Genomic DNA, 57,671 nt, shown 5'->3' with positions numbered 1-57,671 from the left:
GGCTTGGCTTTGCCGTAGCAGCACATTTAGAACCGGAAATTCTGGTAGTAGACGAAGTATTGGCGGTTGGTGATGCCGAATTTCAGAAAAAAGCCATCGGTAAAATGCATGATCTTTCTACCGGAGAAGGTCGAACGGTCATTTTCGTGAGTCATGATTTAAGTGCTGTTAGCACACTTACTAATAAAACTATGGTAATTGATAGCGGGAAGATGTTAACTTTAGAAGAAACTAATAAAGCAATAGCAATTTACTCTCAAAGTCATTTAAGAGAAAATTGCTTTTCACAAAAAGCCTTATTGGATATACCATCAGTTACTAAAGTGGAAATTTTAACTTCAGAAGGAGGTGTTCTTCAAAGAAACAATGGCAGTTTCGTGATTAAATTTGAAATTAATATGCCGAAACAAGATATAAAAAATTTAGCGTTGTCTTTTCAAATCTTGAATCATCTGCAGAGGCCAGTACTGTATGATTATATTTTCGATATAAATACTCCTATTTGTAGAGTTAAAGGTAGAAATATTCTCTCCTTTACTTATCAAAATTTGTCTTTATACAAAGGTCTATATAGTCTTAAAGTTCATTTAGCAGACTCAAAGACTAGAAAAAAAATCCAAGAATTCGATTGTTGTTCCTTTCAGGTCGAAATGATTGATCAAAAAGAACCAGAATGGGGGTGGCAGAAAAACGTTTGTCAATATATAGATAAAGGATTTTGGACTACTTAATTGCAGAAATTATAATTAGTTCCAAATAATTTATTTGTTATCGTAAAAAAGTAAGTTTTATGGGAAACTTAAATGACTATAATAAATATTTCTATGAAAAACAGCTTTTAGAATCAAAAAAATCAGCTGAAGAAATCGTCCCTTTAATAAATAATTGGATTCACCCAACTTCTGTAGTTGATATTGGCTGTGGTGTTGGTGCATGGTTAGATGTTTGGAAAAGACATAATGCTGATATTGAAGTTAAAGGTATTGATGCAAAGTTCGTTGATAAGTCTTTACTTTTGATTGACGCATTTACTGAATTTGAAGAATTTGATCTTAATCTAAATTTATCCCCCAAAAAAAAGTACGATTTGGCCATGTGTCTGGAAGTCGCAGAACATTTGACTGCAACTAGAGCAAATTCTTTTATAAATGATTTAACTCAATTTTCGGATATTATACTTTTTTCAGCTGCTATACCAGGTCAAGAAGGGACAGACCATGTAAACGAACAATTTCTAGATTATTGGATAAAGATTTTTGAAGAAAATGATTATTCATGTTATGATACCTTAAGGCCACTAATATGGGATAAAACCGAGATATCTTGGTGGTTCAAGCAGAATATTGTTTTATTTGTTAAAAATGGAGTGTCTCTGAATATTGATTTAGAAAATATGCAAAGTTTCAATTGTTTTGATTTAGTTAGAAAAGAACTTTTAATTCATAAAACAAATAGGATTGAAAATATTCTTAAACAGCGTAGAAAGAATACTTCCTACATTGTTAGAATTCTCCAAAAATTTTTTTAGAAATTGATGAGGAAGAAAAATTTAAAAAGGTTTACAAACGCCAAAGATGTTGATTTATCTGATCATTATTATTTAGTCTATAAACCATTAATACGTGATATAGTTTACGCTATTGAAAACTATTCTAAAGGTAAAGTATTAGATATTGGTTGCGGTAATAAACCTTATTTATCTTATTTTAATGGCTTTTCAGATGAATATATCGGTTGTGATGTAATACAATCAAGTGAAAAATGTGTAGATATTATTTGTGATGCTACATCTATTCCTTTCCAGGATAATACTTTTGATACCATTATCTGTACTCAAGTTATTGAGCATGTTGACAATCACGAAAAATTATTAAGAGAAATTTACCGTTTGTTAAAACCTAATGGACATATCATATTATCGGGACCAATGTATTGGCACTTACATGAGCAACCATATGATTATTTTAGATTTACTAAATATGGATTTAAATATATTTTTGAAAAACAAGGGTTTGAATTGTTGGAGATTTTGCCGAATGGTGGGAAATGGTCCACTTTCGGCCAAATGGTAATACATACTTTTCCAAAATTCCTAGTGAAATTAAAATCTTTTCGAAGATTAAATAATTTGATTTTTTCATTTCTAGACTCGAAGTATTATTATGATTTTAATACCATGAATTATTTAATAGTTGCAAAAAAATAGCTACGATGCTTAACAAAATAAGCATAATCATTCCTTGCTTTAATTCTGAGAAGACTCTTTATCAAACTCTCGACTCTCTTCTTAAACAAACATTTTCCAATTGGGAGGCTATAATTGTAGACGATGGTTCTATTGATAATACCAAATCTATCTCTGCATCCTTTATTTTAAAAGATAAGCGATTTAAATATTATTACAAGGAAAATAAAGGCTTGGGTAAAGCAAGAAATTATGGGATAGAAAGAGCTGAGGGTGAATTTATATTACCACTAGATTCTGATAATCTTGTTGATAGTGAATTCTGTGAATTGGCTATTGAAATATTTAAATCAAAAAATATTGGTGTAGTACATGGGCATGCGGAACTTTTCGGCGAAAAATCTGGATTATGGCATATTGAAAAATTTAATTTCGAAAAACTTCTTGTCCAAAACTATATCGATGCCTGTGCTATATTTAGAAAATCATTATGGGAGCAAGTGGGAGGATATGATGAAAAAATGCCACACCAAGGGAACGAGGATTGGGATTTATGGCTTTCATTTGGAAGATTGGGAGTTGAGTTTTTTCATCTTGATAAAGTTACATTTAAATATAGGATTAGAACGAATTCAATGATCAGGCAGTATTCCGATGAGATCAGACAAATGAATGAAAATTATATTGCCACAAAATATGCAAAAGAGTATCGCCAAGTTTATTTGAATTATCGTAACCATGAGTTGAGCAGGGAAAATAATCCTTTAGCTAGTGCGATTTTTTATTTTAAAAAATTTTTAAAACTATAATTCTTGTTTTCTATAATTATTTGTTCAATCGATTCAGCAAATTTTGAAAAACTTTCCAAAAGTATATCCTGTACTATAGGAGAAGTAGATTTCGAATTAATAAGAATAGACAATAGAGTGTTGAATTTAAGTATAGCCGAAGCTTATAATAATGGGATAGATAAATCGAAATATCCATTTCTCGTTCTGGTTCATGAAGATGTGATTTTTCATACTAATGGGTGGGGAGAAAAATTGTTAGAAGGCTTTAAGAATCCAAAGGTTGGTTTAATTGGCATAGCAGGCTCCAGGATAAAAGCAAACATACCTTCTGGCTGGTGGAATAATTCTTCTGAACATCTTTACATGAATATTATCCAACACCCAAAGATTGGTAAAAAGCAACTAATTCAGTTTGGTTTTGGAAATGAGAATTTTTCAGAAGTAGTTGTTTTAGACGGGGTTTTTATGGCAGCAAGGAAAACAGAGCAGATCCGTTTTGATGAGACTTTAAAAGGTTTTCATAATTACGATCAAAGTTTTTCACTATCATATAGAAAATATGATTATAAAGTAATGGTGACTAATCAAATTCTACTGGAACATTTTTCAGAAGGAAATAAGAATAAAGATTGGGTAAAATCCTTATTAGCGTTTCATAAAAAATATCGTACTTGTCTCCCTCAAACTGTTGGAAACTATAAAATTGAAAGGAAAGATAAAGCGCATAGTTGCTTGCGTTTAATTTATAATTGCAAGAATAACCATATGAGGTCTATGGCTTTTAGGTACTGGCTGCAATATTTAAGCATGAGACCCCTGGATAGAAGAAATATACAAATGTTGAAATATTTTCTATTCCTAAATTGAATCGAAGAACATGGAAATACTGAACAAATTAAAGGATAAAATTAAAGGATTTGTAGATTCCAGAGTTCAGTCTATTCGAAATAATCAGCAACAACTCCAACAAGCCCAGTTTAGTTATGCACAGATTTCCAATCTATTTTCTAAGGATCATTTTATTCCTTTTTCGGCCTGGGCTATTTCTCCCGAAACCATTCATCATGTCCTTAATGATATTCAAATTAACAAACGCGAATTTATTGTTGAATTTGGAGCTGGTGCCTCTACATTTTATATCGCAAAGTTGATCAAATTACATAATCTTGATGCTCGTTTTAATAGCGTTGAATCAAACCCGGAATGGATAAGTACACTCCGATATCAGTTAAAGGCCTACGGATTAGATGAATATGTGAATTTCATTCAAGTAGACCTAGAACCAATCTCTTCCAATTTTTTATATAAAAGTCAAAAATGCTGGTATGACCTGGAAAAGGTGTCATCTTTAGTCCAGGGGACAAATAAGATTGATTGTATCCTTGTAGATGGCCCCTTTGGCGGAATTACCCCATATGCCAGGTACTCTGCTGTTCCATTTTTAAGGCAAAGATTGGCAGATAATTTCGGGATTTTTCTTGATGATATAGGCAGGCAAGAGGAGTGGGAGATCGCCAGAGAATGGCGAAAATTATTGAATTGCCAGATCCAGTTTCATGGGAAGCATGCTTATTTATTCAGCCATAGTGATTTCGATATTGCGCCCTTAAAAATTTAAAACGAGAGTGAAAGAAGAACTGGTTTCCATTATCATTCCAACTTATAACAGGGCTCATTTAATAGGAGAAACGCTGGATTCAATTATAGCACAGTCTTATAGACAATGGGAGTGTCTTATTGTAGATGACCATTCTACAGATTATACTGAGGAATTATTGCAATTCTATACTACTTCAGATCCCAGAATCAAATACTTTAAAAGACCGGCTAAAAAACCTAAAGGAGCCAATGCGTGTCGTAACTATGGTTTTGAAAAATCGATTGGAGAATTTGTCAATTGGTTTGATAGTGATGATTTGATGCACTCTGAGAAACTTAAATTACAAGTTAAAGCGATTACAAATAAACCATATAATTTCTCAGTATGTCAAATATTAGTATTTGAGAATAGTGATAAAATTAGGGTTAAAACGCGACACCCTAAGATCTATTCTAAGAATGCTTTGGACGACTACATATCTATAAAAATTGTATTCTTAACTCCATCGGTCTTATGGAAACGGGAATTTATAGCAAGTATGGATGTTTTATTCCAAGAAGATTTACAAGCGGCACAAGAATGGGAATTTTTTAGCAGATGCTTATTTAAGAGTCCGGATTACCATTACATAAAAAAAAGTTTAGTTTTTGTTCGACAGCACTTAAATAGTATTTCTTATAGCAATGATGAGCAAAGACATCTACATTATTTTAAAGCAAGAGAAAAGGTTTTTAAATATTTAAAATCAAAAAACTATTTCAGTAAATATCTAAGCAACTATTTCTTGAGTTTCTATAGAATTAATCTATTAAAGGGTGATTTTGTGTGTGCTTTTAAGATATTAAAAAACCAGCTTATAATAGACAAAAAATTGAATCCCGAATATAAATTAAAATTAGTTTTAGCTTTTTTCTCATATTTAATTTTTGGGCGAGGCGAAATATTATTGAAAAATACAAAACCCAATAATTCATAAAAATTTATATGAATGAAATTGTATCGGTCATAATTCCTGTGTTTAATAGATATAATCTAATTAAGGAGACCCTTGACTCTATATTAAAACAGACTTATCAAAATTGGGAATGCATTGTTGTAGATGATCAATCTGAAGATGAGACTTTAGCTGTTCTTAATATCTATAAGAAATCCAAAGCGACCTCAAAATTAAAAATTTACGAAAGGCCTGATCATTACCCTAAAGGTGCTAACTCTTGTCGAAATTATGGGTTTGAAAAATCTTCCGGAGATTATATTATTTGGTTTGATAGTGACGATCTAATGACACCAAATCATATAGAAAAAAAGCTTAGGGTAATTAAAGCAAAAAAGCTGGACTTCATAGTTGCACGTACGCAAAACTTTCAGAATTCAGAATTTCTTGAGCCTTATTTCTATGAAAGGAAAAATTACGGTATTAGAGCTTCCGATTTTATCTTATTAAAGATTCACTGGTATACTTATGATGTAATGTTGAGAAGAGACCTGGCAATGAAAATTAAGTGGAATGAACAAATGAAATCCTGGCAGGATTATAATTACTTCTGCAAAATGCTTCTTATATCGGAAAAAGGTGAATACCTTGATCTTGTACTTACACATAGAAGATTGCATCCAGATTCTATACAAAAATCTCTTACAACAACTATCGAAAACTTTAATCGGGAACTTTTAGAAAACCGACTTTTTACATATTGGGATATAAACAAAGATCTTGATGTTAAGACTCGCATAGAACTTATTTTTGGAATGATGAATATTAGTTTTGAATTAGCTAGACTCAATGAGAAATCCCAATATATTGGTGAGGTTTCTAAAATCGTGAAAATGGAATTAGGAAGAATATCCAAGAATGTTTTTGAAATTGCTTTAATTACGGCACGTATTTCCAGAAAAGGATATTTACTATTAAATAAAGCAAAAGGGAAGTAAAAGAGTAAGATTAATATTAGTTCTTCAAATTAAAAGTTGTTTATCAATTTGGTCTAAAATATCCTCATCTTTTTCAATATCAAATTTCCTAGCGAATAAGTGATTTTTAGAAGCTATTTCTAGCTCTTCGATGTCTTCACAAGTGAAAGTTACTGGAAGAGGACCCGTTCCTCTATTCCAGTTTACATAGGTAATGGATTTCGCGATATTTTTAGTTTTATAGTCCTCAAGATACATAAGGATACTTTGAAAAAAAATTTCATCTGGAATAAGAGTATATTTATGGTAATTTATATAATTGGGATGGTTCTCATTAAATTCTAATATTTTGTGGATAGTTTCTATAGGGAAAGCCCACCATTGTCCACCTCCATAAGGCTCCAAACAAGTTGGGAATTCTCTCCTTTTTAGGGCTTGTACCATATCTTTCCACCTTCCGGTCTTCCTTAAAAAATTCAATTTTCCCAAAGTTTCCTCTGAGTAGAAATCTTTATCGAAAATGGAAGGTAACATAAGAAAATGCTCCCTTTGAGAAGATTTATTGATTTTGTATTTTTTTATACGTGGGATTCCACCTTGATCCCAATTTGGATGTGGCATTTCAAAAAAACTGATGAAATGCATTCCCGTTTTTTTTTGAAAAAAATCTTTGATATAATCTTTAGATTTTAAGGGGTAATCTTGGCCGCTTAAAAGAATGCAATAACCAGTTTTTTTTTCAAGCACAACCTTATGCATTAAATTTAAGGAAGCTTCTACCATACTGATATCTCCCCAGATTATTTTTTTTCTATCTGTTTTACAAATGAAAAAAACATTCTCAAAATTTTGAAGTAAGCTTTTAAAAGTTCTACCTTCTGCAGATGCGTCTATATGGATGAAGAAATTTATTCCAGGTCCTTGAAGTTTCTGGACAAGCCTTTTTACCTGGAAAGGGTTTTTATGAACGAGTATTAGGTAATTTATTTCCAATTTAACTATTTTCCTCTTTTATTGCACTAAGGTTTAAAATACGAATATACTCTTTCAGTTATTAATATTACAATGGACTTAATTTCGGTAATTATTCCGGTTTATAATAGAGCAGAATTTATTGGAGAGGCTATTCAAAGTATTTTAAGCCAGACCTATAAAAATTTTGAGCTTATCATTGTTGATGATGCTTCTACTGATAATACTTTGGAAGTTATTAAACAGTTCAAGGATAAAAGAATCAGGTTATTAAGAAATCGGGATAATTATGGAGTGTCTGTTTCCAGAAATAAAGGAATTTCCAATGCCAAGGGAAGTTTTATAGCGTTTATGGATAGTGATGATATCTCGCTTCCCACTAGGCTTGAAAAGCAAATTATGAAATTTTTATTAGATGAAGATTTGATGGTGTGTGGTACTTGGTTGCAAATGATGAATTCTGAAAAGCTTATTAGACATGCCGAATACCATAATGAAATATCTACGCGATTGCTAATTCATTGCTCATTAAGCATTGGATCAGTGATGATGAAAAGTACTATTTTAAAAGAATTTAAATTAAATCCAAACCTCAAATATGGAGAAGATTACGAGCTCTGGAGTAGAATTTGCTGGAAGGGGAAAATGTTTAATATACAGGAGCCATTGTTGATTTATAGAATTCATAAAAATCAACTTTCAGGAGAAAATAAGTCGAAACAATTACATATGGATGCTGATATTCGATTGTCCTTATTTAAAATGCTCGATTATTGCATAACTGTTTTTCCTGATACCCTTATAAAAAAGGTATTCTTATTCGACCGTTACATTAGTGTATCAGAATTTTCTATGTTTCTTAACTGGCTTAATTCTTTGAAGAATTTAAACAATAATAAGGAAGTCTTTCCTAAGAATGAGCTTAACGCAGTAATAGAAGAAATAAGGCAGGATTTGATTTTCAAAATCTATTATAGAAAGAGCTTTATAGGTCTCACTAAATTTTGGAGAATTAAAGCTCTTAGGCATCTAAGGAAAAAAGAGTCTTTTAAGATAGTTTCTAAAAGAATCAAAATTTAGTAGGGTCTTAATCGCATGAAAACTATCCTATTCAAAATTCAGCAATTTCCTCTTATATCAGAAACATTTATTGTTAATCAAATCATTATGGCTATTGAATTAGGCTTTGATGTTAAAATTCTGATTAAAGATCTTTTGAAATTTGAAGAAAGCTCTCAAGCAGAGCTCCTAGAAAAATACAAAATTTCTGATAAGATCATTTTTGAACAATTTGATATTCCGCAGAATAAGTTTTGGAGATTATTAAAAGTTATAGGGATTGTTCTAAGTAGAATTACTAATTTTTTAAAGGTTATAAAGTATGTTAAACTTAAATCAAAGTTCAGTCTTACCTGGATATTTGAAATCGCATTTTATGATCAATTTAAAAATATAGATATTATACACGTTCAATATGGAACTAATGTTCATCCCATTGATATTTTAAAAAAAGCAGGTTTTATTGACTCCAGACTTATAGTGTCATTTCATGGCCATGATGCATTTTTTCCTATTAATGGTCTTATTCCGCGGGATGGTTATTATGATTACTTGGTCAATGAAGGAGATTGGATTATTGCAAACACTCCATATTTGAAACAACAATTAATGAAGATAGGATTTTCAGAAAACAAAATAGAGGTTATTCCTGTTCCTGTGGATACTGATTATTTTACTTCCATGCGGAAACGAAAACGCCCTAATAATCCAATTCGGCTTATCTCTGTTGGAAGGTTGGAAAGCATTAAAGGACACCGTTATGGTATATTAGCAACAGATATATTAGTTCGAAAAGGTATTGATGTAAAATATTTTATAATTGGTGAGGGTTCGAATAGAAAAGAACTAGAAAGTTTGATTCATTTAAAACAATTAGATAATCACGTAAACCTATTAGGGAAAAGAACTCAAAGAGAGATAAGAGTAAAGCTTAGACAAGCAGATATTTATTTAATGACATCCGTTACATTTAATAACCAAATAAAGGAAACTCAAGGATTGGCAACTATAGAGGCACAGTCTTGCGGTCTTCCCGTTGTCGCATTCGATTCTGGAGGTGTTCGATATACTATTATTCACGGAGAAACGGGTTTTTTATGTGAGGAGGAAAATTTTCTAAAGTTTGCAGAATATTTAGAACGTTTGATTAATAACAAAAAACTAAGAGATAAATTTTCCCAAAATGCAGAAAAATTTGTAAAAGAACATTACTCCAGGAAAATGGTTTTTCATAAATGGAGATTGATTTATAATAGATAAAAGAATGAAAGACCTTATTTCTATAATTATACCTTGTTATAATGATGCTGAAAATATTAGTGAATCGATTGATTCTGCAATAAATCAGGACTATGGTAATATTGAGGTAATTGTAGTTGATGACGGTTCAGATCAAAACACAAAGAATGTTTTGAGAAATCTAGAGCCTAAAATTGCCAAATTGATTACTCAAAAAAATAAAGGGGCTAGTAGTGCAAGAAATGTTGGAATTCAAAACTCTACAGGGAAATACATTTTAAACTTGGATAGTGATGATTCATTCGATAGAACTTTCGTCACAAAAGCCATGAGTATTATTCAGAATGATTCAAACATTAAGATTGTCAGTTCTTATATAAATCGCATTTCCGAAAATAGATCTACTATTCTTAAACATAAGAATAGTGATATTAAATCTTTTCTAAAATATAATCATTCTTCTGGTAGTGCTTTATTCAAAAGATCAGATTGGTTAAAGGTTGGGGGATATGATGAGAAGATGACATCTGGTTATGAAGACTGGGATTTTTATATTCGCTTATTGAAAGGAGGGGGGGTATCTTATATAATTCCCGAACCGCTTCTAAATTATAGAATTAGACCTGAATCTAATTCGACGAGAGCTAATAAGATGAAATATCATTTGCTGAGATACATTTATATCAAACACAAAGATCTTTACATTGAACATTATGAAGTTTTTGTAGATCATTTACTCAGTCGACTGGAAGTGGTAGAAAAAGCTGAGAGAAAAAATTGGACTAAACTAGAATTTAGACTAGGGAAAAAAATATTAGATCCTATCCGGAAAATAAAAGACGTTTTTAAATTGTGATTAGAATATCCATAATAATAGCCACCTTTAATCGTGCTCATCTAATTTCAGAAAGTCTTGAGTCTATAATTGCCCAATCTTTTAAAAACTGGGAGTGCATTATTATTGATGATGGTTCCACCGATAATACTTTAAAACAGGTAGAAAAGTTTACTGCTAGAGACCAGCGTGTTCAATATTTGAGACGTCCACATTCTCATAGGAAGGGCCTTCCGGGTTGCCGGAACTATGGTTTAGAAATAGCAAAGGGCCAATTTGTAATATTTATTGATGATGATGATATCATACATCCATATAATTTGGAAATCTGCATAAATCAACTTGAAAACTATAAAGTCGATTTTTGTCATTTTAATAAACAATCATTCAATAAAGACATTCCTGAATTTTCAAAAATCGCTTATCCGATTAAAACTTATCCAATTGGGATAAATAAAATTGAAGATGTAATAACTAATAAAATCCCACTTGCATCCTGCACGGTCTTATGGCGGAAAAAATGTTTTAAAAATGAAAAGTTTATTGAATCTTTACATTATGCCGAGGAATGGGAGTGCTATTCCAGAGTTCTTTTAAGTGGATTTAAGGGAATTGGTATTAATGAAGTACTTTATTTTAATCGTAAACACCCTAATTCCAATACAGGAGAATTTTGGAATGGTAATGTAAATAGGATGGAATCCTATGTAAAAGCTGTAAAACTTGTTATTGATAATTTGCGGAAAAAGGGATTTTTATCCCAAAAGCTAATCAGGCATTTTGTGCAAATGAGTATCTTTTATAAAAATAAAGATATTTTAAATTACATTCTTCAAAAGTCAGATGGGGTATTTATAATAAAATTTAAATATAGATTACTATTTAAGCTATATCCTGTACTTGGTAGAGGTTATAGATTTAAAAAACTTTTAAAGAATAGAGCTTGAAATATATAATTTGTTTTGGCACTCGGCCGGAAGTTATAAAAATGGTCCCCGTTATTTTAGAGATGCGAAAGAGGGGTTTGGAACCTGTTCTTTGTACTACAGCTCAACACCGGGAGATGCTGGATCAGATGCTTGAAGGGTTTTCACTTAAGCCTGATTTTGACCTGAGCCTAATGAAGCCAGGGCAGTCTCTTAATGGCTTAAGTTCTGCTATATTTTCTGAAATAGATAAGGTTTTTGATAAAGTTGATCCAGAGGTGGTGCTGGTGCAAGGTGATACTACGACTGCCAATATTATTGCCCAGGCCGCCTTTCATAGACAAATTAAGGTAGCTCATATAGAAGCCGGGTTAAGAACCTATCAGAAATATTCACCATTTCCTGAAGAGATCAACAGACAGTTGATTTCCAGACTTGCCAATTGGCATTTTACACCCACGACGAAGGCCACTCAAAATCTCTTAAAGGAAGGAGTTCATGATAAGACAATCCTTCAAACAGGAAATACTGTTGTTGACGCTTTGGGACTAATTTCAGGTAAAATAGATCAAAATGAGTTGGCATCAAGATTAAATTTAAACTTTACAAAATTTCAAAAGTTAATTCTCGTGACCGGTCATAGGAGAGAAAATTTTGGGGAAGGAATGGAAGAACTCTTCAAGGCACTTTTGGAGTTAGCAAGAGACAAGAAAAATTTGATAGTTTTTCCGGTACATCTTAACCCCGAAATAAAGCTGACTGTAGAAAAAACGTTACAAAATATTTCGAACATCAGGTTACTGCCGCCAGTGAGTTATCCCGAATTGATCTTTTTGCTAAAAAATTGTGATCTGGTAATCTCAGATTCAGGCGGCATACAGGAAGAAGCTCCAACATTTAAAAAACCTGTGTTGGTTACCCGGGATTTTACAGAAAGAGCGGAAGCCGTGGAAGCAGGTTTTTCAATTTTAACAGGAGCTAATTCTGAAAATATAATTAACCAAGCTTTAAAGTTATTAGGAACTCCACCCGATCTTGAAAATATTGAAAACCCTTTCGGTGATGGCAAAGCTGCTAAAAGAATAGTTGATTTTTTAGAATCTCACGCGTTTTAAAAACGTTACTTCTCAAAGCTCATTTTGACATCTATACTTTCAAATTTATCCAAAATCCTTTTACCCTGAGCTCGTAGATGGATTAAAAAACTAAGCCGGATTTTAATGTCATATTTTCCGTTAAAATTTTTAGCTTTACCTAAAATTCGAAGTATTGTCTTCAAAGAAAATTTTGATTATTGCTGAATCCATCAATGTGGAGGATAGTAGTGGCTCAAAGGCTAATGTAGCTTTGATCCTAAATCTTCATAAAGCAGGTTATAAACTCCTGGTATTACATTACACTAGAAAAAGTATACAGCTCCCAAATATCGAATGCGTTGAGATACAAGAGAAAAAAACTTCTGTTAATTATTTTCTTAGCCGCCTGCAGCGTAAAATTCAGCATGGTTTTGGTGTAAACCTAGCCCAATATCTTGAACCAAAATTTGGATTTAGTTTCACCTTCTTTAATGATGTTGAAAGTATTAAAAATGCGCTGGAGAATCATAAGACTTATGATCCTGATCTAGTCCTAACTCTGAGTAAGGGAGCTAGTTTTAGACCTCATTATGCCGTCCTTAACTCTCCATATTTTCTTCATAAATGGTTGGCCTATATACACGATCCCTATCCTTTTCATTATTATCCTGAACCTTATAAGTGGAGTGAGCCGGGATATCAAAAAAAAATAGATTTTTTTGAACAGCTCTCAGACAAATGTAAATGGGTGGCATACCCAAGTTTATTATTAAGCGACTGGATGAGGTCTAAATTTCCAAAGTTCGAAGGAAAAGAGGTGATAATTCCGCATCAGCTTATTGAATATGAATTTTCTAAGTCCCTTCCGGAATTCTTTAGCGCGGAAAAATTTACTTTGCTTCATGCCGGGAATCTAATGAAACAAAGACCGCCTTTCTTCCTGATAGATGCTTTTAAGAAATTTCTGGAAAAGGTTCCTGCAGCAAAAGAGGATGCAGAATTATTATTAATTGGAAATGCAACCTACCACAAGGAAAAGCTTCAGAATATAGTAAATGATATTCCGCAAGTAATGGTAAAGGATTATCTTAATTTTGAATGTGTTTTAAATCTGCAGAAACATGTCTCAGTAAATATAATCTTGGAATCTATAGCTGATTTTAGTCCTTTTCTACCAGGGAAATTTCCCCATTGTATCGCAGCTGAAAGGAGGATTCTACTGCTCGGACCAAAGAAAAGTGAATCATTACGACTGTTGGGAGAAGACTATAACTATTGGTCTGAAGCAGATAATGAGGAGAAGATATTAGAGGTTCTGGTTGAGCTATATGAACAGTGGAAAGTTCAGGGTTCAGGTCTAAGAATGAATAGAGAGGATCTTAAGAATTATCTGTCTGTAGATAATTTAGGTTCTGAATTAGAAAAAATTTTGAACTAGATGCGGGCTTCTATCCTTATAGTTTCAAAGAACCGAAAAGAAGAACTATCCAGAACATTAACTATTCTGGACCGTTATATAGACTATGAAAAACATGAAATACGGGTTTTTCTTGATGGATGTAAAGACGGATCCGCGCAGCTTATTAATGAATTCGAACATATACACTGGCTTTTTTCAGATGAGAGTATTGGAGCTTCTCGGGCTCGAAATGTATTGTATAAAACTGCAGTAGGAGAATTGCTTTTTGGCTTTGATGATGATGCACATCCACTTCAATCTAATTTTATTGAAATAGCTTCAGATCTATTCAAAGAGAATCCATCAGCAGGCATTCTAGCTTTTAAAGAAATCAAAGGGATTTTTAATTCCGACTTCCAAATACCGGAGACTCTAAAAAATCAGAAGGCCGATTTTCTGGTAAATGATTTTATTGGTTGTGGTTTTGCTGTGAGAAAGAAAGTGTATGATGAAACAAGAGGCTTTCCTGCATGGATAGATATTTATGGAGAAGAGGTGTGTCTAGCTATAGAAGTTTTGGATAAAGAATATGATATTATTTATACCCATAAAATTCAAGTAAATCATCGGGTAGATAATGAAATGCGAAAGCAAACTGGAGCAAATTACTTTCGATTCGGAAAACAACTTAAGAACACAGCCTACTTTTACATGGTCTATTATCCTTTTCCATTGTTGCTGAAGAAAATCGCTCGACTTTATTTTCTTAATTTGAAAAAATACGCATTCCAGGGAAGAAAGTATTTTTATCAATTCTGGAAGGCATTTTTTATTAATATGTTTAATATTGGTAAAATATGGAGGGAAAGAAAACCCGTGAAAATGGAAACAATAGCAACTTTTAATAATCTTTCTAAACCTCATTATTAATGGCATTTATAATAGCAGAAGTAGGTCAGGCACACGAAGGGAGTTTAGGAATGGCACTTTCATATATTGACGCACTTGCCAACACCGGTGTAGATGCTGTTAAATTCCAGGTACATATTGCAGAGGCAGAGAGTAGTATCCATGAACCATTCAGGATCAAGTTTTCCCAACAGGATAAGACGAGGTTCGATTACTGGGAAAGAATGGAGTTTACTCTTACGGAATGGAAGTTATTAAAAGAAAGATGTGATGAGAAAAATGTTGAATTCCTGGCATCGCCTTTCAGCAACAAAGCTGTCGACCTATTGGAAGAGCTTGATGTAAAACGCTATAAGATAGGTTCTGGTGAAATTTCTAATTTTTTGCTCCTGGAAAAAATCGTTCGAACAGGCAAACCGGTTATATTATCTTCCGGGATGAGTTCATATGCTGAACTGGATGCAACGATGGAATTTCTTAATGAGAATAAGGTTTCTTACAGTATTTTACAATGTACGACTGCTTACCCAACCAAACCTGAACAGTACGGTTTAAATGTTATCCAGGAATTAAAAGAACGGTATCAGGTACCCGTGGGATATTCTGATCATTCAGCGAAAATAGAAACCTGCATTGCTGCTACTAGTCTAGGTGCAGAGATTCTTGAATTTCATGCTGTTTTTAGTAGAAAAAGTTTTGGGCCTGATGCAACCTCTTCGCTTGAGATTGAAGAAATCAGCACTTTAGTGAAAGCTATCAGAAATATTGAAACAGCGATTAAATTTCCAATTGATAAAAGTGATAATTCAAATTACACGGATCTTAAAAATATATTTGAGAAATCCCTTGCTGTAAATAAAAATTTAAAAAAAGGACATATTATTACATTTGAAGATCTGGAGGCGAAAAAGCCTAAGAATATAGGGATAAATGCACAAGATTTTCATCAAGTCATAGGAAAAACAGTAAATAAAGACTTGGTTCGATGGAATTTTTTAAATAAAACAGATTTTTCATGAATTTAAAATCTTTCACTTCTAACCAATACAAATTATTCTGCGAAGCAGAAGGAAGTCAGCATATTGTTAGTGAATATGCTTTATATCAAATATTGAAATTGATAAAAAAGTACTCAGTACGGTCTGTTCTGGAAGTGGGATTGGGAATAGGCACAATTTCTGGTAGTATTTTGAAATATGCTCAAGGAAGAGATAGAAGGATCCAATGTGTTGGAACAGAAAATAATACATTTTGTTTAAACCAGCTTCCGATAAATCTTGGACCACAGAATAAAAATCTGGATGTTTATTCAGAAGTAGATCGTATTTATTCCGGTTATAAATTTAATCTGATTATTATAGATGGTGCAGAGAACAATCTGCAGCTTGTAAAAAATATGCTCCATAAGCATGGGATTATTGTTATAGAAGGAGATCGAAGCGGACAGGAAAAAATGGTTAAAAAAATTTTCCCGAAAGCGAAATTTGTACATTTAATCTCTCTAAAAAAAAACGGAGAATACTCAGTAAAGAGAACAGAAGATTTTCGTGGAGGATTAAAGTTACTTTTTATTGAACCTGATCTAAAACAAAAAATTCACTGGGCCGCATTGAAGTTTAAATCAGCTATGAAAATGTGGATAAGAAAGAAAATTGCATGAGGGATTCAGTAAGAAAAATTTGTGTAGTCATCACTGCCAGGCCATCCTATAGCAGGGTAAAATCTGCTTTAGAAGCCATTCAAGAACATCCCGAACTTGAGCTTCAGCTGGTTATTGCCGGTTCCGCGCTCTTGGATAGATATGGAAATGCTGTAGATTTTATTGAAAAGGATGGTTTTAATATTGCAGCTAAAGTGTTTATGGTTCTTGAAGGGGAAAATCCTACCACGATGGCCAAAACTACTGGAATTGGAGTTATGGAACTAACGAATGTTTTTTATAATCTAGAACCCGATGCTGTAGTGACTATTGCTGATAGGTTTGAAACTATTGCTACATCTATCGCCGCTGCTTATCAGAATATTCCCTTGGTTCACATTCAGGGGGGAGAAGTTACTGGGAGTATTGATGAAAAAGTTAGACACGCTAATACAAAACTTGCAGACATCCATTTTGTTGCGAGTGAGAATGCAAGAGAAAGAGTTTTGAAGCTTGGAGAGGATCCTGATAAAGTGATTAATACTGGTTGTCCATCTATAGACCTAGTAAAAACAATAGCAGACGAGAAGGACTTACCTTTTAATCCTTTTATAAAATACGGGGGTGTAGGCGCAACATTCGAATGGAAAGAAGGTTATATAGTAGTAATGCAGCATCCGGTGACCACTGAATATAAGGATGCTAAAAAACATATTCTGGAAACGCTATATGCTGTAAAGAAATTAAATTATCCAGCTTTTTGGTTTTGGCCAAATGTTGATGCTGGATCTGATGGGACTTCTAACGGCATTCGTTCTTTTCGTGAATTAGAAAATCCCAATAACATACATTTCTTTAAAAATATGGAGCCTCTGGATTTTTTGAGGTTGTTGATGAATTCAAAAGCTCTAGTAGGTAATTCAAGTGCTGGACTGCGTGAATGTTCCTTTTTAGGAACTCCGGTGGTAAATATTGGAAGCAGGCAAAACCGTAGAATGCGAGGAGAAAATGTAATTGATGTAGTCAGTGATCGGGATCAAATTTACAATTCCCTAAAACAGGCTATTTCAGGGGGATATTTTCCTAAAAGTAAAATTTATGGAAATGGAAATGCCGGGGTTAAAATTGCACAAATCTTGTCAAATATAGAATTGAGCTTCAGTAAAACCATTACTTACTAATTATGAAGGTTTTGGCAATTATACCTGCCAGAGGGGGAAGCAAAGGTGTACCACGGAAAAACATCAGAAAATTTGATGGAAAACCGTTACTGGCATATTCGATTGCAGCAGCAAAAGAAAGTAAGAATATTTCAAAATTTGTGGTAAATACTGAAGATGAGGAAGTAGCTGAAATTGCTCGTAATTTCAATTGTGATGTAGTAATGCGAAATCCAGAAATTGCCGAAGATCACTCTAAGATAACTGATACTGTTATAGAAACACTGAATTATTTCGAACGTAAAAACCAGTATTTTGATGCTGTAGTGCTTTTGCAGCCAACGGCCCCATTAAGAAAGGGCGAGGATATAGATAATGCTATTAGATTATTACAATCAAATTTAGAGACCGATGCAGTTATTAGTATGGTAAAAGTCGAGGACTATCATCCGGCAAGAATGTATAAATTTCAGAACGGATATTTAAATAGCCTTATGCCGGATTATGAAACACGAAACAGACAGGAGCTTCCTGAATTATATTTAAGAAATGGTTGTATTTATCTTATACGGACGTCGGCATTAAAAAGGGAGCAAAGCTTAATGCCTGAGAAAAAGATTCCTTTAATAATGGACGCAAAATGGGCTGTAAATATTGATACTGAAATGGACGTAATCATTCTTGAACAATTACTGAAAAAGTGGAAAAAACAGGTTTCATGAATATCCTGATTACCGAACCGCTGGATTTCAATCCCGAACAAATTCAGGTTCTAGAAAAATTGGGAACTTTATATCAGGGGCCATTTTCCAGAAAGAACTTACTCAAGGCAATCAGAAATATTGATGTACTGATTATCCGTTTAGGCCACAAGATAGATAAAGAGCTTTTAGATCAAGCTTGCAACTTACAATACATCCTTACTCCTACAACAGGGATCAATCATATAGATAGTTCTGAAGCAGAAAAAAGAAACATTCAAATAATTTCCTTAAAAGGGGAAACCGATTTTCTTGAAACCATCCCTTCTACCGCAGAACATTCACTTTCCTTAATGCTTTCTTTAATTAGAAAAATTCCAGCTGCTCATAACCATGTTTTGAAAGGTGAATGGAATCGCGATAAGTTTAAATCTCATAACCTGAATAGTTATAAGCTAGGAATTCTTGGGTATGGGAGAGTTGGTAAGCAGATGGCTGGTTATGCCGAAGTATTCAAAATGCCGTGGATATTTTATGATATAGATCCTAAATTAAAATCACATCAGGAATCTGAAAAAGATCTAATTTCTTTTTTAAAAAAGGTAGATATTCTGTCAATCCATATTCCGCTTAATCAGGAAACAAAGAATTTCATAAATGCTTCCAATCTCAAATTTTTAAAAAAAGGTAGTTTTATTGTTAACACATCACGGGGAGAAGTGATTGAAGATGAGGCGTTGACAGCCTTAATTCAAAATGGTCATATAGCCGGGTTTGCAACAGATGTCTTAGTTTCTGAAATTGACGAGGTTAAAAGGAGGAAAAATCCCTTATTAAAATTAGCCAGAGAATTTGATAATATTATTATTACTCCGCATATTGCCGGTGCCACCTACGAATCAATGTGGCTTACTGAGAAATTTATTATAGAAAAATGGATAACTACATTTTCCTGTAAAAAATAGAATAAATTTCAGATTTAATTTTTAATTATGCCTTCAACTTCATCAAATTATTCTTCAGAAATCGTAGGTCTGGTAATTGTAGATGGGGTAGGATTTAAGAATTTCATTTTAAGTAATTTTCTTTATCACGCAAAAACTTTAAACCAAAAAATTATAATTTTTTCAGGTTTACCTGCTACAGCTTATAACTTAATCAAATATGATAAAATTGAAATTATAGAACTTCCGGTTTTTTTCGAATCTAGGAAAACCTGGTTCTGGCGAAAAATGAAGGAGGTTGCGCACATGCAGCAGCATAAAAAAGATTTCTTTGGAATTGCTGCAAATCTTGAAAAAAATAAACCCATAGATAAATCAAGACGGGCAAAACTTATTTCCCTGATTTTTATGATTACTAGGGTATTTAATTCTGAAAAGTGGATTCATTTTTACAATAGAAGACAATTAATTTATGCTAGAAAAAACCAGGTATATTCAAAGTATTATAAATTTCTTTTAGACTCAAAAGTAAAGACACTATTTTTCACACATCAGCGCCCCCCTTATCTGGCGGTATTGAAGGAGGCCGCTAATGAACTTGGAATAAAAACATGCTCTTTTATTTTTAGTTGGGACAACCTACCTTCAAAAGGAAGAATGGCTGCTCCATTCGATTCTTTTCTTGTATGGAGTGAGCTGATGAAGAAAGAATTGAAATATTTCTATCCGGATACAAAGAATAAAGTGGTAAAAGTTGTCGGCACGCCTCAATTTGAACCATATGTGATGACCGAATATAAGGCCTCACAGAAAGACTTTTTCGAAAAATTTAAGCTTAAGTCTAACCTTAAGACAATATGTTACAGTTGTGGAGATGTTTCTACGAGTAAAAATGATGGGCTTTATATAGAAACTATCGCTGAAGCTATGGTTGAAAAGGATATTCCGATGGTCAATTTGGTGGTAAGAACATCCCCAGCCGAAGATGGTAGTAGATTTAGAAAAATCCAGGAACGTTATCCTTTTATAATATGGAATTTTCCAGAATGGAAAATTACCAGATATAATCATCCAGAGGTATGGTCACAACGGATTCCATTAAAAGAAGACATTAGAAATTTAAGATCTTTACTAGAATATTGTAACTTGAATATCAATATGTGCTCCACCATGAGCCTGGATTTTATGATTTTTGACAAACCGGTTATCAATCCGGTTTTTGGAAACGATAAAAATGGATTATATAATGATCAGAAGTACTTAAAATATGCTCATTACGAGAGAGTAGTAAAAAGTGGTGCGGTGGCTATAGTTAGAAATAAGGAGGAACTGGTTAAAAGTATTAATTCAAGCCTTGAAAATCCTGAAGCTCGATTAAAAGAACAGCGGAAGTTATTAAAACTTCAAATAGGAAAACCGATAGAAGGCACCAGTCTCAGAATTGCCCAAGCTCTAAAGGATCTTTCATGAAGAATATTGCGGTAGTTTGTAACTATACATTAAATTCTACAAGAATTGGCGGAATGGATCGCTTTTTTGTTGCTTATGATAAAGCATGTAAAGTAAAAGGTTTCCACGTAAAATGGTTTTTTTCTGGGGATAAAAAGTTTCAATTCTATGATAAGCTGGATATCGAATTTGCTTTCCGGACTTCTGTAGAGGACTTCTTTTTAGAATTCCAGAATGTGAATAAATTGAGATTTGAGGTTGTAGTGACACATTTTGTTGAATTATGCACCCCTTTCTACAAAAAGATTAAACAGCACGGAAATTCCAGGATCATTGCGGTAGATCATAATCCCAGACCCATCAATGGTTTTTCCCTAAAAAAAAGAATTAAAAACAGACTGAAAGGAATCCTATTCTCTAAGTATATCGATCTTTTTATTGGGGTTTCCGAATATACAAAATTTCAGATCATAAAAGACTACGGTAGAGATGTTGGAAAAAAAACATCTATAATTTATAATGGCATAGAAACCGAGGTTTACAAATTAAGGACTCAAAAGAACTTTGGTAAATTTATCGTAGCCTCTCATTTAAGAAAATCAAAAGGGATTCAGGATCTTATTGAAGCTGTTGATCTTTTGAATACGGAGCACCGGAAAAAATTACAGATCGACATATATGGAGAGGGACCAATGGAGAAAGAACTCCAACTAACAGTAAAGGAAAAGGCTTTGGAGCAGCAATTTAATTTCCGTGGGAATTCGCCAAATCTAAATGATATTTTTCATAATTATTCTTATATGTTGCAACCCACTTACATGGAGTGTTTCAGCCTTTCGATTTTAGAAAGTCTCGCAGCTAACGTTCCGGTTATATCAACCCCTGTGGGAGGGAATCTTGAAGTAATTGAAGATGGTGTTAACGGTTTTATTTTTCCGCCTGGAGACATAGAACTACTTTCCGAGATTATTGGAGATATTTTGGACCATAAAAAAGCAATTAATAAGCCTGTTAACCAGTTAATCGAGAATAAATTTTATCTTGATAAAATGGTTTTAGACCATATAAATCTTTTAGATGGTTAGCAGAAACTTAAACCAGTCTCTTTTTATATGCATATAGCTTTCCTGACTCCTGAGTATCCCCATTCCACTTGCAATGCTTCCGGTGGATTAGGTACCAGTTTGAAAAATCTTGGCAGGTCACTTGTTCAACATGGAATAAGAGTTAGTGTGGTAGTTTATGGACAGGATAAGAAGTATAATTTTAAGGAAAATGGCATTGAGTTTTATTTAATTGCTCAAAAAAAATACAAAATTGGGGGATGGTATTTGTACAGGAAATATTTACAGAACTTCCTAAATGAGCTTTCCAAAAAAGAAAATATTGATTTAATTGAAGCGGCTGATTGGACCGGAATCACTGCTTTTATGAAATTAAATGTTCCTTTAGTCGTAAGAATGCATGGAAGCGACACTTACTTTTGTGCTTTGGAGAAAAGAAAGCAGAAATGGAAAAACAAATGGTTTGAAGAAAAAGCCCTGAAAAACGCAGATCATTTAATCTCTGTAAGTGAATTTACCGGTTTAAAAACTTTGGAGCTTTTCAATTTAAAAAAGAACTTTAAAGTGATATCTAACGGGGTGAATTTGAAAGAATTTCCTATTGAAGATCAAAATATTCTTGAAAATCAAATTTTTTATTTCGGAAGTTTAATTAGAAAAAAAGGAGTTTTAGAACTTGCATCCATTTTTAATCTCCTTGTTGAAATACGCCAGGATGTACAACTTCTAATCGCTGGGAAAGATGTAAAAGATGAAATGGAAAAAACTTCTACACTTGCACTTTTCCAATCCAAACTTACTAAAAAAGCAAAACAAAATTTTAAGTATGTAGGAGAGGTTGAATACACTAAAATTAAATTCTACATTGAAACCGCTGCTGTGGTAGTATTACCCAGTTTCGCGGAAGCTTTCCCAATGACGTGGCTGGAAGCTATGGCAATGAATAAAGCTTTAGTGACTTCAAATATTGGGTGGGCTAAGGAGATTATGATTGATGGGGAAACGGGTTATATGGTTAATCCGGAGGATCATGAATTATATGCGGAAAAATTATTAATATTATTAGGAGATAAAACCCTTAGAAATGCGATGGGAAGAAGATCTAGAAGGAGAATTCTTGAAAATTTTTCAACGGAAATAATAGCTCCTGAAAATATTAATTTTTATAATTCTGTATTAAAAAGGAATTCAAATTGATCATCATTTCTCACATAGAAGCTAAAAAGCAGGTAAAGATCGTTAGAAATGATAAATCTCTGGCGGGCTTTTCTGAATCACTAGTAGAAGCATTTTGGGAGGTATGCCTAAAATATCCAAAAGATCTTATTTTATGGCAGGAAGAAGGTATAGTGATTAATACTGAATCGATTGATGAGGTATTTCAACATAAATTAATTATGGCTTCCTACCCGGTTGACGATTACTTTATCCCTGATGCAATTGGTTATGTGGATCAGCTTCCTTTTAGTAACCCCAATAAAAAAGTGAAATATCCAACTTGGAAAATGAGTACAGCTATTGGAGGTTTGTACGGGGAAACTGCGCTAAGATTTAAACCTCCAATGAAAGAGATTAGCAATTTTGGTATTCTAATTAATAGTATAGCCAAGGTAGGGCAACAAAACTCCCTCTTTTGCTATAGCCACCCGGCGTTATTAAAACAAATCAACGGGAAATTGAGCTTGGTTAGAACCGAAACAAAAGATCTCTTTCGTTTTGTTGCTCAACATTACAAAAAAGTAAGATTACTTATATTATTATATTGTTTTATCCGATATAAAAAAAAATTCCCAATCTGGTCTTTCTTTACCAGTGTTTTTAAAAAATCGTTTTTTCAGTTTAATATTGATCTTCCAGAATTAGATGATAATGTGGAAGAGTTGATCGGGAAAGAAAGCATTGAAGTTATTATTCCAACCTTAGGCAGACCACAACATTTAAAAAATGTTTTAATAGATTTGAAAAATCAAAAATTACTACCTACCAAGGTAATAATTGTAGAGCAAAATCCTGAAGTAAACTCAGAGTCAGAATTAGACTATTTAAAATCTTACACCTGGCCTTTTGAGATTGTTCACCATTTTACCCGCAATATAGGAGTGTGTAGCGCAAGAAATATTGCGCTGGATCAAGTACAATCTAATTGGGTGTTTTTTGCAGATGATGATATAAGATTTCAGCCAGAATTACTGCAAAATGTAGTAAAAGAGGCAGCACGGTTTCAAATTGAAGCCATTAACCTAAATTGTAGACAACCGGGCGAAGAAACGGCGTTTTATAAAACAAAACAATGGGGTAGTTTTGGAGCTGGGACTTGTGTAGTCAAAACTATGTATGCTAAAAAATGCCAATTTTCAAACATCTTTGAATTTGGATTTGGAGAAGATGCCGATTTCGGGATGCAATTGCGGAATAAAGGATGTGATATTATTTATCATCCTAGGTTACAAACATTGCATTTAAAAGCTTCGGAGGGTGGTTTCCGGGAAATGCCAATACTTCCATGGGAGAAGGGCAATATTTCACCTAAGCCTTCACCTACGATTATGGCTTATGCTATTAAACATTTTGCTCCCGAACAATTAAGAGGTTACAAGGTTTCACTGTTTTTAAAATATTATAACCGCCAATCCATAAAAAATCCGGTAAAATATTTACGGCAACTACGCAAAAGATGGAAGCTTAGTGAAGAATGGGCGGCATGCTTGTTAAATGAAAATAATCCATCCCGTCTTTCGGGAAATTAATGCTTACTTACAACCTGATTGCTTTTCCTATATTTGAAATGCCTTTAACTCCAAATTAACATAGAAATCCGGGATGAAGTTCACATTAATAATCTGTACCTATCAGCGTTCAGGACCTTTATATAAATTGTTGAAATCTGTAAAGGGGCAAACACTATACCCTAATCAGATAATAATTATTGATGGATCGGAGGAGGATAAAACCAGAGAAATTTTTAAGAGTTATTACTTCAAAAATCTGGAATATTATAAAGTTTCAAAAGAAAATCGTGGTCTAACAAAACAACGAAATTTTGGTATTAATAAATTAGCTCCATCATCTGATGTTGTTTGCTTTTTGGATGATGATATCGTACTTACTCCAACATATTTTGAAAACTTGCTTAGTACATATCAAAAATTTCCTGAGGCTTTAGGTGTAGGAGGGTATATTGTTGATGAAATAAAATGGTTTCAAAAACGCGACGCTAACGTACAATTTGACGAATTTGAGTATGATGGATTTATTAGAAAACTAGGGAGTAGACATTTACTTCGAAAGAAAGTTGGCTTACAACCAGATGTTCCACCCTGTTATATGCCAAAATTTTCTAACGGTTATGCATTAGGTTTTTTACCTCCTACGGGAAAGTGTTACAAGGTTGAAAATTTTATGGGTGGAGTTGCATCTTATCGTAAAGAGATTTTTAAAAAGATAAATTTTTCAACTTATTTTGAAGGATATGGACTATATGAGGATATGGATTTTTGTTTACGTGTTTCAGAAATGGGTCAACTTTACGTAAATACGTCTGCAAAACTCCTTCACTACCATGAAGATTCTGGCCGTCCTAATCAATTCATATATGGTAAAATGGTCATGAGGAATGGATGGTATGTTTGGAGGAAAAAATATCCTTCCCCCGATTTCAAAAACATCCTGAAATGGCATGCCATAGCTATTTTATTAACCTTTGTGCGCTTCAGTAATATATTCAACACATCTCATAAAAGAAAGGCTCTAACGGAGAGTATGGGAAGAATTGTAGGTTGGTGGAGTTTATTATTAAATAAACCAGTTTAATGAAAGGAATATTAAAGCTTATACCGCGTAATGTATGGGAAAGGATAAAACTCCTATATTATAACTCGAATCAGCAAGATTATAAATTTAGTTTTAAAAAAAAACTTTATGGTACTATGACCAAGTCATGGTCTATTTGTACCAATACACCATTATATTTTTTAACCAAGCAAATTGAACGCTATGAACAGTTCTACAAAATTAAGCCTACTGATAATATAATTGATGCAGGTGCGTTCGATGGAATACTTAGTCTAGTTTATGCTGAAAAAGCTAAGCATGGACGAATATTTTCTTTCGAGCCAGATCAATATAATATCGAGAAAATAAATGGAAATTTTAAATTGAATATAAGTGTTAATAATATCCAACTCCGCAATAAAGGGCTTTGGTCTAAAACTGGAAAAATAAAATTTTTCGAGGATGGGAGTGTTGCTTCCTCTTCTTTTTATAAAGCAAAAAATTCAATTGAAAAAATAATACAGGTCATAGCTCTTGATGACTTTGTAGAGGAAAATAAAATAGAAAAAATCGATTTTATCAAAATGGATGTTGAAGGTGCAGAATTAGAGATTTTAAAAGGAGCGAAAAAAATGCTCTCACAATTAAAACCAAATTTAAGCATTGCAACCTATCATCTTGTAGAAGGAGAATTGACATATACGTCTGTAGAAAATTTCTTTAGAGAAACAAACTACCCCTATAAAACGGTATTTTTCGAGGATGGTGAAATAATTACCTATGCGGGGCCAGCTGTAGAAAAAATCATTCAATGAAGGTTAAACGGATTCTTATCTATTTATCCTGTCTGTTATCTTTTGGAAGTCTCGTTTATCTGAATGCCCAATATCCCTTCAGAACTTCTAAAGTAGGTAAATGGTCTGTTGGTTATGGCTTTTCTGAGAATCCCATGAAAGAGCCAATCGTGAGCTCTAAAAATATTATTTCCTATAAAACTTTAGACAGCCTTTTAAAGAATGAAGGGAATTATATTGCAGATCCATTTTTTATAAGGGAAAGAAATATCTTCTATTTATTCGTGGAACTTAAAGGTAAAGATAATGGCGATATTGCCTTATTTATATCTAAAAATGGAACTGATTATGATTACGAAGGAATTGTATTAGATGAAGCTTTTCACGTTTCTTATCCGCAGGTTTTTAAATATAGGAATGAATTCTATATGCTTCCGGAGACTAAACAATCCGGAAATGTATTGCTTTACAAAGCAAAAGAATTTCCATATCACTGGGAAATCGAAGATACCCTTATTAAAAATGTATTTTTGAAAGATCCTTCGATCCTTCTGAATGAAAATGAAAATTTAATTGTCACCGTTGACGATAATATGAATCAGGTAATGTACGAAAGTGATTCATTAAAGGGCGACTGGAAGTTATCTGAAAAGTTCCAAGGGAAAAAAGGAAATGAAACCAGACCTGGTGGAAGATTTTTCAAATATAAAAAGGATTGGTATTTACCGGTTCAGGACCGGACTTATGGTTATGGATCCGGAATATCTTTATATAAATTAGAGAAAACTAATGACAAGATAGATCTCATACTTTGGAAAAAACGATACCTGAAAGGTCAGGATGATATATTATGGTTTAATCGCGGAATGCATCACCTCGATTTCCAACAAATTGGGAACTCATATTATATGGTGTATGACGGAGATCGAAATTTGGGTGGGGAAAAGGTTTTCCAAATTAAAAGAACATTGAAATTCAATTATTACGATCTTTTTAATTAATAAAGTTAAAATGAAGTTTGGAATTATAACTTATATACAACATACTGAATTTGAAGATCAATACTATTCTTATAGCCCCTACATTAGGGAAATGGATCTATGGATGCAACATGTTGGGGAAACGATTGTACTGGCACCAAAGACAAATCGATATCCGGATCGTAGTGAAATTCCATATAAATGTCAACCAGATTTTATTAAAGTTAAGCCATTAAATTTCAACACATTTATGAATGCGATTATTTCATTCATAAGGTTGCCTTTGATTATTGTAAATATATGGGAAGTCTTTAATCAATCTGACCATATTCATTTGCGCTGTCCCGGAAATATTTCCTTATTAGGCTGTATAGTCCAAATTTTATTCCCTAAAAAAGCAAAAACAGTAAAATATGCAGGTAACTGGGATCCTGATTCAAAACAACCCTGGACTTATAAGCTTCAGAAAAAAATTCTTAGTAATCGATTGTTGAGTAGGAATTTAAAAGTTCTTGTATACGGCAAATGGAAAAACCAAACCGCAAATGTTATCCCTTTTTTTACCGCAAGTTTTTCTGAAAAAGATAGAAAAAGAGTCTCAAAAGAATTTTCAGGGACATTAAATTTTATTTTTGTGGGTACTTTATCAGAAGGGAAGCAACCATTGTTTGCCATTCAATTAATTGAATATCTTCTCGATAAAGGTATAGAGGCTAACTTAAAATTATATGGGACAGGGATTTTAAAAGAGGAACTGCATAATTATATTGCAAATTCTAAATTTTCCGGCGCTATAAATTTGAAAGGCTTTATCGATAAAAATGAACTTAAAAGTGAGTATCTCAAGTCACATTTTCTAATTTTACCATCAAAATCTGAAGGATGGCCTAAAGCTGTGGCTGAAGCCATGTTCTTTGGCTGTATTCCGATAGCTACTTCCATTTCCTGTGTTTCATGGATGCTTGATCACGGAAAAAGAGGAATTCTTATCCCAGATAATATAGATTCAGCCCGGAAGATTGTGTATGAAAAACTAAGAAATGCGACCAAGCTGAATGATATGGCTAACCTTGCTCAAGAATGGTCGCAAAAATATACCTTGGAAAGATTTGATCGCGAAATAACTAAATTCTTATGAAAGTCCTCCAGATCATTGATACCCTGGAGGCTGGTGGAGCTGAACATATGGCTGTTAATTATGCAAATGCTTTGCAGAATAAGGTCACTAAGTCCTATATATGTAGTACGAGGAAGGAAGGAATTTTAAAGGAAAAGATCCTAAAGGAGGTTGGTTATTTCTATTTAAATAAAACCAGTAAAATTGACCTTAAAGCCTATATCAGGCTGAAAAATTATCTTTTAGAACATAAGATAGATATTGTTCATGCCCACAGTTCTTCTTATTATCAAGTTGTGTTAATCAAGATCTTTGCAATTAAGAAGTTAAAAATCGTGTGGCATGATCACTACGGGAATAGTGACTTTTTAGATAAGCGTCCGGGATTTTTAATTCGTTTATTTTCAAGATATTTTAATGGAATCATTACTGTAAATACTAAACTTGAAACCTGGTCAAAACAAAATCTTAAATGCTCAAACATTAAAGTTATTCGAAATTTTTTGCCATTAGCAAAATCTGAATTATCGACCCCGATATTTTTAAAGGGATACAAAAAAGAATTCAAATATATTTGTGTAGCAAATTTGCGCCCTCAGAAAGACCATTTGACATTAATCGAAGCTTTTGAAGGTCTTGATGTTAAAAATGTTAGTTTACATTTGGTTGGAAAAGAATTTAAGGATGAATACTCAAGAGAAATTTTAAATCGTATTCAGAACTCCCCTAAATCTAATAAGATTTATTATTATGGAAGCCAGAAAAATATAAAAACTCTTTTAGGTCAGGCAGATGCGGGAGTGCTTTCTTCAAGGTCGGAAGGATTACCCTTAGCACTTTTAGAATATGGACTTTCCGGCTTGCCTGTTATTTGTACGGATGTAGGAGAGTGCAGGAAAGTTTTGGAAGATTTCGGAATTTTAGTTCCCCCCTCCAATTCGAAAATTTTAACTGAAGCAATGAGTAAAGTATACTACGATTATAATGCCAGGATTAAGGCGGACGCATTTCATAAAATAGTCCGAAACCAATATTCCGAATCAGCAAATATTTCAGAAATTCTCAAATTTTACCAATCCCTTTGAATTTTAGTTTCATATTTGAATATGGTCCAAATTAATTAATGCTGTGGCAATAAAGGAATTAAATTATATGTCTTATCTGCAATATGTGCTACTGCACGTATTGATAGGATTTGTTATTTATTTACAAAGATCGTCTGCCTCAATATTGTTAATGGTAACCTGGGTAGCTCTTTTCTTCTGGATTATTATCAAAAACAACAGGAATAATGAAGCTCTTATGGCAGCTGCCTATATTGCCGGGGCAGAGGTGTTTTATAGGATGAATGGAGCTATGGTCTTTTATGAAACCGGTAAATACTCGGTAATTCTATTTTTATTAATGGGAATGTTCTATAAAGGAACTTCTTCGAAAACTGTACCCTTTTGGATATACCTTTTGGTTCTTTTTCCCGGTGTTGTGGTAGCATCCTTTACGTTAGATTATGATGTGGTATTTAGAAAGGCAATTGCTTTTAATTTAAGCGGTCCGGTATGCCTGGGCGTTTCTGCTTTATATTGTTATTATAAGAAAATTACATTCGATCATTTCAATTATGTTCTACTAATGTTATTGTTACCTTTAATAGCAAATATGGCATATTTGTTCTTTTATACTCCCAGTATAGGGGAGGCTTTAATGTCTGGTACGAATTCTAATTATGCAACCTCCGGGGGTTATGGCCCAAACCAGATATCAGCCGTAATGGGGTTGGGCGCATTTTTGGTATGCACCCGTTTATTTATTTTTCGTGATAAAATCGTAAACATTGTCGACCTTATACTTTTGGCCTTATTTAGTTATCGGGCAATAATTACATTTTCAAGGGGAGGGGTGCTAACAGCTCTAGTATGTATGGGGGCCTTTATTCTAATTTTTTACCAAAAACAAAATAGTAAACAAAGAGATTCGTTAATTAAGAAGCTTCTAATTCTATTTGGAGCAGTAGTTACAATTTGGATGTATTCTTCCATTAGTACACAAGGGTTGATAACCTACCGATATACTAATAGAAATGCTGCTGGAGAATTGGAACAGGATATAACAACAGGAAGAGCTGAACTGATAGAAACAGAACTCCTGGCTTTCTATAAAAGCCCGGTAATTGGTGTTGGTGTAGGAAAGGCAAAAAAATACAGAAGTGAAGAGGCAGGTACTGAAACGGCGTCTCATAATGAAATTAGCAGATTACTCTCGGAACATGGAATGTTGGGCCTAATTGCTTTACTAATACTTATATTTGTGCCAATTGTATTCTGGACTAAATTTAAAAACAATTATTATTTCCTTGCTTTCATGGCTTTCTGGTTCCTTACCATTAATCATTCTGCCATGCGAATAGCGTTGCCTGGATTTGTTTACGGACTTGCATTATTATATATAGTAGATGAAAAAAAGAATCCTGTACATAGGAAACGACTTGCAAGTCAATAGCTTTACGGTTACCTATATTTCGTTTTTTAGCAAGATGCTTCGAAAGGAGGGGTATAAGGTGAAAACGGCTTCAACCCGAAGTAACAAAGCTTTACGTCTTTTGGAGATGTTAGGTCTCATAGCCCGTTATAATAAATCGACTGATATCGTTTTGATCGATACCTACGGAGCGATGAATTTCTATTATGCCTATTTGGTTGGAAAGGCTTGTTACTTATTTGGATTGGAATATATTCCAATTCTTCATGGAGGGAACCTTCCGGAAAGGCTTGATCGCTCTTTTTCTTTTAGTAAAAGTCTGTTTGGAAAGGCCAAAGTAAATATTGCACCTTCACGTTTCCTATATGATGAATTTCAAAAATCTGGATTTCAAAATACACGGATAATTCCAAATGCTATAAAAACCAGAAACTATCCTTTTACTAAAAGAGAAAGTTTTCGGCCTAAATTACTTTGGGTGCGCAGGTTTCAGGAGCGATATAATCCTATCATGGCTCTTAAAGTTTTAAAAAAATTATCTGAAACTTATCCGGAGGCAAGTTTATGTATGGTAGGACCTGAAAAGGACGGTACCATGAAAGCCTGTAAGAAACTCGCTGATGAGTGGAATCTTAATGTGAGGTTTACCGGGAAACTGAGAAAAAAGTACTGGGCGAAACTTTCAGAAAACTATGATTTCTTTATTAATACCACCACGGTGGATAATACCCCCATAAGCGTAATTGAAGCAATGAGCCTGGGGCTGGTAATTGTCAGTACCAATGTAGGTGGGATGCCCCGTTTGATTGAACATCAGAAAGATGGAATTTTGGTCGAGGAGAAAGATGTAAATAAAATGGCAGCTGAGATTCAGCAAATTATTGAAAACCCTGAAAAAGGAAGAAATCTCACCAGAATGGCCAAAACCAAAGTAGATGGATTTGACTGGGAAGCTGTTAAATCTGACTGGGAAGAGGTGCTTAGTTGATGGTGAAAGTATTACATATAGGCAACAAACTTCAGCGAAAAGGATATTCTCCAACCTTAGTTGATTGGTTACCCAAAAAACTAAAGAAGGAAGGGATAGATATTCGGGGAATTTCTGATATCGGGAACAAAACCGGACGCTTGTTCCATATCATTTGGGATGTTATAGGAAGTAAACGATGTACTTATCTTCTTATCGATACCTATAGTACATCCAATTTCTGGTTTGCTGTTTTAACAGGGTTAGTAGCACGTATAAAAAATCAGAAATACATCTTTGTTTTTCATGGCGGTAATTTGCCTTTGCGCTTAGATAAATCATCGGATTTCGTTATGAATCTTTTTAGGGATGCTCATACAATAGTAATTCCTTCAGCTTATCTTGTTCAGGAAACCAAAAAGTATAATTGGCGTAATACAGTTTATATCCCCAATAGTATTGAACTTAAGGACTATTCTTTCAAACTGCGAAAGAAGGTGAAACCACGTCTTTTATGGGTTCGTTCTTTCGCTGAAGTTTATAATCCAACTCTGGCTCTAAACTGTTTGAAAATCCTGCTTCAAACTTACCCCAATGCTGAACTTTGTATGGTTGGGCCTGAGAAGGATGGAAGTCTTGAAAAAATGAAAGAACTGGCTAAGGAGTCATCCCTGCCTGTAAAATTTACCGGCAAATTTAGCAAGGACGAATGGAGAAGCCTTTCCCGGGATTATGATATATTCCTAAATACGACCAACGTTGATAATACTCCCGTAAGTGTGATTGAGGCTATGGCTTTAGGATTACCGGTTGTGTCGACTAATGTTGGTGGAATTCCGTACCTACTCGATAATGGAAAAACGGGTATCATGGTCAGGCCAGACGATCCTGGTGAAATGGTAAACGGGATAGTTCAACTATTGGAAAACTCTGATCTTGCTGAAATAATTAGTAAAAATGCCCGTTTAAAAGTGGAAAATTTCGATTGGGAGAAGGTTAAGTCCTTATGGTTGGATTTGCTTGCCTAATTATTATATATTTATCCCTGCAGGAAACCTACTTATAATGTCCCAAAAGCCCCTATTGCATTTTGAGATTTCAGAACGTAAATTACTACTGAGGCTGTTCGATATATTCGGAGTCCTCTTGGTACTTACGCTGGTAGGTGTTGTATTTAAATTTGATTATTTCAGAATAACTGCCGATAACTGGACCTGGACTTTGGTGCTGGTTTTATACCTAATTTTATTCGGAAACGTTTTTGAATTATATGATCTGCAAAAAGCTGATAGGTTTGATAGTGTAATTAAGAATGTACTATTAACTACAAGCCTTACCGTACTCTTTTATATATTAACACCTTTTTTAACTCCGACACTACCTGAAAACAGACTGCAAATTCTGTTCTTCTTCATCTCCATGGCCACTTATTTAATCGTCTGGCGGTCCTTGTATATCAGTCTGATTTCCAGTCCGAGATTTTACAAACGAGTCCTTGTGGTTGGAGATTCATTTGACATAAAACTTATAGCTGAATCTCTTCAGAAAGCCGATCCTAACTATCATGTAGTAGGTTACATCAATACAGACCAAAAATTAAAAACGGAGCTTCCCCGGGAAGATTTGTTGAGGTTTGAAGTTGTTGAACTACAAGATGTTATATCAGAACATCATATCAATGAAATCGTCGTAGCCAGCGCCTATAAACGCGGACTAATGCTTCCCTTGTATAATCAGCTAAGTTTATTGCTTAAAAAGGGATTCCCCATCAGGGACTATACTCAGGTATATGAAGAGATTACCAGGCGAATTCCGGTACAAAATGTCGATAAGGATTTCTATAAATATTTCCCATTTAGCCGAAGTAATCAGAATAAATTCTACATGCTGGCTTTCCGGGTTATCGATATAATTGTATCCATTGTAGGGATTATGGTTGGCGTTATTTTTATTCCTTTCATTCTAATTGGAAATCTTTTAGGTAACAGAGGAAAATTATTTTATTCCCAGAAGAGGGTTGGAAAACATGGAAAGGTTTTTAAAATTCTTAAGCTTAGAACTATGGCCGGCGATGCCGAGGTTTCCGGGCCTCAATTTACTCAAAAAGGAGATTATCGGGTTACCAGTTTTGGTAGAATTCTTAGAAGAGCAAGAGTAGATGAAATACCTCAATTCTATAATGTCCTGGTGGGTGACATGAGTTTAATTGGTCCAAGACCGGAAAGGCCACATTTTGTAAAGGAACTTTCTGAAATGATCCCTTTTTATGACACCAGGCACGTGATTAAACCCGGTCTAACCGGCTGGGCACAGGTGATGGCGAATTACGGTGATTGTTATGAAGACAGTCTTGAAAAACTTCAGTACGATTTATATTATATTAAACATCGTAGTATTTTTCTGGATCTTAGTATCATCCTAAAAACGATGAGCACTGTTATTTTCTTTAGGGGACAATAACCAGCTAATTATAAAATTTAAGAGGGCCGTGTTCTTCTGTATTTTACCATTGCAAACAGGAAAATAAATAATGCCAGGAATTGAGCAATCCTTGCCAGATAATCTCCATACTTCACATAGAAAGTTTTTTCAGAATTAAGACCAATTTTACCCGAGATAAATCCCTGCTTTTCATATCCGAGTTTCTCTACGATATCACCACGGGAATTTATAATGGCTGAAATCCCTGTATTGGCACTTCTGGCAACATATCTCCTGTTCTCCACCGCTCGTAATCTGGCATAACTTAAATGCTGCTTATGCCCCTGCGTATTTCCCCACCAGGCATCGTTGGTGATAATACTTAAAAAACTTGCATTATTGTTCACGTAACCGGTCACATATTCTCCGTAAACAGATTCATAGCAAATAATTGGTGCAGTGCCGGTAGATTTATTTAGATAAAGGACTTCGCGTTCTTCCTGTGTAGTTTTCATCGCTACTGTGCCGCCCAGATCTATCATGATGTTTCCCAGAATTGGTTTTAAAATATTCTGATATGGAAAATTTTCTACTCCAACCACAAGTTTCGATTTGTGATACAATTGTAAGCTATCTATATTATTGCTTAGTAAGTAGGCCGAGTTATAATCATCATACCAGTCCATTGGGCCCAGTTGATTGGACTGTTTTCTTACTTTGGCAGGATCATTAAATCTTTCGTATAAAGTGATTCCTCCCAGAAAATTGGTCTTTTCATTTATTCTGGCGATTTGCCGGGCATAAAAAACCGCTTCTGAATTGGGGAAATTAGTGAGTCTGGTGCCATCGGCAAAAACAGTCTCCGGCGCTATTACCAGAGCAGTTGAATCTGTAATGGCCTGTCGGCTTAAATTCAGCAGAAGCTCTCCAATTCGCGAATCGGTTGTATTATATTTTTCTGTATATGGATTGATGTTTGGCTGTAATAGTGCTACTTCAATAGTTTCAGAAGGCTCCTCATGCGTATTATAAATATAGAAGGATATCAATAAAGGTATTCCAAGAAGGAGCAGGGATTTAACTGAAGTCCTGATGATTAAAGATTTTTCCCTGAATTCCTGATATTGCAGGATTCCTTTAAAGATGGCGATATTTAATAGCCAAACCCATAATGTCCCACCAAAAGTTCCGGTATATTCATACCATTGTACCCAGCTGATATATTCTGAAAATACATTTCCAAGATTTAACCATGGCCAGGAGAAGTCCCAGTTTAAATGTATTTTTTCAAATACCATCCATATACTAACCAAAAAAGCTGCCGCAGCACTGAAACCTGTTCGTTTGGCAACAAGGTGATATAGCATAAATACTCCCGACATTAAAAGTGAATTAGCCAACACGGCAAACACACCTCCAAAGGGAGTTGAAAAATAGATCCAATAAGTGGTGATAACATTCCAGATGAAAAAGCTCAAATAAGCCAGCCCAAAAACTTTTAATTTCTTTCTTTTAACTGATTTATTCCTAATTCGGAATTCAGCTAACAGTAAAGGGACAAATGCAAAGAATATGAATAAGGGAAAACCATAGGTTGGCCATGAAACAGCCAGCAGGATTCCGCTCAACAATGCATAAAAAAAGTTTTTCATAGAATTTGAAGTCTGCTCAAAAATAACAAACTTCTTTGGGAAGATCTTCAATTTTGTAGAAATCCGGATAGCAGAACCTACAATAACATTTTTTTATAGATGCTTTAATTACAAAATAGTAGATTAGTGCCATCATTATTACAATTTACTATGGGTTTTAAACGACATATTCCAAATCTCATTACATCACTTAATTTGCTAAGCGGAAGTATTGCCTTGATCTTTGCTGTAAAAGGAAATTTGGTGCTGGCTGCGATTTTTGTAGCTGCCGGAATCTTCTTTGACTTTTTCGACGGACTTGCGGCTAGACTTTTAAATGTAAAAAGTGAAGTGGGATTACAACTTGATTCTCTGGCAGATGTGGTGACCAGTGGAGTAGTGCCGGGAATTGTAATGTATCAATTGCTTGCAAAGGCTTTGCCTGCAGGAGATGGGCTAGGAGCCGACTGGAATTCCACGGCTTTCGATTTTCATTTAAAACCTTTTGCTTTAATAGGTTTACTAATAATAGTTGCTTCGGCTTACAGATTGGCTAAATTCAATGTAGATGACCGTCAAACCGATTCTTTTATTGGTCTTCCCACCCCCGCGAATGCATTATTGATTTTAAGTTTACCACTTATATTAACCTTTCAGCCCGGACCAATCATTTCGGGATTATTGCTAAATGAATGGTTTCTTGTTGGTTTAACTGTAGTAAGCTGTTATTTGCTGAATGCAGAATTACCACTGTTTGCTTTAAAATTCTCTGACTGGAGCTTTAAAGAAAACAAGCTTAGATACTTCTTTATTTTAAGTTGTGTGGTATTGATAATCTTCCTGAAGTTTATTTCTATTCCGGTGATTATCCTGCTGTACGTTTTACTTTCGATGATATCGAATAGAAAAGCGATTAGTTAAAAAGCTTTTTCTTTCTTAACTCAAAGTTCTGGCCCAGGTATACTTTTCTTACCATTTCATCTTCAGCCAGTTCTTCAGGGATACCATGTTTCAGGATGCTTCCTTCAAACATCAGGTAAGTTCTGTCTGTAATGGCAAGAGTTTCCTGTACGTTATGATCGGTAATAAGAATCCCTATATTCTTGTCTTTTAATTGAGCTACAATTCTCTGAATATCTTCCACCGCAACCGGATCTACTCCCGCAAAAGGTTCATCCAGTAATATAAAGTTTGGGTCTGTAGCCAGAGCCCGTGCAATTTCTGTTCTTCGTCGTTCACCACCACTTAATAGATCACCGCGATTTTTTCGGATATGGCCCAAACCAAATTCTTCTATAAGCGACTCCATTTTCATCTGCCGTTCTTTTTTCGACAGCTTGGTAAGCTCCAAAACACTCATGATATTATCTTCGATACTCAGCTTTCTAAAAACTGAAGCTTCCTGAGCCAGATACCCAATTCCATGCTGAGCTCTTTTGTACATGGGGTATTTGGTAATGTTCTGCTTATCCAGGATAATATTACCGCTGTTAGGTTTTATCAAACCTACGATCATATAAAATGAAGTTGTTTTTCCGGCTCCATTCGGCCCAAGTAATCCAACGATCTCTCCCTGGTTCACTTCAACCGAAATACCTTTAACAACATTTCTTCCTTTATAGGTCTTTATAAGATTTTCAGCGCGTAGTTTCATAGTTGATCTTTATTCTGAATAAGCAGAAATTGTACCGTTCTTATTCTTTATTCTCCTCAAGTTCTTCCCAGTATTCGAAAGCTCTTCTCAAATGGGGAATCACAATGGTTCCTCCAATCAGGGTCCCAATACTTAAGGTTTCCATTACTTCTTCTCTGGAAATTCCTTCCTTATGGCTTGCTTCCAGGTGATATTTTACACAATCGTCACATCTTAATACCGTTGAAGCAACCAGTCCCAGAAGCTCTTTTGTTTTCTTGTCCAAAGCACCTTCAGCAAAAGCATTGGTGTCCAGATTAAAGATCCTTTTAAGGACCTTGTTATTTTCAGACAAAATCTTGTCGTTCATTTTGGCGCGGTACGAATTAAATTCGTCTACCTTATTTGTCATAGCTTATTTTTTTAATTTTTCTTCTTCTTTTTTGTACATGAATTTTGAAATGATGATACTCACTTCATATAATATCAGTACGGGGATAGCAACAATGATCTGGCTCACGATGTCCGGCGGAGTAATAATCGCCGAAAGGATCAAAACGATCACCAGTGCATATTTTCTGTATTTTTTCAGGAACTCAGGAGTGACTATTCCAACCTTCGTAAGAAAATAGATCACTATGGGAAGTTCGAAAATTAGTCCGCTGGCAAGTACTGAAGCTCTTACCAGGCTTATATAACTACTTAGATCAAAATCGTTGAAAACGGTATCACTTACCTGATATTTTCCCAGGAAATTGATGGATAATGGAGTTACCACATAATATCCAAAAAGTACTCCTAAAAAGAAAAGCAGGGAAGTTATAAAGATAAATCCTTTGGCATGCCTGCGTTCATGACCATGCATCGCGGGAGCCACGAATTTCCAGAATTCATAGATAACATAAGGAAAGGCTATAATGAAACCTGCAGTTATGGAGGTCCAGACGTGTGCAGAAAATTGACCGCCCATGGTTCTACTTTGAATCCGGAAAGGCATTTCCTGATCACAAAAACCGCCATCAATTCCAAACATTCCGGATAATTTACAAAGCATCTGGTAGGACCAGAAGTCACCCTTCGCAGGTCCAAACAGGAGGACATCAAATATAAATCCTTTTAATACAAAAGCTACGGCTCCGGCAATAACTACAGCCAGTACAGCTCTTATTAAATGCCATCTTAATTCTTCAAGATGGTCTAAAAAAGACATTTCGCTTCCTGGTTCTTCCTGGGGGGCTATTCTCTCCATTACAAAATTCCTTCTCTAATTAAATTGTGCAGATGAACTACACCTATATATTTACCTTTATCAACCGCCAGTAACTGAGATATGTTATTCTTTTCCAGAACTTCCAGGGCTTCAACAGCCAGAGTGTTTTTCTCAATGGTCTTGGGAGCCTTGCTCATAATATCTCGCGCGGTTAGACCTTTAATTTCTTCATGGTCTTTCAGCATTCTTCGTATATCACCATCGGTAATGATCCCGATAATCTTTCCGTTTTCCACCACGGCAGTAACTCCGAGCATCTTTTCAGAAATCTCAATAATGGCATTCGCAACATTGGTATCTGGTGCTACCTGCGGAACCTGATTTTGAGCAACGATATCACCCACTCTTAAGTAGAGCTTTTTTCCCAGCGAACCACCGGGATGGTATTTTGCAAAATCTTTACTGCTGAAACCTTTTAAATTAAGTAGGCTTACCGCAACAGCATCGCCTATCACCATTTGAGCAGTTGTACTGGTAGTTGGAGCAAGATTGTTAGGGCAGGCTTCTTTCTCAACATAGCAGTTAAGAACATAATCTGCTTCCTTGCCTAAAAATGATTCTTTATTGGCAGTAAGACCAATAAGAGTATTATTGAAATTTTTGATAAGCGGTACCAAGACCTTTATTTCCGGACTGTTACCACTTTTAGATATACATATTACTACATCATCCTGCTGTACAATTCCCAGATCTCCATGTATGGCATCTGCTGCATGCATGAAAATAGAAGGAGTGCCGGTAGAATTAAAGGTAGCGACAATTTTATTTGCAATTATGGCACTTTTCCCAATTCCGGTAACCACAACCCGACCCTTTGACCGGTAGATGATCTCTACGGCATTAATAAAATCTTCGTCTATAAAATTTTCGAGGTTCGCAATTGCTTCTGCTTCGTTGGAAATTGTTTCTTTTGCAGAAGAAATGATTTGATCGCTAAGTTTCAAATTAGATTAAATTAAGAATTGCAAGTACTAAAGAAATATGTATATTTAGTTATACAAATGTATGTAAAATTGTAACACAATTGAATGGGTTTAACCGAAATTGATTTACACAAAGAACTGAAGAGGTACTTTGGTTTTAGTCAGTTTAAAGGGCTTCAGGAAGAAGTTATTACTAGCATCGTAAATGGAAATGACACCTTCGTGGTTATGCCAACTGGCGGAGGTAAATCACTATGTTACCAGCTCCCTGCGCTGATACAAGATGGGACCGCAATTGTGGTTTCCCCTCTTATCGCTTTAATGAAGAATCAGGTGGATGCCATTAGAAGTATTTCTTCTGATTATGGCATCGCTCATGTATTGAATTCTTCATTGAATAAAACTGAAGTTAATCAGGTAAAAACAGATATCGCTAACGGTGTTTGTAAGTTGCTTTATGTAGCGCCTGAATCTCTAACCAAAGAAGATTATGTTGATTTTCTGAAAAATCAGACGATCTCTTTCCTGGCGGTGGACGAAGCCCATTGTATTAGTGAATGGGGTCATGATTTTAGACCTGAGTACCGCAATTTGCGTAGCATCCTCCAGCGAATAGGGAATGATATTCCAATTATTGGCTTAACTGCTACGGCAACTCCAAAAGTTCAGGAAGATATTCTCAAAAATCTTGGGATTACCAACGCCAATACTTTTAAAGCTAGTTTTAACAGGCCTAATCTTTACTATGAAGTAAGGCCGAAGACCAAGCACGTAGACGCCGATATCATAAGATTCGTTAAGAAGAATGATGGAAAATCGGGGATCATCTATTGTCTTAGCCGAAAGAAAGTAGAAGAGCTTGCTCAAACTCTACAGGTAAATGGTATAAAAGCCGTGCCTTATCATGCGGGACTGGATGCAAAAACCAGATCCAGACATCAGGATATGTTCCTCATGGAAGATATAGATGTGGTGGTGGCAACCATTGCATTCGGGATGGGAATCGATAAACCCGATGTTAGGTTTGTGATTCATCACGATATTCCTAAAAGTATAGAAAGTTATTATCAGGAAACCGGGCGTGCAGGTAGAGATGGAGGAGAAGGCCATTGTCTGGCATTTTATTCCTATAAGGATATTGAGAAGCTGGAGAAATTCATGAGCGGCAAACCTGTTGCTGAACAGGAAATAGGACATGCATTGCTTCAGGAAGTTGTTGCCTATGCTGAAACTTCGATCTCTCGTAGAAAATTCATTTTGCACTATTTTGGGGAGGAATTCGATTCTGAAACAGGAGAAGGTGCAAGTATGGATGATAACGTGCGTAATCCAAAGAATCGTCATGAGGCTAAGGATGATCTTGAATTATTGCTGAAAACCGTTAAAGAAACCAACCAGTTATATAAATCCAAGGAGATCGTAAAGACTCTAATTGGTAAAAGTAATGCGGTAATTCTGTCTCATAAAACAGATGAGCATCCACTTTTTGGAAAAGGGAGTCATCAAAATTCAGGTTATTGGATGGCCCTTACCAGGCAGGCACTTATCGCCGGTTATTTAAGAAAGGATATTGAAACTTACGGGGTGGTTAAAATCACCCAGAAAGGTCTGGACTACATTGATAATCCTGTTTCATTTATGATGACGGAAGATCATGTTTTTAATGATGCTACAGAAGATGTAATTGTTCAGGATAAAGGAGGAGCTGCGGTTAATGATGAATTGGTTAAAATGCTGAAGGAGCTACGGAAAAAAGTAGCGAAGAAAAAAGACCTTCCACCATTTGTGATTTTCCAGGATCCTTCCTTAGAAGATATGGCTCTGAAATATCCGGTAACCATTGAAGAACTGGGGAACATTCACGGAGTAGGTGAAGGGAAAGCCAAAAAATACGGAAAAGACTTCGTGGAATTGATCTCCCGTTATGTGGAAGATAATGACGTGGTTCGACCCGATGATTTTGTGGTAAAATCCACCGGAGCAAACAGCTCACTTAAACTTTATATCATCCAGAGTGTGGACAGGAAATTACCGTTAACTGATATTGCTTCGGCTAAAGGAATGTCCATGACCGAATTTATAAAGGAAATGGAAGCCATTGTTTATAGCGGTACGAAGCTGAATATAAATTATTGGGTGGACGATATTCTTGATGAAGATCAACAGGAAGAGATTCACGAATATTTTCTGGAAGCTGAATCTGATAAGATCGACGAAGCCATGGAAGAATTTGATGGTGACTACGATGATGAAGAATTAAGGTTATACCGAATTAAATTTATAAGTGAAGTGGCGAATTAATTCTTTCACTTTTAATAATTAAAAAAGCCCGGATTTTTCCGGGCTTTTTCTATTTAATAAGGATTATGTTTTTTTATGTCCTAGAGTGTATAAGCCAAACTCACGATCCATTGAGAAGGTCGGGAATCAACGGTGAAACCGGAATCGGCAGCCATATCTCCACCTCTGGCAGTATTTTCGTCAAAGGCTCCTTCGTAGCGAAGGTCAATCCCAATTCGTCCAAATTGAACCCCTGCTCCGGCTTGATATCCTACAGTAATTTCTTTATCTACCTGGCCAATAGATAGCTGGGAATTTTCCAATTCATTTTTCAAGACATATTGAAATGCCGGTCCTACCTTGATATTCAATGGCCCCAGCACGTTTACTCCCAAAAGTACGGGTGCATCCAGTTTAGTTACCTTATAATCGAAGTTAGAATATTCTGTATTCAACTGGGTATACATTAATTCGGGTCTTATAGAAAAGCCCAAAATTTGAAACTGAGCAAAAAGCCCGGCATGAAAACCAGTTTTGTTCTCTCCATCTTCAAATGAGGATTGAAAGTCTTCAGATGCCATTGCAAAAGATTCATATTCACCGGTGGCACCATAATTCAAACCTCCTTTGATTCCAAAGGCGGCAGTTTGGGCATTCATTCCAAATGCAGTAAAAACAAAGGCAAGCAGCATTAACTTTTTCATATCTTCTTTTTTATTATTTGGCTAATATAACGTTGTTGAAACTAAATTTATTTCCGAAAAAACAAAAAAGCCTTTCAGAAATTCTCCTGAAAGGCCTTAATTATACTGGAATTCAGTAAGTTATTTGCGTTTCAAAACTTTCTCTGATGCTTTGACAATTGCCGCAGCATTCAGTCCATACTTATCCATTAATTGTGCCGGAGTTCCACTTTCACCAAAAGTATCTTTTGTTGCCACGAATTCCTGAGGTGTTGGGTGGTTTTCAGCAAGGGTTCTTGCTACACTTTCTCCAAGTCCTCCCAGGAAATTATGCTCCTCTGCGGTTACAACACATCCTGTTTTCTTAGCTGAGGTGATGATCGCTTCTTCATCAAGAGGTTTAATGGTGTGAATATTGATCACTTCAGCGCTGATACCTTTTTCATTTAATTCAACTGCTGCCTGAACAGCTTCCCAAACTAAATGTCCGGTAGCGATGATGGTTACATCGGTTCCTTCATATAATTTTACAGCTTTTCCAATCTCGAACTTTTGATCTTCCGGAGTGAAATTAGCCACTTTTGGTCTTCCAAAGCGAAGGTAAACCGGGCCATCATGTTCTGCAATGGCGATGGTAGCCGCTTTGGTTTGATTGTAATCACAGGTGTTGATTACCGTCATTCCCGGTAACATTTTCATTAAGCCAAGATCTTCCAGGATCTGGTGAGTAGCCCCGTCTTCTCCTAAAGTTACACCAGCATGGCTGGCACAGATCTTAACATTCTTCCCGGAATAAGCTACACTTTGACGGATCTGATCATACACTCTACCTGTAGCGAAATTTGCGAAAGTACCGGTAAAAGGAATTTTTCCCCCTATGGTCATCCCCGCTGCCATTCCAATCATATTGGCTTCAGCAATTCCAACCTGGAAAAAACGTTCCGGATGGTTGGCTTTAAAATCGTCCATTTTTAATGAACCGGTAAGATCGGCGCAAAGAGCAACTACATTTTCATTGGTTTTTCCAAGCTCGGTAAGCCCATCTCCAAAACCGGATCTTGTATCCTTGCTTCCTGTATTTTTATATTCTTTCATTGTCTTCTAAATTTTGTTATTAACGAATTACAGTTTGGAATTTAGTAATCACCTAAAGTTTCAGGATTCTGAGAAAGTCCTTTCTCTAATTGCTCATCATTTGGAGCTTTCCCGTGCCATGCGTGCGTATGCATCATAAAATCTACGCCATGGCCCATTACTGTAGTCATTAATATACAAACCGGTTTTCCTTTTCCGGTTCTGGATTTGGCCTCTTTAAGACCATTTATCACCTGCTCGATGTCATTTCCATTTTCGATTTCCATTACATCCCATCCAAAAGCTTCAAATTTAGCTTTTAGATTTCCAAGAGGTAAAACATTCTCTGTGCTACCATCTATCTGCTGCCCGTTTAGATCTATCGTAGAAATAATGTTATCAACTTTATTCCCTGCAGCGTACATGATCGCTTCCCAGTTTTGGCCTTCCTGAAGTTCTCCATCTCCGTGAAGTGAATAGACGATATGCTTGTCGTTGTTCAGCTTTTTGGTTTGAGCAGCGCCTAAAGCAACACTCATTCCCTGTCCAAGAGATCCGGAAGCGATTCTAATTCCCGGTAATCCTTCATGAGTTGTTGGATGACCCTGTAATCTTGAATCTATAAGTCTAAAAGTATTCAATTCTTCTACCGGAAAATACCCGCTTCTTGCAAGTACACTATAATAAACAGGAGAAATATGACCATTTGAAAGGAAGAACAGGTCTTCACCTTTTCCGTCCATATCAAAATTGGTGTTGTATTCCATTACCTCCTGGTATAGAGCAGTAAAGAATTCCGTACAGCCCAATGATCCTCCGGGATGTCCCGAATTCACTTTATGAACCTGCCTTAGAATATCTCTGCGGACCTGAGTAGCAAAATCTTGTAATTCGTTGATGTTTGGCATTTTAAATTGTGTTGTTTTATCGTCGCAAAAATAACTTTTTAAAAAGCTTTGGCAAAGCAAGTAATGGGCAGTTATTAACTTTTTGGGTAAAATACTAACAGGCTTAAGCATATGAGTCCTTCCATTTGACATTTAGTTGAGTATCTTTGCTGCGATTAAACATAATTATGGAATTTGAACTTTTAACTACCGATACCGGTAGTAGAGCAAGAGCAGGAAAGATTACTACAGATCATGGGGAAATTGAAACCCCTATTTTTATGCCCGTTGGAACGGTTGGAACTGTAAAAGGGGTACACCAAAATGAATTAAAAGATGATATCAATCCCGATATCATTCTTGGAAATACCTATCATCTCTATTTGAGACCCCAAACCGAAATCCTTAAAAAAGCGGGAGGGCTTCATAAATTCATGAATTGGGATAGGAATATTTTGACCGATAGTGGAGGTTATCAGGTCTATTCCCTTTCGGCACGAAGAAAAATTAAAGAGGAAGGGGTAAAATTCAAATCTCATATTGATGGTTCTTACCATACTTTTACGCCAGAAAATGTTATGGAAATCCAGAGAGCCATTGGAGCCGATATCATTATGGCTTTTGATGAATGTACTCCTTATCCATGTGACTATAATTACGCAAAGCGTTCCATGCACATGACGCACCGCTGGCTGGACAGATGTATTAATCATCTTGAAAAGACACCGGAATTATATGATTATAAACAAACTTTGTTTCCCATTGTTCAGGGAAGTACTTATAAAGATCTAAGAAGACAATCTGCGGAATATATTGCAAATGCAGGCGCATTAGGAAATGCCATTGGTGGACTTTCAGTAGGAGAACCGGCAGAAGAGATGTATGCCATGACCGAGGTGGTTACTGAAATTTTACCAGAAGATAAACCTCGCTACCTGATGGGGGTAGGAACTCCTATTAATATACTTGAGAATATTGCGCTTGGAATTGATATGTTCGATTGTGTGATGCCAACCAGAAATGGTAGAAACGGGATGTTGTTTACCTCTCACGGAACGATCAATATTAAGAATAAGAAATGGGCCGATGATTTTTCACCTATAGATCCGGAAGGGGTGAGTTTTGTGGATTCACAGTATTCAAAAGCTTATGTTCGACATTTATTTACAGTGAACGAGATGCTTGGCAGGCAAATTGCGAGTATTCATAACCTAAGCTTTTACCTCTGGTTGACAAGAGAAGCAAGAAAACATATCTTAGCCGGAGACTTCCCGCAATGGAAAGACAAGATGGTGAAGCAAATGGATAAACGTTTATAATTTTAGAATTTGAAGATTCTTGACTGGTATATATTAAAAAGGTATCTGGGCACGTTCACCATGATGCTGGTCCTTTTTATTCCAATTGGTATTACCGTAAACCTTGCCGAAAAGATTGATAAGATCCTGGATAATGAAGTGCCTTTTATTGAGGTTGCTAATTATTATCTTGATTTTACCATCTATTTTGCCAACCTGTTATTTCCAATCTTTCTGTTTCTATCTGTGATTTGGTTTACCTCCAAACTGGCGATGAATACAGAAATTGTGGCCTTTTTAAGTAGTGGTGTTTCTTTCTATAGATTTCTAAGACCCTATCTTATTGGAGCTACTATCGTTTGCGTGGGAGCATTGATCATGGCTATGTATCTGGCTCCTCAGGCAAGTAAAGGATTTAACGAATTCAAATACCAGTATTTAAAACGAGGAGAGCAAACCCAGGAAACCAGTGATGTGTACCGGCAGATCAACGATAATGAGTATATCTATGCCAGTCACTTTCAGCCAAGTTCCAAATCTGCAAGAAATTTTACTCTGGAGCATTTTGAGGATAATGAACTTAAGTTCAAGATAAGTGCTTCTAATTTAAGGTATGATGAAGAGGATAGTATCTATAAACTAAACAGAGTTGATAAACGTATCATTGGAGAAAGAGGAGACAGTATCATCTTCTTAAGAACTCTGGATACCATTCTGCCTTTTGAATTTGATGAACTTACTCCGGAATCTTATATAGCTGAAACACTCAATTACACTGAACTTAATGAGTTCATCGAAAAAGAAAAGAGACGTGGCTCCGGAAATATTAACCGGTATCTCGTAGTGGCTTATAAAAGATGGAGTATCCCAATTTCAGCTTTTATACTTACCATAATTGCAGTTGCGGTATCTTCCTTTAAACGAAGAGGTGGGATGGGTGTAAACCTTGCCGTGGGAATTTCCCTTGCCTTTGTATTTATATTCTTTGACAAGGTGTTTGGAACCATGGCCGAGCAATCTACATTTTCACCTTTGATCGCAGTTTGGTTTCCAAATATTGTATTTGGAGTCCTTGCAATCGTGCTCCTGTTCCGCGCTAAACGCTAATTAAGAAAATCCCTGAAAATTTAAACTTTATCGGTCAATTCTATCCTTTCAAAGTTGTTATATTTGTAAGCTATTAAAAAATAATTACCATAAGCAGTATGGAGTATTTAGATTTTGAACAACCAATTAAAGAGCTAATAGATCAATACGAAAAAGCTTGTAACATAGGAGAAGAGAGCGATGTTGATGTGACTGCTACATGTAAGCAAATTGAGAAAAAGCTAGTTGAAAAGAAAAAGGAGATCTACAAGAACCTGACGCCGTGGCAAAGGGTGCAATTATCAAGACATCCTAACAGACCTTACACTCTTGATTACATCAATGCTATTTGCGGAGATACCTTCCTTGAGTTACACGGGGATAGAAATGTGAAAGATGATAAAGCCATGATTGGTGGTCTTGGAAAAATAGACGATCAGAGTTTCATGTTCGTGGGACAACAAAAAGGTTATAATACCAAGACCAGACAATATAGAAACTTCGGGATGGCAAATCCGGAAGGATACAGAAAGGCTTTACGTCTTATGAAATCTGCAGAGAAGTTTGGTGTGCCTGTAGTTTGTTTCGTGGATACTCCTGGAGCTTATCCGGGATTGGAAGCAGAAGAAAGAGGCCAGGGAGAAGCCATAGCCAGAAACATTCTGGAAATGACCCGCTTAAAAGTGCCTATTATCGTGGTTATTATTGGTGAAGGAGCCAGTGGTGGAGCTTTAGGAATAGGTGTTGGTGATAAAGTACTTATGTTGGAAAATACATGGTACTCTGTGATCTCTCCGGAATCTTGTTCTTCAATTTTATGGCGTAGCTGGGAATACAAGGAAACTGCAGCTGAAGCTTTAAAACTTACGGCTATAGATATGAAGAAACAAAAGCTTATAGATGAGATCGTAAAAGAGCCTCTTGGTGGTGCACATGGAAACCGTGAAGAGATGTTTGATACGGTAAAAAATTCTATTTCCAAAGCTTATTCTGAATTTAAAAACTTATCACCAGAAGTGTTGGTTGAAAACAGAATGAATAAATATTTAGACATGGGAGTGTTTAAAGGATAAGTTCTTTATTTTATACACCATCGTTACAAAATCCGGGCATTACAAATCCGGATTTTTTTGGCTTATTAACAAAAAAAGATACTTATTAACAGGCAATTTGTTGATTACCTGTTAAGTAACTCGATCTTTCTATTTAAGATTGTCTTAACAAATTATTTACCTTCGTTATATGGAAAAAATGACCTCCCCTCAAAATATATCTTATAAAAAATCCAATGTTGTTAGTTTAGAAAAAGGGAAAGTTCCTCCGCAAGCCGTTGATTTAGAAGAGGTTGTGCTGGGGGCGATGATGATTGATAAGAAAGGGGTTGATGAGATCATTGATATTCTTAACCCTGAAGCCTTCTATAAGAACAGTCATAAACTCATTTACGACGCGATCAAAAAATTGTTTGATGCTTCAGAGGCGATTGACTTATTAACCGTTTCTAACCAACTTAAGAAAGATAAGGTTTTTGATAAAGTTGGCGGGGATTACTATTTGATCCAGCTAACTCAAAAAGTATCCAGTTCTGCGCATATTGAATTCCATGCGCGTATCATACTTCAGAAGTATATTCAAAGGAGTTTGATCAAAATTTCGAATGAAATTATTGAAGAAGCATTTGATGAAGGAGCAGATGTTTTTGATCTTTTGGATTCTGCTGAGACTAAACTTTATGAAGTAACTCAGGGGAATATTAAAAGGTCTACTGAAACTGCCCAGAGTCTTGTAATTCAGGCAAAGAAGAAAATTCAGGAAATTTCCAATAAAGAAGGTTTAAGTGGGGTGCCTTCAGGGTTTGATAAACTTGATGAGCTAACTTCAGGATGGCAGCCTTCAGATTTAATTATCGTTGCAGCACGTCCGGGTATGGGTAAAACAGCATTAACCCTGTCTATGGCCAGAAATATTGCTGTAGATCAGGGAATTCCAGTGGCTTTCTTCTCACTGGAGATGTCCTCGGTACAGCTTATAACCCGTTTGATATCTTCGGAAACCGGACTTTCTTCAGAAAAATTAAGGACCGGAAAACTGGAACAGCACGAATGGGAACAGCTAAACGTAAAAGTGAAGGATCTGGAAAAAGCTCCTTTATTTATCGATGATACCCCATCCCTTTCCATTTTCGACCTTAGAGCAAAAGCACGACGTCTGGCTTCGCAACATGGAATTAGAATGATCGTTATCGATTACCTTCAGTTAATGACTGCCGGAGGAAATCAAAAAGGAGGAAACAGGGAGCAGGAAATTTCTACAATTTCCCGTAACCTTAAAGCTCTGGCAAAAGAATTGAATGTGCCGGTAATTGCGCTTTCCCAGCTATCGCGTGCGGTGGAAACCCGTGGAGGAAGTAAACGACCACTGCTTTCTGACCTTAGGGAATCCGGAGCGATCGAGCAGGATGCCGATATTGTATCGTTTATTTACCGACCGGAATATTATAAAATTGAGGAGTGGGATGATGAAGAAAGAACTCCTACTCAGGGTCAGGGTGAATTTATCGTGGCAAAACACCGTAATGGTGGACTTGAAAATATCCGACTTAAATTCATTGGGGAACTAGGTAAATTTGATAATTTAGAAGACTTTAGCTTCCCATCTGAGATTCCTTCAAGTATGAATAGTAAAGATGGAGATGACTTTGGGAATTTTAACTTACCAAATCCAAGTGCCGATGAAGCTTTTGGTAGCTCAATGAATAGCGATGATGATGATAGCGACGTACCGTTCTAAATTTTATAAGCACATTACAGCTTACGGTACCTCATTTCAAAAAAATAAAAGCAGCAATATGATTAAAACCATGTTGCTGCTTTCTTTTTTTATGCTGATTAGTTTTACCTCTCAGGCATCAAAAATTTTGATTCCCATGGATGCCGATTCTCAGGGAAATCATTTGAAAGCTTATGGTCTGGTTTATTTTGCTCTGGAAGATCAGCTTTCCGTCAATTGGTTGCTGAATTACCGTGGAGGTTCCTTTTTAATAAGTGATACTGAAGATTTACGCAAGGAATGCCAGATTAGAGGTGTGGATTTCGAAATTATTAGTGATACTAATGCTGAAAGAATTCTGGAAGAAATTAGCAGTCCTTCAAAAAATATGGAAGCGGTCTCATTGGAAAAGGCGCCCAAAATTGCAGTTTATAGTCCAGCAGGTAATAAACCCTGGGATGATGCCGTGACCATGGCGCTCACATTTGCCGAAATTCCTTATAAAATTATATACGATAAGGAAGTTTTAAATGACGCCTTGCTGCTTTATGATTGGTTGCATTTACACCATGAAGATTTTACCGGGCAATACGGGAAATTTTACAGAACCTTCAGAACAGCTCCCTGGTATATTGAAGATAAAAAAGAAGCTGAACGCCTGGCTCAGGAACTTGGTTATTCAAAGGTTTCTGAAGAAAAACTGGCTGTAGCATTAAAGATCCGGGATTATGTAGTTGGCGGAGGATTTATGTTCGCCATGTGCAGCGCGACCGATAGCTTTGACATTGCTCTCGCGGCTGAAGGAGTTGATATTGCTGAAGCTATGTTCGATGGCGATCCAAGTGAACCCGGCTATCAGGCAAAGATCGACTTTAATAAAACCTTCGCCTTTTACAATTTTGAATTGGAAAGAAGTCCGCTGGTATATGAATTTTCCAGTATCGATATGACAGCAAAAAGACAGATCAAAAAAGAAAGTGATTATTTTACTTTGATGGATTATTCTGCTAAATGGGATGTGGTGCCAACCATGTTAACACAAAACCATACCCGATTAGTAAAAGGGTTTATGGGACAAACCACAAGTTATGATCCGGAGACTGTTAAACCTGGAGTTTTAATAATGGGTGAAAGCAAATTAAATGGAGAGGCAAGATATATTCACGGAGTAAAAGGTAAAGGCTTTTTTACCTTTTATGGAGGTCATGATCCGGAAGATTATCAGCATAGAGTTGGTGATCCAAAAACAGAACTCGAATTACATTCAAATTCGCCGGGCTATAGACTAATTTTAAATAATGTACTATTCCCGGCAGCAAAGAAGAAAGAACAAAAAACCTAGATTTAAAAGATGGAGTTTTTTCAAAAAGAAATAAAGTTAGAAGCAAAACCCAGAGGTTTCCATTTGGTTACCCGGGAGATCTTAAAACAGTTTCCAGAAATAGAGAAAATTGAAATAGGTGTTTTGCAGGTTTTTATAAAACATACTTCTGCCGGATTGGCGATAAACGAAAATGCCGATCCTACGGTAAGAGAAGATTTTGAAAGTCATTTTGATAAGATGGTGCCGGAAAATCAGCCTTATTATAAACATACGCTGGAGGGGCCGGATGACATGCCTGCCCACATAAAATCTGCGCTTACCGGAACTTCAGTCGAGATTCCAATTTCTGGAGGAAAACCAAACCTGGGAACCTGGCAGGGAATTTATTTAGGGGAACATCGAAATAATGGAGGACCAAGGAAACTAGTGCTTACTGCATGGGGCAAATCAGCTTCATAACTAACTAACATACTAAAATGCTGGAATTTTTATATTTGGATTTCAACCTCCCCTTAACCAATCCGGTTCTTAAATTCCTCATTATTCTTCTCATCATTCTTATTATTCCTATTCTTCTGAATAAGGTCAAAGTACCGGCAATCCTGGGCCTGATTATCGCCGGCGCTTTTATAGGTCCCCATGGTTTAAATCTGCTGGAACGAGATAGTGGAATTATCCTGTCCGGAACCGCCGGTTTGTTATATATCATGTTTTTAGCGGGACTGGAAATAGATTTAGGTGATTTTAAAAAGAACAGGTCAAAAAGCTTGCTATTTGGTTTGTATACATTTTCTATTCCCATGGTTTTAGGGATTTTAGGCGGCCTTTACTTGCTGGAATATAATCTTATCACTTCTGTATTGTTGGCAAGTATGTTCGCCTCACATACGCTTATTGCCTACCCATTGGTTCGCCGAATAGGTATTAGCAGGAATATTGCGGTTAATATTAGCGTAGGTGGTACTATCATTACAGATACCCTTGCATTATTAGTGCTTGCGGTAATTGTAGGGATGAGCAGGGGGGAAGTGGATCTTTTTTTCTGGGTAAGACTTATAGTCTCCGTGCTTATTTTTAGCATAATCGTTTTATATCTATTTCCTATAATAGCTAAATGGTTTTTTAATAAAATATCTGATGCGGTTAGTCAGTATATTTTTGTTTTAAGCATGGTATTTCTGGCTGCTTTTCTTTCTGAACTTGCCGGAATTGAAGGAATTATAGGTGCATTTTTGTGTGGCCTGTCTTTAAACTCATTGATCCCACGACAATCTCCGCTAATGGACAAGGTAGAGTTTGTTGGAAATGCGATTTTTATTCCCTTCTTTTTAATTGGAATTGGGATGCTTATCGATTATGAATTGTTCTTTTCAGATTTAGGCAGTTTAAAGGTAGGTGGAGTAATGATTCTTATAGCAACCACAGGGAAATACATCGCGGCAAAATTGGCGCAATATTCCATGAAGCTATCTTCTAACGAAGGATTGATGATCTTTGGATTAAGCAACGCACAGGCGGCAGCAACTTTAGCTGCAGTTTTAATAGGCCATAATATAATCCTGGGATATACAGCTGCCGGGTTACCTATCAGGTTGCTGAATGAAGAAGTACTGAACGGAACTATTTTAATGATCCTCTTTACCTGTACGGTAGCTTCTTTTGCCACAGAAAGGGCAGGAAGAGGAATATTGGCTGAAAAAGCGAAAGAAACCGGAAATATCCCTGATGAAAAATCCCGGATTCTTATTCCTATTAAAAATGAAAATAATGTAGAAGATCTTATAAATTTTGCCTCCAGACTTCAATCTGAAAATTCAGAAACATCACTTATGGGCTTAAATATAGTATCAAGTTCAGAAGGAAGTGATTCACGGCTAAAAGCAGTGAAAATGCTGGAACATGCAAAAACCGCTGCCGGTAAAACAAATAATAAACTTGAAGGGATTATAAGATATGATGATAATGTTAGCAAAGCAATTTCTGCTGTAATCAAGGAGAATGAGATAACAGATCTGGTACTGGGTTTACATACCCGGGCCGGTGAGGGTGATACTAATCTTGGAATGTTTACTGAAGCTTTATTAAATTCTTCCGAAGTAAATATCTATATATATAAACCTCATATATCTGCACGGGATATAACGAAATATCTGGTTGTAATCCCGGAACATGCCGAACTTGAAATGGGCTTTTATTCACTTTTAACCAAACTACATAACCTTGCTGTTAATTCCCAGGTGACTTTAAAGATTTATTGCTTTACGGGCGTTAAGCATATCTTGGAAACTTTTATGACCGATGGCCGGTTGAAAGTTGAGATTGATCCGGTATTTGAGAATATAGATATTTCAAAAGTAATGGCAAGTGCGGTATCCACTGAAGCGATTATTTTCTTTATGAACAGGAGGGATGAGAAACCCTATGCGTCATATATGGATTCTCTGCCTGGATTATTACAGGATAATAATACTGGAAATGCATTCTTTCTGTGGTATTCCAATTCCACAAAGTATGGAAACTTAAGGAAAAACCTTATTAATGCTTCCCTTGATGAACCCGTAGAAAAACTTGAAGGAGCTATAAGGAAACTGATCAAAGGTCGAAAGGCTTAAAAACAAAAAATCCCGCAATATGCGGGATTTTTTTATAAGAGAGTGTAATCGTTTATTTTACTTTTTCTACAATTGCTTTGAAAGCCTCTGGGTGATTCATCGCCAAATCGGCAAGAACCTTACGGTTCAATCCAATTTCACTGGCGTTAAGTTTCCCCATAAATTGAGAATAAGATAATCCTTCTTGTCTGGCTGCAGCGTTAATACGCATAATCCATAAAGAACGGAAGTTTCGTTTCTTAGCTTTACGGTCTCTGTATGCATAAAGCATAGCTTTATCAACCGCATTTTTAGCAACAGTCCAAACGTTTTTACGACGTCCGAAATAACCTTTTGCTTGCTTTAAAACTTTTTTTCTACGTGCCCTTTTGGCAACTGAGTTTACTGATCTTGGCATATTTTTAAATTTTTTTGTAGCAGGCGGTCAAAATTTGACACTTCTAAAATCTTTCGATTTTGCCCAACTCCATGGTGAAATTAATTAATTAAACCTCAAGAGCTTCAATCTACTTTAAACGTAGTTGAAGTTTGACATTGGCCTCATCTGCTTCATGTACTAAAGTACTGTGAGTTAAGGCAAGCTTACGTTTCTTAGACTTCTTTGTTAAGATGTGACTCTTAAACGCGTGCTTTCTTTTAATCTTACCTGTACCTGTTAGCTTAAAACGCTTCTTGGCACTGGATTTAGTTTTCATCTTAGGCATTGCTGTCCTTTTTTTATAATTAACTCTCTTATTCTCTTTATTTCGATTTCTTAGTTGGAGATAAAAACATAGTCATTCGTTTCCCTTCCAACTTAGGCATTTGCTCTACTTTACCGTAATCTTCAAGATCCTGAGCCAATCTTAAAAGTAGGATCTCTCCTTTATCTTTAAAGACGATTGACCGTCCTTTGAAAAATACGAAAGCCTTTAGCTTAGCACCGTCCTTTAAGAATTTTTCAGCATTTCGCTTTTTGAATTCGTAATCATGGTCATCTGTATTGGGACCAAATCGAATTTCTTTTACCACCACCTTGCTGGCTTTAGCTTTCATGGCCTTTTCACGTTTCTTTTGTTCATAAAGAAACTTCTTATAGTCCATGACTTTCACAACCGGCGGTTTTGCGTTTGGAGATATCTCTACAAGATCAAGACCTTGTTCTTCTGCAATCGCAAGGGCTTTCTTTACCGGATAAACATCCATTTCCACGTTATCTCCAACCAGGCGTACTTCGTCTGCTTTGATCTTCTCGTTGATTCGGTGTTGTTCTTCTTTTTGTCGACCGAACCTGTTCGGTTTTTTTCTACGTATAGCTATGGCTCAAAATTTTAATTAAACTTCAGTTTTAAAAGGCTTTAAGGTACTATTGATTTCTGTATTAATCAAATTTGCAAATTCTTCAATCTTCATTGTTCCTAAATCACCTTCGCTGTGTCTACGTACAGAAATCGTACCATCTTTGGCTTCCTGCTCTCCAACTATCAGCATATATGGGAATTTGTTTACTTCAGCTTCCCTGATCTTCTTGCCAATAGTTTCATTTCTGTTGTCAACAAGGGCGCGAATTTCGTGATTTTCAAGCAAAGTTAAAACTTTTTGTGAGTATTTTTCATATTTCTCACTCAGAGACAGAATAATAGCCTGCTCCGGCATCAACCATAATGGAAAATTACCACCGGTATGTTCTAAAAGTATAGCAATAAACCTTTCCATACTGCCAAAAGGAGCACGGTGTATCATCACAGGTCGATGTGACTCATTGTCACTTCCTTTATATGTCAGGTCAAATCTTTCCGGTAAATTGTAGTCAACCTGTATAGTTCCAAGTTGCCAGCTTCTTCCCAGGGCATCTTTAACCATAAAGTCTAATTTAGGTCCATAAAATGCCGCCTCTCCGGTTTCAACTACATAATTTAAACCTTTCTCCTTGGCTGCAGAAAGGATCGCATTCTCTGCCTTTTCCCAAACATCGTCAGATCCTATATATTTTTCCTTATTATCCGGATCCCTAAGCGATACCTGAGCGGTAAAGTTTTCAAATCCTAAAGATGAGAATACATATAAGGTAAGGTCAATAACTTTCTTAAATTCTTCATCCAGCTGTTCCGGCATACAGAAAATATGGGCATCATCCTGAGTAAATCCGCGAACACGGGTAAGACCATGTAATTCACCACTCTGCTCATATCTGTAAACTGTACCAAATTCAGCAAATCTTTTAGGTAGATCCCGGTAGCTCCATGAAGATGCATTATACATTTCACAATGGTGAGGGCAGTTCATAGGTTTAAGCATGAACTCTTCTCCTTCATTAGGAGTGGTAATTGGCTGGAAACTATCCTCGCCATATTTTGCATAGTGGCCAGAAGTTACATATAACTCCTTGCTACCAATATGAGGACTCACTACCATTTCATAACCGGCTTTCTTTTGGGCCTTCTTTAAAAAGTTTTCAAGTCTTTCTCTAAGTGCAGCACCTTTAGGAAGCCATAGCGGAAGTCCCTGTCCCACTTTTTGTGAAAAAGTAAAAAGCTCCAATTCTTTCCCTAGCTTCCGGTGATCTCTTTTCTTTGCTTCTTCCAGAAGTTCAAGATATTCTTTAAGCTCTTTTTGCTTCGGAAAAGAAATACCGTAAACTCTTGTTAACTGAGGGTTCTTCTCGTCGCCTCTCCAATATGCTCCGGCGACACTCATTAATTTCACTGCCTTTACGATACCGGTATTCGGGATGTGACCCCCACGACATAAGTCGGTAAAAGTATCATGATCGCAGAAGGTTATCTCGCCGTCTTCAAGGTTTTCAATTAATTCAACCTTAAAATCGTTGTTTTCTTTCTTATAGAAATCCAAAGCTTCCTGTTTGGAAACTTCTCTAAGTTTAAAATCATGTTTCCCTCTGGCTATCTCCAGCATTCTGTTTTCGATTTTTTTAAAATCGTTATCAGAAATTTTTTGATCCCCAAAATCAACATCATAATAGAATCCGCGCTCAATGGCTGGACCTATGGTTAATTTTGCACGTGGATAGAGGTCCTGAATGGCCTGTGCCATGATATGAGAACTGGAATGCCAGAATGCTTTTTTACCTTCTTCATCATTCCAGGTAAAAAGAACAAGATTACCATCTTCATTTAATGGTGTTGAAGTTTCAACAGTTTCATTATTGAATTTTGCTGAAATAACATTTCTGGCAAGGCCCTCGCTAATGCTTTTTGCTACCTGCATTGGAGTGGTTCCCTGTTCGAATTCTTTAATGCTGCCATCGGGCAGAGTAATCTTGATCATTTTAGTCGCTTTTTGAAGGCAACAAAGATAAGGTGTTACGTTTGTTTGCACAATACATACCATTATATATGTAACGTAAATCTTGAATAGGGGATTAGGGCTATATATATTAAGGTAACCAAGAGGTTTTAGATCCTAAGGAGGAGGTGTAAAGTTTTTTCAGGAATTTATAACTGAGGCTCAGCCACTTAAAATAAATCTAAAAATTTTGCTAAAAAAAGGTTGAAATAGTTTGGCTGCAATTAAAAAACAGCTGTATATTTGCAGCCGCTTTCAGAGGAAGCGGATGTTCACTGACAGTACTGATGACAAGGCTTTTGAGCGGAAATTGCTTCAAAAAATAAATTAAAATTTTTATGATTTTAATTTGGTTGGAAAGAAGAAGTAGTTGTATGTTTGCAGCCGCTTTCAAAACGAGGGTAAGAGTTCATTGATAGTACTACTGATAGGGTTTAAGCGTTGTGAAAGCTTTTAAAAATTAAATTAAAATTTCTTTAAATTTTATTTGGTTGGAGAGCAAAACTCGTTTTATATTTGCACCCGCTTTGGA

55 protein-coding genes (1 of these 55 running past the window's edge) are annotated in these 57,671 nt (G+C 35.6%); 42 read left to right on the top strand and 13 right to left on the bottom strand.

All coding sequences use genetic code 11. From position 1 onward, the window contains the following. The 8 genes in view from ACNKXV_RS12220 to ACNKXV_RS12185 are tightly spaced (at most 59 nt apart) and all read left to right on the top strand, a layout consistent with a single transcriptional unit that may run on beyond the window. Positions 1-731, top strand: partial view of an ABC transporter ATP-binding protein gene (locus ACNKXV_RS12220; RefSeq protein WP_417908021.1) — the 3' portion only. Its footprint begins 526 nt before the window's first position; 731 of the gene's 1,257 nt are visible here — the last part of the coding sequence; its start codon lies beyond the left edge, outside the window; it ends in the stop codon at positions 729-731. 59 nt (positions 732-790) lie between these two features. After that, entirely contained in the window at positions 791-1,528 is a 738-nt protein-coding gene (locus ACNKXV_RS12215) for a methyltransferase domain-containing protein (RefSeq protein WP_417908020.1), read from the top strand. Between the two features lie 6 nt (positions 1,529-1,534). Further along, positions 1,535-2,206: a class I SAM-dependent methyltransferase gene (locus tag ACNKXV_RS12210; protein ID WP_417908019.1), complete on the top strand. Its 672-nt coding sequence runs from the start codon at positions 1,535-1,537 to the stop codon at positions 2,204-2,206. 5 nt (positions 2,207-2,211) lie between these two features. After that, complete coding sequence (locus ACNKXV_RS12205) at positions 2,212-2,994, top strand: glycosyltransferase family 2 protein (protein ID WP_417908018.1); 783 nt, start codon at positions 2,212-2,214, stop codon at positions 2,992-2,994. A gap of 3 nt (positions 2,995-2,997) precedes the next feature. Beyond that, positions 2,998-3,843: a glycosyltransferase gene (locus tag ACNKXV_RS12200; RefSeq protein WP_417908017.1), complete on the top strand. Its 846-nt coding sequence runs from the start codon at positions 2,998-3,000 to the stop codon at positions 3,841-3,843. A 10-nt stretch (positions 3,844-3,853) separates the two neighbouring features. Next, on the top strand, positions 3,854-4,594 hold the full coding sequence (locus ACNKXV_RS12195) for a hypothetical protein (protein ID WP_417908016.1): 741 nt from the start codon (positions 3,854-3,856) through the stop codon (positions 4,592-4,594). Between the two features lie 7 nt (positions 4,595-4,601). After that, a complete protein-coding gene (locus ACNKXV_RS12190) occupies positions 4,602-5,552 on the top strand; it encodes a glycosyltransferase family 2 protein (protein WP_417908015.1) in 951 nt (316 codons plus the stop codon). An 8-nt stretch (positions 5,553-5,560) separates the two neighbouring features. After that, the gene (locus ACNKXV_RS12185) at positions 5,561-6,508 is read left to right on the top strand and encodes a glycosyltransferase family 2 protein (RefSeq protein ID WP_417908014.1); all 948 of its coding nucleotides are present in this window, start codon (positions 5,561-5,563) and stop codon (positions 6,506-6,508) included. Positions 6,509-6,532: 24 nt separating this feature from the next. Here ACNKXV_RS12185 and ACNKXV_RS12180 read toward each other — a convergent pair whose 3' ends face one another. After that, a complete protein-coding gene (locus ACNKXV_RS12180; protein WP_417908013.1) occupies positions 6,533-7,480 on the bottom strand; it encodes a beta-1,6-N-acetylglucosaminyltransferase in 948 nt (315 codons plus the stop codon). A 72-nt stretch (positions 7,481-7,552) separates the two neighbouring features. On the opposite strand from ACNKXV_RS12180, the gene ACNKXV_RS12175 reads away from it, so the two are divergent. From ACNKXV_RS12175 to ACNKXV_RS12055, 25 genes are all read left to right on the top strand, one after another. Then, positions 7,553-8,539, top strand: coding sequence for a glycosyltransferase family 2 protein (locus tag ACNKXV_RS12175; protein WP_417908012.1), 987 nt, complete (start codon positions 7,553-7,555; stop codon positions 8,537-8,539). Positions 8,540-8,554: 15 nt separating this feature from the next. Then, positions 8,555-9,778 (top strand): glycosyltransferase family 4 protein, encoded by a 1,224-nt coding sequence (locus ACNKXV_RS12170; RefSeq protein ID WP_417908011.1) that lies wholly within the window; start codon positions 8,555-8,557, stop codon positions 9,776-9,778. 4 nt (positions 9,779-9,782) lie between these two features. After that, positions 9,783-10,613, top strand: coding sequence for a glycosyltransferase (locus ACNKXV_RS12165; RefSeq protein WP_417908010.1), 831 nt, complete (start codon positions 9,783-9,785; stop codon positions 10,611-10,613). Then, positions 10,610-11,539, top strand: coding sequence for a glycosyltransferase family 2 protein (locus ACNKXV_RS12160; RefSeq protein WP_417908009.1), 930 nt, complete (start codon positions 10,610-10,612; stop codon positions 11,537-11,539). Before ACNKXV_RS12165 ends, ACNKXV_RS12160 begins: the two co-directional genes overlap by 4 nt. Positions 11,540-11,580: 41 nt before the next feature. After that, positions 11,581-12,633, top strand: a complete 1,053-nt coding sequence (wecB, locus tag ACNKXV_RS12155) for a non-hydrolyzing UDP-N-acetylglucosamine 2-epimerase (RefSeq protein WP_417908008.1) — start codon at positions 11,581-11,583, stop codon at positions 12,631-12,633. 154 nt (positions 12,634-12,787) lie between these two features. Next, complete coding sequence (locus ACNKXV_RS12150; protein WP_417908007.1) at positions 12,788-14,032, top strand: glycosyltransferase family protein; 1,245 nt, start codon at positions 12,788-12,790, stop codon at positions 14,030-14,032. After that, on the top strand, positions 14,033-14,923 hold the full coding sequence (locus ACNKXV_RS12145) for a glycosyltransferase family 2 protein (RefSeq protein WP_417908006.1): 891 nt from the start codon (positions 14,033-14,035) through the stop codon (positions 14,921-14,923). Further along, entirely contained in the window at positions 14,923-15,921 is a 999-nt protein-coding gene (locus ACNKXV_RS12140; RefSeq protein WP_417908005.1) for an N-acetylneuraminate synthase family protein, read from the top strand. The genes ACNKXV_RS12145 and ACNKXV_RS12140 overlap by 1 nt, the downstream gene beginning before the upstream one ends. Next, positions 15,918-16,562 carry a hypothetical protein gene (locus ACNKXV_RS12135; RefSeq protein ID WP_417908004.1) on the top strand — a complete coding sequence of 215 codons (645 nt, stop codon included), beginning with the start codon at positions 15,918-15,920 and terminating at the stop codon, positions 16,560-16,562. The genes ACNKXV_RS12140 and ACNKXV_RS12135 overlap by 4 nt, the downstream gene beginning before the upstream one ends. Continuing rightward, a complete protein-coding gene (neuC, locus tag ACNKXV_RS12130; RefSeq protein WP_417908003.1) occupies positions 16,559-17,722 on the top strand; it encodes a UDP-N-acetylglucosamine 2-epimerase in 1,164 nt (387 codons plus the stop codon). The genes ACNKXV_RS12135 and neuC overlap by 4 nt, the downstream gene beginning before the upstream one ends. Before the next feature lie 11 nt (positions 17,723-17,733). Further along, on the top strand, positions 17,734-18,423 hold the full coding sequence (locus ACNKXV_RS12125; protein WP_417908002.1) for an acylneuraminate cytidylyltransferase family protein: 690 nt from the start codon (positions 17,734-17,736) through the stop codon (positions 18,421-18,423). After that, positions 18,420-19,367 (top strand): NAD(P)-dependent oxidoreductase, encoded by a 948-nt coding sequence (locus ACNKXV_RS12120; protein WP_417908001.1) that lies wholly within the window; start codon positions 18,420-18,422, stop codon positions 19,365-19,367. The genes ACNKXV_RS12125 and ACNKXV_RS12120 overlap by 4 nt, the downstream gene beginning before the upstream one ends. 27 nt (positions 19,368-19,394) lie before the next feature. Next, positions 19,395-20,816, top strand: a complete 1,422-nt coding sequence (locus ACNKXV_RS12115) for a hypothetical protein (protein ID WP_417908000.1) — start codon at positions 19,395-19,397, stop codon at positions 20,814-20,816. Continuing rightward, positions 20,813-21,880 carry a glycosyltransferase family 4 protein gene (locus tag ACNKXV_RS12110; protein WP_417907999.1) on the top strand — a complete coding sequence of 356 codons (1,068 nt, stop codon included), beginning with the start codon at positions 20,813-20,815 and terminating at the stop codon, positions 21,878-21,880. The genes ACNKXV_RS12115 and ACNKXV_RS12110 overlap by 4 nt, the downstream gene beginning before the upstream one ends. Positions 21,881-21,907: 27 nt before the next feature. Next, positions 21,908-23,056 (top strand): glycosyltransferase family 4 protein, encoded by a 1,149-nt coding sequence (locus ACNKXV_RS12105; protein WP_417907998.1) that lies wholly within the window; start codon positions 21,908-21,910, stop codon positions 23,054-23,056. Between the two features lie 152 nt (positions 23,057-23,208). Continuing rightward, positions 23,209-24,606, top strand: a complete 1,398-nt coding sequence (locus tag ACNKXV_RS12100) for a glycosyltransferase family 2 protein (protein ID WP_417907997.1) — start codon at positions 23,209-23,211, stop codon at positions 24,604-24,606. A 73-nt stretch (positions 24,607-24,679) separates the two neighbouring features. Beyond that, positions 24,680-25,669 carry a glycosyltransferase family 2 protein gene (locus ACNKXV_RS12095; RefSeq protein ID WP_417907996.1) on the top strand — a complete coding sequence of 330 codons (990 nt, stop codon included), beginning with the start codon at positions 24,680-24,682 and terminating at the stop codon, positions 25,667-25,669. Beyond that, a complete protein-coding gene (locus ACNKXV_RS12090) occupies positions 25,669-26,445 on the top strand; it encodes an FkbM family methyltransferase (RefSeq protein ID WP_417907995.1) in 777 nt (258 codons plus the stop codon). The genes ACNKXV_RS12095 and ACNKXV_RS12090 overlap by 1 nt, the downstream gene beginning before the upstream one ends. Further along, positions 26,442-27,425 (top strand): glucosamine inositolphosphorylceramide transferase family protein, encoded by a 984-nt coding sequence (locus ACNKXV_RS12085; RefSeq protein WP_417907994.1) that lies wholly within the window; start codon positions 26,442-26,444, stop codon positions 27,423-27,425. Before ACNKXV_RS12090 ends, ACNKXV_RS12085 begins: the two co-directional genes overlap by 4 nt. A gap of 10 nt (positions 27,426-27,435) precedes the next feature. After that, positions 27,436-28,542 (top strand): glycosyltransferase family 4 protein, encoded by a 1,107-nt coding sequence (locus ACNKXV_RS12080; protein ID WP_417907993.1) that lies wholly within the window; start codon positions 27,436-27,438, stop codon positions 28,540-28,542. Continuing rightward, positions 28,539-29,606 carry a glycosyltransferase gene (locus tag ACNKXV_RS12075; RefSeq protein WP_417907992.1) on the top strand — a complete coding sequence of 356 codons (1,068 nt, stop codon included), beginning with the start codon at positions 28,539-28,541 and terminating at the stop codon, positions 29,604-29,606. Before ACNKXV_RS12080 ends, ACNKXV_RS12075 begins: the two co-directional genes overlap by 4 nt. Before the next feature lie 43 nt (positions 29,607-29,649). Continuing rightward, positions 29,650-31,017: an O-antigen ligase family protein gene (locus ACNKXV_RS12070; RefSeq protein ID WP_417907991.1), complete on the top strand. Its 1,368-nt coding sequence runs from the start codon at positions 29,650-29,652 to the stop codon at positions 31,015-31,017. Next, positions 30,971-31,984 (top strand): glycosyltransferase family 4 protein, encoded by a 1,014-nt coding sequence (locus tag ACNKXV_RS12065; RefSeq protein ID WP_417907990.1) that lies wholly within the window; start codon positions 30,971-30,973, stop codon positions 31,982-31,984. Before ACNKXV_RS12070 ends, ACNKXV_RS12065 begins: the two co-directional genes overlap by 47 nt. Next, positions 31,984-32,991 carry a glycosyltransferase family 4 protein gene (locus ACNKXV_RS12060; protein WP_417908149.1) on the top strand — a complete coding sequence of 336 codons (1,008 nt, stop codon included), beginning with the start codon at positions 31,984-31,986 and terminating at the stop codon, positions 32,989-32,991. The genes ACNKXV_RS12065 and ACNKXV_RS12060 overlap by 1 nt, the downstream gene beginning before the upstream one ends. Before the next feature lie 37 nt (positions 32,992-33,028). Next, entirely contained in the window at positions 33,029-34,423 is a 1,395-nt protein-coding gene (locus ACNKXV_RS12055; protein ID WP_417907989.1) for an exopolysaccharide biosynthesis polyprenyl glycosylphosphotransferase, read from the top strand. Between the two features lie 17 nt (positions 34,424-34,440). Here the strand turns inward: ACNKXV_RS12055 and lnt are convergent, their stop codons facing one another. Continuing rightward, positions 34,441-36,036 (bottom strand): apolipoprotein N-acyltransferase, encoded by a 1,596-nt coding sequence (gene lnt, locus ACNKXV_RS12050; RefSeq protein WP_417907988.1) that lies wholly within the window; start codon positions 36,034-36,036, stop codon positions 34,441-34,443. Positions 36,037-36,186: 150 nt separating this feature from the next. Between lnt and ACNKXV_RS12045 the strand changes: the two genes are divergently transcribed. Beyond that, positions 36,187-36,936, top strand: coding sequence for a CDP-alcohol phosphatidyltransferase family protein (locus ACNKXV_RS12045; RefSeq protein ID WP_417908148.1), 750 nt, complete (start codon positions 36,187-36,189; stop codon positions 36,934-36,936). Here ACNKXV_RS12045 and lptB read toward each other — a convergent pair. The 4 genes from lptB to ACNKXV_RS12025 are packed head-to-tail and all read right to left on the bottom strand — an operon-like array spanning position 36,929 to position 39,862. After that, the gene (gene lptB / locus ACNKXV_RS12040; protein WP_417907987.1) at positions 36,929-37,669 is read right to left on the bottom strand and encodes an LPS export ABC transporter ATP-binding protein; all 741 of its coding nucleotides are present in this window, start codon (positions 37,667-37,669) and stop codon (positions 36,929-36,931) included. The genes ACNKXV_RS12045 and lptB overlap by 8 nt on opposite strands. Positions 37,670-37,709: 40 nt before the next feature. Continuing rightward, positions 37,710-38,060: a carboxymuconolactone decarboxylase family protein gene (locus ACNKXV_RS12035; protein ID WP_417907986.1), complete on the bottom strand. Its 351-nt coding sequence runs from the start codon at positions 38,058-38,060 to the stop codon at positions 37,710-37,712. A 3-nt stretch (positions 38,061-38,063) separates the two neighbouring features. Continuing rightward, a complete protein-coding gene (gene tatC, locus ACNKXV_RS12030) occupies positions 38,064-38,858 on the bottom strand; it encodes a twin-arginine translocase subunit TatC (RefSeq protein ID WP_417907985.1) in 795 nt (264 codons plus the stop codon). 38 nt (positions 38,859-38,896) lie between these two features. Further along, positions 38,897-39,862 carry a KpsF/GutQ family sugar-phosphate isomerase gene (locus ACNKXV_RS12025; protein ID WP_417907984.1) on the bottom strand — a complete coding sequence of 322 codons (966 nt, stop codon included), beginning with the start codon at positions 39,860-39,862 and terminating at the stop codon, positions 38,897-38,899. An 84-nt stretch (positions 39,863-39,946) separates the two neighbouring features. Between ACNKXV_RS12025 and ACNKXV_RS12020 the strand changes: the two genes are divergently transcribed. Beyond that, positions 39,947-42,142 (top strand): RecQ family ATP-dependent DNA helicase, encoded by a 2,196-nt coding sequence (locus ACNKXV_RS12020; RefSeq protein WP_417907983.1) that lies wholly within the window; start codon positions 39,947-39,949, stop codon positions 42,140-42,142. 80 nt (positions 42,143-42,222) lie between these two features. Here ACNKXV_RS12020 and ACNKXV_RS12015 read toward each other — a convergent pair whose 3' ends face one another. The 3 genes from ACNKXV_RS12015 to ACNKXV_RS12005 all read right to left on the bottom strand — a co-directional run bounded on the left by ACNKXV_RS12015 (position 42,223) and on the right by ACNKXV_RS12005 (position 44,786). Continuing rightward, positions 42,223-42,825, bottom strand: coding sequence for a PorT family protein (locus tag ACNKXV_RS12015; protein WP_417907982.1), 603 nt, complete (start codon positions 42,823-42,825; stop codon positions 42,223-42,225). A gap of 120 nt (positions 42,826-42,945) precedes the next feature. Continuing rightward, positions 42,946-43,899 carry a transketolase family protein gene (locus ACNKXV_RS12010; protein WP_417907981.1) on the bottom strand — a complete coding sequence of 318 codons (954 nt, stop codon included), beginning with the start codon at positions 43,897-43,899 and terminating at the stop codon, positions 42,946-42,948. Positions 43,900-43,940: 41 nt separating this feature from the next. After that, entirely contained in the window at positions 43,941-44,786 is an 846-nt protein-coding gene (locus tag ACNKXV_RS12005) for a transketolase (protein WP_417907980.1), read from the bottom strand. A gap of 167 nt (positions 44,787-44,953) precedes the next feature. Here ACNKXV_RS12005 and tgt point away from each other — a divergent pair, with 167 nt between their 5' ends. From tgt to ACNKXV_RS11970, 7 genes are all read left to right on the top strand, one after another. Continuing rightward, the gene (tgt, locus tag ACNKXV_RS12000) at positions 44,954-46,084 is read left to right on the top strand and encodes a tRNA guanosine(34) transglycosylase Tgt (RefSeq protein ID WP_417907979.1); all 1,131 of its coding nucleotides are present in this window, start codon (positions 44,954-44,956) and stop codon (positions 46,082-46,084) included. Between the two features lie 9 nt (positions 46,085-46,093). Beyond that, a complete protein-coding gene (locus ACNKXV_RS11995) occupies positions 46,094-47,170 on the top strand; it encodes an LptF/LptG family permease (RefSeq protein ID WP_417907978.1) in 1,077 nt (358 codons plus the stop codon). A gap of 98 nt (positions 47,171-47,268) precedes the next feature. Beyond that, complete coding sequence (locus ACNKXV_RS11990; protein WP_417907977.1) at positions 47,269-48,222, top strand: acetyl-CoA carboxylase carboxyltransferase subunit alpha; 954 nt, start codon at positions 47,269-47,271, stop codon at positions 48,220-48,222. Between the two features lie 169 nt (positions 48,223-48,391). Continuing rightward, positions 48,392-49,939, top strand: coding sequence for a replicative DNA helicase (gene dnaB, locus ACNKXV_RS11985; protein WP_417907976.1), 1,548 nt, complete (start codon positions 48,392-48,394; stop codon positions 49,937-49,939). Between the two features lie 58 nt (positions 49,940-49,997). Then, positions 49,998-51,260: an asparagine synthetase B gene (locus ACNKXV_RS11980; protein ID WP_417907975.1), complete on the top strand. Its 1,263-nt coding sequence runs from the start codon at positions 49,998-50,000 to the stop codon at positions 51,258-51,260. 9 nt (positions 51,261-51,269) lie between these two features. Beyond that, positions 51,270-51,701 (top strand): secondary thiamine-phosphate synthase enzyme YjbQ, encoded by a 432-nt coding sequence (locus ACNKXV_RS11975; RefSeq protein WP_417907974.1) that lies wholly within the window; start codon positions 51,270-51,272, stop codon positions 51,699-51,701. A 17-nt stretch (positions 51,702-51,718) separates the two neighbouring features. Continuing rightward, positions 51,719-53,854, top strand: coding sequence for a cation:proton antiporter (locus ACNKXV_RS11970; RefSeq protein ID WP_417907973.1), 2,136 nt, complete (start codon positions 51,719-51,721; stop codon positions 53,852-53,854). 52 nt (positions 53,855-53,906) lie between these two features. Here ACNKXV_RS11970 and rplT read toward each other — a convergent pair whose 3' ends face one another. The 4 genes from rplT to thrS form a co-directional block, all read right to left on the bottom strand. Beyond that, entirely contained in the window at positions 53,907-54,251 is a 345-nt protein-coding gene (gene rplT, locus ACNKXV_RS11965; protein ID WP_417907972.1) for a 50S ribosomal protein L20, read from the bottom strand. Positions 54,252-54,360: 109 nt separating this feature from the next. Continuing rightward, a complete protein-coding gene (rpmI, locus tag ACNKXV_RS11960; protein ID WP_417907971.1) occupies positions 54,361-54,558 on the bottom strand; it encodes a 50S ribosomal protein L35 in 198 nt (65 codons plus the stop codon). Between the two features lie 37 nt (positions 54,559-54,595). Then, complete coding sequence (infC, locus tag ACNKXV_RS11955) at positions 54,596-55,147, bottom strand: translation initiation factor IF-3 (protein WP_417908147.1); 552 nt, start codon at positions 55,145-55,147, stop codon at positions 54,596-54,598. 21 nt (positions 55,148-55,168) lie between these two features. Beyond that, complete coding sequence (gene thrS / locus ACNKXV_RS11950) at positions 55,169-57,121, bottom strand: threonine--tRNA ligase (protein ID WP_417907970.1); 1,953 nt, start codon at positions 57,119-57,121, stop codon at positions 55,169-55,171. Positions 57,122-57,671: the final 550 nt, after the last annotated feature.

Origin of the sequence: Christiangramia aquimixticola (assembly GCF_048285835.1) — a bacterium.
In the GTDB taxonomy this organism is placed as follows: domain Bacteria; phylum Bacteroidota; class Bacteroidia; order Flavobacteriales; family Flavobacteriaceae; genus Christiangramia; species Christiangramia aquimixticola.
The sequence above is the reverse complement of the archived record's forward strand: the minus strand, read 5'-3'. Positions and strand labels throughout refer to the sequence as shown.

Excerpts from the sequence above, each read along its gene's own strand:
- ACNKXV_RS12215 (WP_417908020.1), top strand. The coding sequence starts at position 791 with ATGGGAAACTTAAATGACTATAATAAATATTTCTATGAAAAACAGCTT.
- ACNKXV_RS12210 (WP_417908019.1), top strand. The coding sequence starts at position 1,535 with ATGAGGAAGAAAAATTTAAAAAGGTTTACAAACGCCAAAGATGTTGAT.
- ACNKXV_RS12205 (WP_417908018.1), top strand. The coding sequence starts at position 2,212 with ATGCTTAACAAAATAAGCATAATCATTCCTTGCTTTAATTCTGAGAAG.
- ACNKXV_RS12195 (WP_417908016.1), top strand. The coding sequence starts at position 3,854 with ATGGAAATACTGAACAAATTAAAGGATAAAATTAAAGGATTTGTAGAT.
- ACNKXV_RS12185 (WP_417908014.1), top strand. The coding sequence starts at position 5,561 with ATGAATGAAATTGTATCGGTCATAATTCCTGTGTTTAATAGATATAAT.
- ACNKXV_RS12175 (WP_417908012.1), top strand. The coding sequence starts at position 7,553 with ATGGACTTAATTTCGGTAATTATTCCGGTTTATAATAGAGCAGAATTT.
- ACNKXV_RS12170 (WP_417908011.1), top strand. The coding sequence starts at position 8,555 with ATGAAAACTATCCTATTCAAAATTCAGCAATTTCCTCTTATATCAGAA.
- ACNKXV_RS12165 (WP_417908010.1), top strand. The coding sequence starts at position 9,783 with ATGAAAGACCTTATTTCTATAATTATACCTTGTTATAATGATGCTGAA.
- wecB (WP_417908008.1), top strand. The coding sequence starts at position 11,581 with ATGGTCCCCGTTATTTTAGAGATGCGAAAGAGGGGTTTGGAACCTGTT.
- ACNKXV_RS12145 (WP_417908006.1), top strand. The coding sequence starts at position 14,033 with ATGCGGGCTTCTATCCTTATAGTTTCAAAGAACCGAAAAGAAGAACTA.
- ACNKXV_RS12140 (WP_417908005.1), top strand. The coding sequence starts at position 14,923 with ATGGCATTTATAATAGCAGAAGTAGGTCAGGCACACGAAGGGAGTTTA.
- ACNKXV_RS12135 (WP_417908004.1), top strand. The coding sequence starts at position 15,918 with ATGAATTTAAAATCTTTCACTTCTAACCAATACAAATTATTCTGCGAA.
- neuC (WP_417908003.1), top strand. The coding sequence starts at position 16,559 with ATGAGGGATTCAGTAAGAAAAATTTGTGTAGTCATCACTGCCAGGCCA.
- ACNKXV_RS12120 (WP_417908001.1), top strand. The coding sequence starts at position 18,420 with ATGAATATCCTGATTACCGAACCGCTGGATTTCAATCCCGAACAAATT.
- ACNKXV_RS12115 (WP_417908000.1), top strand. The coding sequence starts at position 19,395 with ATGCCTTCAACTTCATCAAATTATTCTTCAGAAATCGTAGGTCTGGTA.
- ACNKXV_RS12110 (WP_417907999.1), top strand. The coding sequence starts at position 20,813 with ATGAAGAATATTGCGGTAGTTTGTAACTATACATTAAATTCTACAAGA.
- ACNKXV_RS12105 (WP_417907998.1), top strand. The coding sequence starts at position 21,908 with ATGCATATAGCTTTCCTGACTCCTGAGTATCCCCATTCCACTTGCAAT.
- ACNKXV_RS12095 (WP_417907996.1), top strand. The coding sequence starts at position 24,680 with ATGAAGTTCACATTAATAATCTGTACCTATCAGCGTTCAGGACCTTTA.
- ACNKXV_RS12090 (WP_417907995.1), top strand. The coding sequence starts at position 25,669 with ATGAAAGGAATATTAAAGCTTATACCGCGTAATGTATGGGAAAGGATA.
- ACNKXV_RS12085 (WP_417907994.1), top strand. The coding sequence starts at position 26,442 with ATGAAGGTTAAACGGATTCTTATCTATTTATCCTGTCTGTTATCTTTT.
- ACNKXV_RS12080 (WP_417907993.1), top strand. The coding sequence starts at position 27,436 with ATGAAGTTTGGAATTATAACTTATATACAACATACTGAATTTGAAGAT.
- ACNKXV_RS12075 (WP_417907992.1), top strand. The coding sequence starts at position 28,539 with ATGAAAGTCCTCCAGATCATTGATACCCTGGAGGCTGGTGGAGCTGAA.
- ACNKXV_RS12065 (WP_417907990.1), top strand. The coding sequence starts at position 30,971 with ATGAAAAAAAGAATCCTGTACATAGGAAACGACTTGCAAGTCAATAGC.
- ACNKXV_RS12060 (WP_417908149.1), top strand. The coding sequence starts at position 31,984 with ATGGTGAAAGTATTACATATAGGCAACAAACTTCAGCGAAAAGGATAT.
- ACNKXV_RS12055 (WP_417907989.1), top strand. The coding sequence starts at position 33,029 with ATGTCCCAAAAGCCCCTATTGCATTTTGAGATTTCAGAACGTAAATTA.
- lnt (WP_417907988.1), bottom strand. The coding sequence starts at position 36,036 with ATGAAAAACTTTTTTTATGCATTGTTGAGCGGAATCCTGCTGGCTGTT.
- ACNKXV_RS12045 (WP_417908148.1), top strand. The coding sequence starts at position 36,187 with ATGGGTTTTAAACGACATATTCCAAATCTCATTACATCACTTAATTTG.
- lptB (WP_417907987.1), bottom strand. The coding sequence starts at position 37,669 with ATGAAACTACGCGCTGAAAATCTTATAAAGACCTATAAAGGAAGAAAT.
- ACNKXV_RS12035 (WP_417907986.1), bottom strand. The coding sequence starts at position 38,060 with ATGACAAATAAGGTAGACGAATTTAATTCGTACCGCGCCAAAATGAAC.
- tatC (WP_417907985.1), bottom strand. The coding sequence starts at position 38,858 with ATGTCTTTTTTAGACCATCTTGAAGAATTAAGATGGCATTTAATAAGA.
- ACNKXV_RS12020 (WP_417907983.1), top strand. The coding sequence starts at position 39,947 with ATGGGTTTAACCGAAATTGATTTACACAAAGAACTGAAGAGGTACTTT.
- ACNKXV_RS12015 (WP_417907982.1), bottom strand. The coding sequence starts at position 42,825 with ATGAAAAAGTTAATGCTGCTTGCCTTTGTTTTTACTGCATTTGGAATG.
- ACNKXV_RS12010 (WP_417907981.1), bottom strand. The coding sequence starts at position 43,899 with ATGAAAGAATATAAAAATACAGGAAGCAAGGATACAAGATCCGGTTTT.
- ACNKXV_RS12005 (WP_417907980.1), bottom strand. The coding sequence starts at position 44,786 with ATGCCAAACATCAACGAATTACAAGATTTTGCTACTCAGGTCCGCAGA.
- tgt (WP_417907979.1), top strand. The coding sequence starts at position 44,954 with ATGGAATTTGAACTTTTAACTACCGATACCGGTAGTAGAGCAAGAGCA.
- ACNKXV_RS11990 (WP_417907977.1), top strand. The coding sequence starts at position 47,269 with ATGGAGTATTTAGATTTTGAACAACCAATTAAAGAGCTAATAGATCAA.
- dnaB (WP_417907976.1), top strand. The coding sequence starts at position 48,392 with ATGGAAAAAATGACCTCCCCTCAAAATATATCTTATAAAAAATCCAAT.
- ACNKXV_RS11980 (WP_417907975.1), top strand. The coding sequence starts at position 49,998 with ATGATTAAAACCATGTTGCTGCTTTCTTTTTTTATGCTGATTAGTTTT.
- ACNKXV_RS11975 (WP_417907974.1), top strand. The coding sequence starts at position 51,270 with ATGGAGTTTTTTCAAAAAGAAATAAAGTTAGAAGCAAAACCCAGAGGT.
- ACNKXV_RS11970 (WP_417907973.1), top strand. The coding sequence starts at position 51,719 with ATGCTGGAATTTTTATATTTGGATTTCAACCTCCCCTTAACCAATCCG.
- rplT (WP_417907972.1), bottom strand. The coding sequence starts at position 54,251 with ATGCCAAGATCAGTAAACTCAGTTGCCAAAAGGGCACGTAGAAAAAAA.
- rpmI (WP_417907971.1), bottom strand. The coding sequence starts at position 54,558 with ATGCCTAAGATGAAAACTAAATCCAGTGCCAAGAAGCGTTTTAAGCTA.
- thrS (WP_417907970.1), bottom strand. The coding sequence starts at position 57,121 with ATGATCAAGATTACTCTGCCCGATGGCAGCATTAAAGAATTCGAACAG.